Below are 57,671 nucleotides of genomic sequence, written 5' to 3' on the forward strand. Positions count from 1 at the left end.
ATCATCGGGCAGCGCAAAAAGAAAGTCTACCAGTTGGGCGACGAAGTGCAGATCAAGGTTAAGAAAGTAGACCTGGAAAAAAGACAGATCGACTTTACCCTATTGAGTTAATCAGCAAAAAAACATAAAATCGAAAATGCCGGCCCTATGGACCGGCATTTTTCATTCACTTTGAAATTTTTCAATCGGGTTCCGAAAAAAAACTGACGGGCAGTTCAAAAACGGGCCCCATCCCTAGGGTTGGGTTTATTAGTAGCTTGTGTGATCATTTAACGTTAAATACGCACACAAAATCAGCACCATTTACTCCCTACCGGGGAAAATACCTACAAATTACCTGTTTTCAGGTACAAATGGGAAACCGCTAATTCTTACAAACAGCATTTAACCACACCAATAGCCATAATCATGACCTAATAACTCATCAGCATGCTCAGGTACATTCGCATGAGCTACCGACTTTACTTTTGGGGTTAGATTTGTTCTGAGTTTTCCGTTTTAGGACAGTTCATTGGGGTAAGATTTACGACCTCGTTTGCGGCATTGCTGGTCCATTGTTGGGGAATATGCAAAATTTATAAAAAACTTATGGCACAACTCTTTAGAGTATAGAATATTCTTTATATCTTTGCGGACTTAAAATAATTTTTTAAACAAAATCTTAAAAAGAAAAACAGGTAAATGCCTACTATTCAACAATTAGTTAGAAAAGGTAGAGTAGCTCTGGTTGACAAGAGTAAATCACCAGCGTTGGATTCATGTCCACAGCGAAGAGGTGTGTGTACGCGTGTATACACTACTACCCCTAAGAAACCAAACTCAGCAATGCGTAAAGTGGCTCGTGTTCGTTTAACGAACGGTAAAGAGGTGAATGCTTACATCCCAGGAGAAGGTCACAACTTACAAGAACACTCTATCGTGTTAATCCGTGGCGGTCGTGTTAAAGACTTACCAGGAGTTCGTTACCACATCATCCGTGGTGCATTAGATACTTCCGGTGTAGCAGGTCGTAACCAACGTCGTTCTAAATACGGAACAAAACGTCCTAAACCAGGACAAGCAGCGGCTCCAACAAAAGGTAAGAAATAATTAAACGGAGGAAAATAAAATGAGAAAAGCAAAACCAAAAAAGAGAATCATTTTACCTGATCCAAAGTTTAATGATGTTCAGGTAACTCGTTTCGTAAACAACATGATGTTCGACGGTAAGAAATCTATCGCGTACTCCATTTTTTACGATGCAGTTGAATTAGTAGAGCAAAAGACACAAGAGAACGGTCTTGAGACTTGGAAAAAAGCACTTAACAATGTAATGCCAGCGGTAGAGGTTAAATCTCGTCGTGTAGGTGGTGCAAACTTCCAGGTTCCTATGGAAGTTCGTCCTGAGCGTAAAATCGCTTTAGGTATGAAATGGTTAATTTCTTACGCTCGCAAACGTGGTGAAAAAACCATGTTCGAGAAATTAGCGGGAGAGATCATTTCAGCTTCTAAAGGTGAAGGTGCTGCTGTTAAGAAGAAAGAAGATACGCACAAGATGGCGGAAGCTAACAAAGCGTTCTCACACTTCAGATTCTAATTTTGAACAAAAGGAATCAAATATGATTACACCGACTTTAGATAATAGATTTTTCCATTATCAAAGTCGGTGTATTTATTTCAACTGAAATACAACCTGCCAATAGGCAAACTGCAATAAAAAACATGGCAAAAGATTTAAAATTAGTAAGAAATATTGGTATCGCTGCACACATCGATGCTGGTAAAACAACGACTACAGAGCGTATTCTTTTCTACTCGGGTGTAAACCACAAGTTAGGTGAAACGCACGAAGGTTCAGCGACTACAGACTGGATGGCACAAGAGCAAGAGCGTGGTATCACGATTACCTCTGCTGCTGTAACTGTATTCTGGAACTACCGTAACAAGAAATACCAAGTAAACGTAATTGATACTCCAGGTCACGTGGACTTTACTGTAGAGGTAAACCGTTCCCTACGTGTATTGGATGGTCTAGTATTCTTATTCTCGGCGGTTGATGGTGTTGAGCCTCAGTCCGAGACTAACTGGCGTTTAGCTGATGGATACAAAGTTCCTCGTATCGGTTTCGTGAATAAAATGGACCGTTCTGGTGCTGACTTCTTGAAAGTTGTTAAGCAAGTAAAAGATATGTTAGGTTCTGAGGCCGTAGCGCTTCAATTGCCTATCGGTGCTGAAGATGATTTCAAAGGTGTAGTTGACTTGATCAACAACCGTGGTATCGTTTGGAACGACGCAGATAAAGGAATGACCTTTACTGAAGTGCCTATCCCTGAGGATATGCTTGACGAAGTTGCTGAATACCGTGAGAAATTATTGGAAGCAGTAGCTGGTTATGATGAGTCTTTGATGGAGAAATTCTTCGAAGATCCAGATTCATTGACTGAGCGCGAAATCCTTGACGCATTGCGTAAAGCAGTATTGGACAACGCTATCGTTCCTATGGTTTGTGGTTCATCTTTCAAAAACAAAGGTGTTCAGACAATGCTTGACTTCGTAATGGAGTTATTGCCTTCTCCATTGGATCAAGAAGCGGTAAAAGGTACTGACCCACGTAACGGTGAAGAGATCTCTCGTAAACCATCTGAAGCAGAGCCTTTCGCAGCTTTAGGTTTCAAAATCGCTACTGACCCATTCGTAGGTCGTTTGTGTTTCACTCGTGTATACTCAGGTGTACTAGAAGCTGGTTCTTACATCTTGAACACACGTTCAGGAAACAAAGAGCGTATCTCTCGTATCTTCCAGATGCACGCAAACAAACAAAACCCAATCGAGCGTATCGGAGCAGGTGACATCGGTGCTGTCGTTGGTTTCAAGGACATCAAAACTGGTGATACCCTTTGTGATGAGAAAAACCCTATCGTTCTTGAGTCTATGGTATTCCCTGAGCCGGTTATCGGTTTGGCGATCGAGCCTAAAACTCAGGCTGACGTTGATAAATTAGGTATCGGTCTTGGTAAATTAGCTGAGGAAGATCCTACATTCGTAGTGAAAACTGATCCTGATACAGGTCAAACTGTAATCTCTGGTATGGGTGAGCTTCACTTGGATATCTTGATCGACCGTTTGAGACGTGAGTTCAAAGTTGAAGTGAACCAAGGTGCTCCTCAAGTAGCTTACAAAGAGTCCATCAACGGTACGACTGAGCACCGTGAAGTGTACAAGAAACAATCAGGTGGTCGTGGTAAATTCGCGGATATCAAAGTTGTTGTTTCTCCAGCAGATGAGGATTGGGATGTAGTTAAAAACCCACTTCAATTCGTAAATGAAATCGTTGGTGGATCTATTCCTAAGGAATACATTCCTTCGGTTCAAAAAGGATTTGAAGTTTCCATGAACAATGGTGTACTTGCCGGTTACCAATTGTCAGGTATGAAAGTTCGTTTGATTGATGGTTCATTCCACGCAGTCGATTCAGACTCTCTATCTTTCGAATTAGCTGCTAAGATGGCTTACCGTGCTGCTCTTCCTAAATGTTCTCCAGTATTGATGGAGCCAATCATGAAGGTTGAAGTATTGACACCAGAAGAAAACATGGGTGATGTAATGGGTGACTTGAACCGTCGTCGTGGCCAAATGCAAGGTTTGGATTCCCGTAACGGTGCGCAAGTAATCAAAGCATTGGTACCTCTTTCCGAGATGTTCGGCTATGTTACGCAATTGCGTACGATCACTTCAGGACGTGCAACTTCTACAATGGAGTTCGACCACTACGCTGAAGCACCTCGTAACGTTCAAGAAGACGTAATCGCGAAATCTAAAGGAAAAGTTAAAGGTATCGAAGAATAATCCTTTCTATCCAGAAATAAAACTTAACCGATCCCTGGTTGCAAATAGCTCTAACCAGGGGTCATTTTAAAATCAAAATAAGAAGATGAGCCAAAGAATCAGAATCAAATTGAAATCTTACGATTACAATTTAGTTGACAAATCAGCTGAGAAAATCGTAAAAACGGTAAAACCTACAGGTGCAGTTGTTAGTGGTCCTATCCCATTGCCTACTGAGAAAAAAATCTATACGGTTCTACGTTCACCACACGTTAACAAAAAAGCACGTGAGCAGTTCCAATTATGTTCTTACAAGAGATTGTTAGACATCTACTCGTCAAACTCTAAAACAGTAGACGCGTTGATGAAATTAGAACTTCCTTCAGGTGTTGAAGTTGAAATCAAAGTGTGATAGATTTCAAGAAGAAACAGAAAGGCCCATTGAAAAATGGGCCTTTTCTGTTTCTAGATGTGAGATGTGAGATGTGAGATTTGAGATAGTAAGGGTGCTATTGGGATTAATAATCTTTAGACAACATAATCCTGCTTTCTATCTCATTTCTCAATACTACCCTCAATTTTTAGACAAACATTATCCCGTTTTCTATCTCATATCTCAAATCTCAAATCTACCTCTCATATCTCAATACTCACATCTCCTATCTCACTTCTAAGTTTCATATCTATCTCTCTCTATTCCACTACCACTGGAAGCCTATTCCGAAATTTAAGGTTCGATTAGAGTTGGCTTTGCTGCTTTTTGAGGCATTCAAATCATTCAAACCTAACCCATATCCTGCCTGTATCAAAAAGCCGTTAGATAGCTTGTAACCTACGCCAAAATTAAGGCCAGCATCCAAACGGTTCATGTTCTTATCGCTGCCACTGAAGCTGATATCTCGTGTTTCCTTACCATCGGGTCTGGAATCTTTCACTTTACCACTGATGGTGTACCCCAAGTAGGGCCCAGCAGAGAGAAATGTTTTTCCGCTACCGGTCGGAATATAGTAGATTGCATTGATCGGAGCCTCTACGGACATGGTATTCAAGGTCGATTTGTAATCACCCGCTGGGGAGGCATCCCCTGGTTTGACGGTCGTTTCGACTGTACTCCCCTTCCCTTGCAGGGATATACCTGGTTGAATGGAGAATTGATTGGAGAATGGAAAGTCCACAAATCCGGTCACGAAATAGGAAGGATTGAATTTCTGGTGATCCAGATTGCTCACCTTCGCTAGGTTGATTCCGGTTTTGGTACCATAGGTGGTTTGCGCTTGGGTAGCACCGATAGAAAGTGCAGCAAGTGTCAGTGAAAATAAAAGTGTTCTCATACGGATTAGTTTTAATTAATATGTACCCAAAAGTATGGCGCCATATCATAAGTAAATCCTAAAGAACTATTAATTAACAAATTTTCACCATTCGAAATTTCCAACAAGTCTATAGCATTTGAACAGCGGTGTTTAAAAGGACCTTTCGCGAATTCCTTATATTGATTATTTATGCACAAAAAAGGCAACCTATGCAGGTTGCCCATCTATTATCAATCAAAATGAAATATTCTTTCTAGAATTGGTATCCTATCCCAAGACTGAACACTCTACTAGATCGTTTATCACCATCAGTAAGGATCTTCGTTAAGCCTAAACCGTAGCCTGCGTTGATCAGGAATCCGTTATTTAATTTGTACCCAGCCAAGAAGTTCATCCCGGCATCCACCACATGAATATCTTTATCCTTACCTATTTCAAGATCCAATTCATCTTTATCTCCATCCCCTATAATTTCAAGCGTTACGTCGCCATCAGTTTTCAACTTTGCATCAATATTGAATCCGATGTATGGACCAGCACCTACATAAACCTTACCAGGTCCTGCTGGAATCCAATACACTGCATTTACCGGAATTTCAATGGAAAGGATGTTCAAACGTGCGGATCCATCCACTTTCGCATTTGCAATCGTTTCGTCAATGCTGTATTTTTCGCCCTTTCCCTGCAAGGAGATTCCCGGTTGGATGGAGAATTGTGAAGCGACAGGAATATCTGCAAATCCTGTTAAATAGAAGGACAGGTTGTTCTTCTGATAATCCTCCATTGAATTATCCACATTGGATAACTTGGCCAAGTTCATGCCTGCCTTAATTCCGTAACTGGTCTGTGCATGTGCTGCAAAGCTTAAAAATAAAGCCGAGCTGAATAAGAGTATTGATTTTTTCATAAAATATATAAGAAATTACCTTGGCCATTATTGGACAAGGCTGTTTATTGCGAATAAAAGTAAGGGTTAAAGGAATAGAGAAATAGTTTGTTCCCGATAATGGAGATCGCTTTGGCCGAAAACAGATACTGAAAGATTCATGTTGAAGGATGGCTTAAAAACCATTTGGTTTTCGCCATTTATGTAGCTGGTAAAAAAAGAAAAGGTGACCCGCAATGGATCACCTTTATCTTATGTTCACTAAGGCTCGAGGCCTTTTCTAAATTGCTTAGAATTGGAAACCTAGACCAAAAGATAGGGTACGAGTGGATGACTTGTCACCGTTATCGTTAGGGTTCAAGTTAGTCAAACCTAATCCGTAACCAGCGTTCAATAATAAACCGTTGTTGAACTTGTAACCAGCCATAAAGTTAGCACCAGCATCAATTAGGTTCATGTTTTTGTTATCACCAGAGAATTTCAAATCATTTTCGAATTCACCCGTATTGTTACCCAATGTTCCTTTACCTTTAGTTTTACCGGAAACATTGAATCCTACGTATGGACCAGCACCCAAGAATACATTACCTGAACCAGCAGGAATATAGTAAACCGCATTTACTGGAATTTCAATGGACATTACGTTTGTTGTTACACTACCGTCCAAACCATCACCATCGTAGTTGAATTTATTTCCTTTACCTTGAAGGGAAACTCCAGGTTGGATGGAAAATTGTGGTGCTACCGGTAAGTCAGCGAAACCTGTTACGTAGAAAGATACGTTGTTAGTTTGGTAATCTTTTTCTGCGTCAGTAACATTGGAAAATTTACCCAAGTTTACACCAGCTTTTAAACCGTAGCTAGTTTGTGCTTGTGCACCTGCTGCTAATAAAAATGCAGCGCCGAAAGAAAGTAATAATTTTTTCATAGTCTTTTAATTTTCGTTTTTTAAATACATCCAGAATTATCCCGGATACACCATTGCTTGCAAAGTTTAGACCAAATTAATGACAAGCGGTAATTAAGGATTTAAAGCGTTAATTATCAGTCTGATAATTTTTAAATTTTATTTCATACCGATGCTTTGAGCGTTTGCAAAAAGCGGTAATTATTCACTATCAACCTGTTAAGGAGGTGTGAAAATAAAAGCGCAACAAAAAGCGAAAAAGGTTTTTTTATTTTAAAATTTAATCCTATTTTTGCAGACCTGTAAGGGTAAAGGGTCGGATGGCCGAGTGGCTAGGCTGAGGTCTGCAAAACCTCCTACAGCGGTTCGAATCCGCTTCCGACCTCGTTTTAACATTAAAAAATATTTGATCACAATGGGAGTTACACGTTTAAAAAGAAAAGATAGAAGAAATAAAACTGTTTCACGCGTTGAAGTACAGTTCTTAAAACTTGGCCGCAACATCGAACAAGGTTCTAAAAGCAAAATGGCTAAGGATAGTCAAATCACTAAAAATGATGAGATCTTAAACAAATTAGCTACTGAAGCTAAATAAGTTTGTTTAAAACAAAATATATAAGCCTTTAGAATTTCTAAAGGCTTTTTATGTTTTCGACCATCTCCCCCACCAATTGCGCACTGCTACTGATCTCATCTTCATCCATTCCTGTTACAGAAGAATTTTTGAATTCCATTTTAGAGGGCTCAACAATTTTTGCCGATGAATGAATGCTATGGGCTCCAGTGAAACTTAAAATCTCTTTGATGTTTCCGCTGTTCACACCAGCCCCCGGCATGATTTCGATGCGACCCTTTGCCTGCCCAACCAATTCCCTCAACAACTTTTTTCCCTGCAATGCAGTATCCTGTTGACCTGACGTCAATATCCTATCGCAACCAATGGCAATGATATCCTCCAATGCTTGCTTTGGATCGCGACAGCGATCAAATGCACGATGGAACACGACGGTCATGGGTTTTGCCAAATCGACCAAAATCTTGGTTCTTTCCTTATCTACGTCACCTTCTTTCGTTAAAATACCAATAACGACCCCATCACAACCAGCTTCCTTACAATACCGGACATCGGCCATCATTTCGGCAAATTCATCCTTGTTATACAGGAAATCTCCAGATCGCGGGCGGATCAGCACGTGGACTCCAATATCCAAAGCCTCCCTGGTCAATTTAATCTGGCCATAGGAAGGTGTGGTACCGCCATTTTCCAAATTCTGACAGAGCTCTACCCTGCTGGCCCCGCCACGCTGGGCCTGTTTTGCAGAATATATCGAATTACAACAAATCTCCAATAGATACCCATTTGCTATTTTCTTGTCCCTAACCATACTTCAAATATATCCTTTTTCCTTACGATACTCATTTTAAAGTGGTAAATTCATTATTCCAAATACGATTTTCACGAAAACATTCTGAAAATCTATTTGTTATAACATTTGCGAGCATCCAAATTTTATCGTTATGCCACTTATTTCAAAACAAAAAGAAGTGCAGATACATCTGTCTACGATGTATGATACGCTGCAAACTAGTGTCGAGAAAATGAAGGGAGAACTCAAAACGCATCGATCGATGTATGAGGACGCGTGTCACATGCACATTAAGTCCGGATTCAAGTTAGAGAACTTGTGGCTCCGGGCTGACCAGAACTATCAGGACAAATTCCGGGAATTTGAAACGCACTGTTTCCTCCTGGAAATCTTAACAGACTATCGCGATGAGGAAGGTAATTTCATCCACCTGGAGGAATTCTTCTTAACCCTTCGATCCCTGTTACAGAAATTTGTCGAACAGGAAGCCTATGAGATCTGTGCCATCATCAAGAAATGGCACGACCGCATCCAACAGGATCATGGTAGGTCCTAACCCTAAACACCACACATACTAACTATAACATCTTGGAGGAACGGATACAAAGGCCTCCTGAACGAATTTGCCTCCTGAGCGCAAACTTGTATCCAGACAGCTTTTTCGAGATCGCTAGTGCTCCGTTTTGGCCAAAGCATCCTCGAATAGCGGCATCAATATGGGCCAATTTTTGTTTTCTTCCGACAACAGATCGCGGGAGGAGATACCGTAGTGGTTCTTCAGATCGGGATCTGCATCGTGATCCAACAGTAACTTGATAATCCTAGAATCCACATGATCCATCATTCCGCGCCACAAGGCACTATTGCCATGCGCATCCAGGAGATCTACTTTCACACCCGACAACAATAAAAGATTGATGATATCCAGCCGTTGGGAAGATACGGCATAATGTAGGGCAGAATTCCCTTTGGTATCCTGGTGGTTGACTTTTGCGCCGCTCTGAATGGCCCAATAGGCAATTTCCACCGCTGGGTACTGGCACGCATACATCAATATCGACCGCCCATGCTTATCCAAACAATTGACGCCACTTCTGGCAATGATTTCCTTGACCGAGTCGTATTTCCCGAGCTTCAGCGATTGTACAATCAGCTCCGTATTTATCAGTTTTTCTCGCAAGTCAAACTCCTTTCTGTTTGTTCCCTGTTATCGATATTTGAACCAATAACAGTTAATTAATTCGCTATTTGAGTTAATTAATATTATAAGTTATGGATTTTTTAATAAAAACCAAAATATCCGAGAAAATATCAGAATATATATAAAGAAAATTCAGTAAAACAGCATTCTGGATAAGGGAAAAAAAAGCGGGACCTCTCCCGCTTTTCACCTAAAACTTGTATAAAAAAATAAAACTAATTCAGATTATTGATGTCGAGGCAACCACACCGACATATCTCCAAACTCCCGATTTCCCCAGGCAAAATAAGGGATCAATCGAATAGGAATTTTCTCCTCCTTTTCTGCCGAAACTTTTCGGTAAAGCGAATTCCACGTCAAATCGTTTTCTTTAATAGCCTCCCCTTGCAGGAACACCAGATTTTGACCAAGAACAGCTTCCTTTACAGTTTTGAATTCCGTATTGGAAGACATTCGAAGATCGAATAGATTGATGTTATCGGGTAGATCAGCTTGTTCCAAACAATAAACAACTGGTCCCCGCATGACTGCCACTTGATTTCTCGATTCCTCTACCAAAGGGTTAGATTCCATAAAATTGACGTCCATAGGCAAGCGAAGCGTAATCTTGTCACCCCGACTTAAACCCGTACTAAGCACCGCATATCCCTTATCTCTTTGGAAGGATACAGGTTGCCCATTCCTAAAAATTTCTGCGGAATTTGCCCAACCCGGGATACGGATCTTAAGGGCATAATCATCCGGCATAGCCTCAATATTTAATTGTACTTCGCCTTCCCAAGGATAATTTGTTTCCTGCCGAATGGCAATACGGTCTTTACCTTGCCTGGTATCCAGGGCATTCCCCCCAAAGAGGTTTACAAACACCGTATGATCACCTATCGCGTAAGCATAATTATTTACCTCTGCAATGGTGCGCACGACATTGGGTGGACAGCAATTCGAAAGCGAAATATAGGGTACCCTTTTCTTTGACCAGCGTTGCTGGAAGGGTAAATTTGATGCAAAACTCAATGGGTTTGTATATAAGAACTTATCCCCATCCAGACTAATGCCCGAAAGCACCGCATTATAAAGCGCCAATTCCAGTACATCCAAGTACTTCGCGTCACCCGTCAATGTGGCCATGCGCCAATTCCAGAGCATATTCCCAATATTTGCACAAGTTTCATTATGCGCTGTCAGATTTGGTAATTGGTAATCCCTTCCAAATGCTTGATGGATCTTTTGTACTTCCGTTGGATCGTAGGACGTTCCATCGGGAGAGGTACCATCATATAGTGACCCCAGTCCTCCTGTGATGTACATTTTATGCTTTTGAACATCGTCCCAGATGGTATATAAACGGTTGCTTAATGTAGTATCCTGTAATTCTGCACATAAATCCGCAACACCAGCGTACAGGTAGCTCGCCCGTACGGCATGACCCATGGCCTTATTCTGCTGACGGAAAGGAACGCGATCTTGATTATCATCTGTGCCATCGGAAATCTCTCCTTTGATATCGACCAGATGCTTTGCCAATTCCAGGTATTTTGGATCCTTGACCGTTCTATAGAGCTCAATAGTCCCCATGTAGTGAGAAGGGCAGATTGCATTCCGAGCGAGTGTAGGATTGGACTTCTTATAAAAACCATATAAATAATCTGCAGCCTTAATCGCAATATTCAATAGATTTCGTTCTCCCGTTACCCGGTAATGAATACATCCTGCGGTCATTAAGTGCCCAATATTGTATGCTTCGAAACTGAGCCTATCTTGAAATTCGATATCGGTTCCAGAATTCCGTTGGTCTATGGTTGCTTTGGTGTAAATATAACCATCCGCACGTTGAGCCTTCGCAATAACGGGGATGACCTCATTCAACATCTGTAACAACTTCGCGTCCTTGGTCTGTGCATAGAGTGCAACGACCGCTTCCAGCGTCTTGTAGAAATCACCATCATGAAAAGAAGGCCCCTTATGCTCGCCTTTTTCCAAACCCGCCGCAATCTCAAAATTGCGGTAAGCATGGCTGATTTCTGCATCGGTATATACCTCCCAAAGATGAGGTACCATTTGGTTATAGCAACTGGCCGTTCGATCTGCCCAGAATCCTTTTGTCCATTTCACGTCGCCCATATTGATGGCATTTTGCACGGCAAACGGACTCCTCCCTGTGTTTGTAATGGCCTTCTCTTGCGCATTGCCCGATAGTATGCTTAGGGTGGGCAGGAAGAGCGCCAAGGCTATCTTTTTGATCTTTATCATCGCTGTTCAGATTTATTACCTTAAAAATTGATCAATTTGCTGCCCCTTTCCCATTGGGATGATGGAGAAGGAATACTCATAATCCGCTGCCGGGATCTGGTATTTTTCAATAGGCTGTGATACATCGGTCCAAGAATCGTTTCCACCAACGCCCATCTGCTTAAAATCAATATTAACCGTAATGGATTTCTCCTTCGGTAATCTATACCAATGCTTAGTTTTGGCCATAGCTTCCTGTGAAAAAGGCCAGGCACTCATGTAAAGAGGTTGATCACCAACAATCAGGATCCCTTGATCTTTTTTATGGAGCTGAAACCACCGCACGTCCATCCTATTTCCATTTTCTTGTGGTACAAGATAGGGTTCCATAAAATTCTCCAAGTCCATGTGATATTCACCTAAATCAAAACCATAGGCTCTATCGGGGTAATTCTCCAATGGCCCAAGTCCGTAATATGCAATTTGTTCGTAATCAGGATGGATCCCCATCTGCATACCTACTTTGGGTATATTCGCCAAACGTGGATTTGCCAACAAACTATAGGCAACATGGATAATGCCTTTGGGCATGATGGTATACCTTACTTGAACCTGTGCAGAATCACCCGGAAGGCGGTATTTGGAAAGAACATGCATTCCCGAATCGCTTTGTTGAACCTGCATATCCGTCAATTCTACTTTTCCATACCAATAAGCTAGCTTCACATGCGGCTTCCATCCCCGGCGGTCATTCTCCGTCGCAGGGCGGATGAAATTGGGTAGAAGCGGTTTATTTACGATTTCCTGTCCCTTGAAAACCAATGATGCAAGCGCGCCATTTCTTCGGTCGAAAAACACTTCAAATTCATTCCCTGTAATATGATACCGGTCAGCTTCCTCGATATGTTGTAATTTTTCTTTGGCCTTGGCCATGCTTCGGCGTATACTGCCTTGTTCCACCCAACGGATCTGAGAGGAGGACACCACAAATCCTTTTGGCGCCCATTCGGTTTCCGCCGCCAAACGGAAATCAACACCGATTTGATATTCTTTTCCCGACTTTGGCTTTACTTGCACAAAGGGCTGAAGGTCCAGCTCCATGGAATCTCCTGGACTCAAGGATACCCGAGGAAGTTTCGCCTCCTTCAACTTACGTCCATTTTCCCGTATGCTTAAAAACGCATCGTATTGATTGAGATTTATCTCAACAGCTCTATTCTTGATCTTCACATGCAGTTTTCGATTCGAATCCTGAACAACTTCTGCAGGTTGGTAGATCCGCTTATTTTCATACATGGCTGCCTTGGGACGGTTCCATGGATCCACGATTCCATTCAGGCTAAAAGCCCCATTGTGGATCTTTTCACCGAAATCGCCACCATAGGCTAGCACCTGACCATATGTTGAATCCTGCCGAACCAGTGCCTGATCTTTATAGTCCCAAATAAATCCACCGATCAACCGGGGATTGGAACGGAAGATATCCCAGAATTCCTTCATGTTCCCCGTAGAGTTTCCCATGGAGTGTGAATACTCAACGAACAGAATCGGCCGCTTGTCACCATTATCCTGGTCGAGCAGCAATTTGGGAGTAAATAACCCTGGGTAAAATCGCGAAACCATATCCACATAGTATTGGTCCTTTATATTTTGCAGGCGATAGGCGTGTGCGTTGGATTTCGGATATCTTGGATCAGAAGGATCGATATAGCCGGGTAATTGGTGGCTTCCCATTCCAGGCTCATAATGAACAGGGCGGGTAATGTCAAAGTCATGAATCCAAGCTGCCATCGCTGCAGTTGTTGGCCCCCTGCCCGATTCATTTCCCAACGACCACATGATAATAGATGGATGATTTTTATCGCGTTCAATCATCCTTGTAACTCGTTCCATATGGGCTGCCAGCCAACTCGGATCATTCATCAGCTTTCCTCCCAGGCCATGGGTCTCCAGGTTCGCTTCATCCATCACCATTATCCCATAGCGGTCACATAGTTCATACAAATATGGATCATTCGGATAATGCGAAGTACGGATCGCATTGAAGTTGAACTGTTTGATTTGTTTGATATCCGCTTCAATATCTGCTCTTGTTAAAGCCTTTCCCCGCTCAGGATGATGATCATGTCGGTTTACGCCGTATAGATAGGTATTTTTTCCATTGATCAGCAATGCTCCCGTTTCCTTAGAAAATTCTACCGATCGAAAGCCGACATGGCAGGTTTTCGCCTCCAGCAGTTTCCCTGTATTATCATACAATGCAATCACCAATCTATACAAATTGGGAACTTCTGCCGACCACTTTTTCGGATTGGCAACCTTTGCTTCCAGCAGTCCGAATTTCACATTATCCAACCTCGGATAAATTTCATCAAATATCTCACCGGCATCCCGTTCCATTTCTTTTTCCAGGACAGGATTATTATCACTGTCGTACAGCTGAGCCTTCACCTTAAACCCAACGATGCTATCGCCTGAGAGATTATGAATTTTTGGTCGGAGTGAAAAAATTGCATCCTCATATTTTTCATCCAGTTTAACCTGCCAGTGGAAATCAGAAATCTTCACCTTTGGCTCTGCCATCAGAAATACTTCGCGATGGATACCACTCATACGCCAATGATCTTGATCCTCCAGATAAGAGGCATCGCTCCACCGGATAACCTGAATGGAAATCCTGTTCTTCCCATCTTTCAGGTATGGTGAAGCATTAAATTCAGATGGCAAATGGCTATCCTCGGCATATCCTACGTAATGTTCATTGATCCAGAGATGGTAGGCAGAAGATACACCCCCCAGGTGAAGAACCACATTCATGTCTTTCCATGCACTAGGTAGTTCAAATGTCTTCTGATAAGATCCCACGGCATTGTAATCCATTGGAATTCTTGGCGGATCGATTGGTTGAAATGGATACACTGCCGATCGATAGATTGGAATGTCATATCCCTTCATTTCCCAATTGGACGGAACTGGTATTTTATCCCAGCCGGAAACCTCGGATTGATGAAAATCCTGCGGTGCATTACTTGGCTTAAACACAAACTTAAAGGACCAATCTCCATTCAAGGACAAGAGACGTTTATTTGATAGTCTATCGTTTCGTAATGCTTCATCAATACTTTCATAGGAGTATGCAGTAGCTCGCGCCGGCTCCCTATTGACTGAAGTAATCATGGGGTTTTCCCAGGCAGTTGCAATCCTCCCGTCTGGAACTGGCGGAATAACCGCTGGCTTTCCGTCCACAGTCTGCGCATATAAGGTAGTTGAGATGAAACTAATGAGTAGTCCCAAAAGAAAAAAACGCTTTCTCACAATTTTAGATTTATTCCCAATCTCAAACTTACCCGAAAAGCCAATTCCTTTATTGTAGCATATTCACAAGCTATAGTACCATATTACCCGCATACAAGTGAAGATATCACAAGAGCCCACTGCCACAATAATACAAGCAGACAGGTATTCAATTCCTGATTAAACCCTATTAATTAATTATTTTAATAAAAACAACCGATAAACTACACATTTACATTGTTAATTCCCGTAATTTTATCTTAAGTTTAAGATATAGAATTATTAAACCATTATTTTAAACGAAAGCTAATCTTATGAAAAGTTTTGGAACATTGTTGATTTTTTATGGCGTATTTGCCATAATTCTCAATTTCTTCGATCGGGTACCACGCATTATGGCTTGGATCTATCAATGGGGCGAAGGTACCGCATGGGCCATTAAAATCGGTTTTGTGGTGTTGGGTATTATCCTTTGGATCGTAGGAAATAGAATGGGGAGAGCACAGGCAGGAAAATTTCAAGAAGGAAAACCTGAATAGGGACTTCTTCATCTCTTTCCCCATTGTAACCAGCGAATCTTAAGTTGATGGTGGTTAGGCAATGGGGATTTTTTTTGCTGGTAATTATAACGAATCAGCACATACTTTTCCTACTATTTTTTACCTTTAGTCCTTAACCAACTATAATTACTATGGAGTTACCATGGGCAGAACCCTATAAAGTAAAAATGGTAGAGGAGATCTACCAATCCACGCGTGAACAGCGGGAGAAATGGATCGAGGAAGAAGGCAACAATTTATTCAATTTAGCGAGTGACCGGGTTTTCATTGACCTATTGACGGACAGCGGTACTGGTGCGATGTCGGACCGGCAATGGGCGGAAATCATGATGGGCGACGAGAGCTACGCAGGATCGCAATCCTATCTGAAATTGCGGGAAGTTGTTCGGAATACCCTCGGATTTCCCTACTTCCTACCTACCCACCAAGGGCGGGCTGCAGAAAATGTACTCTTCAGTATTCTCGTGAAAGAAAACAATGTCGTGCCGGGTAATTCCCATTTCGATACGACAAAAGGACATATCGAATTCCGAAAAGCACACGCCATTGACTGCACCATCGATGAAGCGTTTGACATCAACAATTTACACCCCTTTAAGGGAAATATCGATCTTGCCAAGCTGGAGGAGGTCTACAAGGCCCACCCGAAAGAGAACATCCCTTTCTGCATGATCACGGTTACCTGTAATTCATCTGGCGGCCAGCCCGTTTCCATGGAGAATATAAAAGCGGTAAAAGCGCTTTCCGATCGGTACGGCATTCCGGTTTTCTTTGATGCGGCGCGCTTTGCTGAAAATGCCTATTTCATTAAGGAACGGGAAGCTGCCTATGCTGACAAGACGATCAAGGAAATCGTGAAGGAAATGTTCGCCTATGGTGATGGGTTCACCATGTCCGCCAAGAAAGATGGTTTGGTAAACATTGGTGGTCTATTGGGGATGCGCAATGAACAGTTGTACCGTGCCTGTGGGAATATGGGCATTATTTACGAAGGATTCATTACCTATGGTGGGCTCGCAGGGCGGGACCTTGCTGCTTTGGCACAGGGGCTTTTGGAGTCCACGGAACTTCCTTACCTGAAAGCCAGGATCGATCAGGTGGAATACCTGGGCAATAAACTCATTGAATATGGCATTCCCATCCAGAAACCGATCGGTGGACATGCTGTTTTTGTGGATGCCCTAAATTTCTTGACGGAGGTTCCGCGTGAGGAATATCCTGCGCAAACACTGGCCATTGAACTCTATAAGGAATCCGGTGTCCGCGGAGTAGAAATTGGCACCCTGCTGGCCGATCGGGATCCCGAAACCAGACAGGACCGCTTCCCCAAATTGGAGCTTCTTCGGTTGGCCATTCCGAGGAGAACGTATTCCTACAAACATTTGGATTATGTAGCCGCCGCATTGAAAAACATTTTCGACCGAAGAAAGGATATCAAGTCTGGATTGGAAATCGTTTGGGAATCCGAAATTCTCAGACACTTCACGATCCTATTAAAGAAAAAATAACAGCAATACAAAAGTTAAAAGGATCAGGTGTCATACAACCTGATCCTTTTTAATTTCTTGTACAAAAGCAGTTACAGATTCTTCTAGCTTAAATTCTCCAACCCAAAGGCTGCCAAACTATCCACGATAGGCAAGGCATTCATTCCCTTTTCCGTTAAACTGTATTCCACACGTGGTGGAATTTCCGGGTAGGCCTTCTTCGCTACAAACCCCGCCTCTACTAGGTGATTCAATTCCTGGATCAGCATCTTCTCACTAATTCCGGGAATGCTACGTTTCAAATCTCCATAGCGAATAATCCGCTTATTGATCTGGAATAGGATCAATAAAGTCCATTTACCGCCCAATATCGCCAAAGATTTACGAACTGGACAGTGTTCATCGGATTGACGAATCTGTATATTATTTTTTTCCATTTGATAATCAATATTTCTAACCTAGAGGTAAGTACCACACTAAATAGTAGGTACTTGTACAAAGGTAAGAATTGCTTTAAATTTGTACAAACAAAATAAAAAAAGCTATGATGAAAGCAAAAGAAGTCGTGTTAGCCTATGCAGAAGCATTAGGAAAAGGTGATGTTGCAACAGCCTTCTCCCATTTTAGCCCCAACGTTGTCTGGTATCAACCCGGCAACAACAGATTCTCTGGTGCAAAACAAGGCAGTGATGCGATCGGAAAAATGATTGGTGGTATGATGGACATTTCCCAAGGTACATTTGCCCTATCGCCAACGGGAGACTTGATGGTCAATGGTGATCTGGTCGCTATGCCCCTTCGCTTTACAGGAAAAATAGCCGATCGGAATTTGGATATGCAGGGAATCGATCTGTTCAAGGTTGAGGAAGGAAAAATTACAGCCGTTTGGCTTTTCTCCGAAAACCAAACCGAAGAAGATAATTTCTGGGGATCATAAAAAAAACAGGGTATCTGGTTTGTCGCCAGATACCCTGTTTTTTCTTAGATCGGATTGCTTCAATCTTTACCCTTTATAAATTCTGGATCACTCAAGGTGTTTAAAAATGCCAGAATATCATCTTTCTCCTGTTCAGTCATGGGAATGCTGTTTCCATTCGCCTGAAGTATCGGATCGAGGTTATCGGCAGGAAGGACACCATTATCAAAATAATCCAGGACATCCCGCAGGGTCTTAAATTGTCCGAAAGAACCGTATGGTGCAGTATAGGCTACATTACGTAGAGATGGCACCCGAAACCGCATCCAATCTTCATCCAAACCCGTCACGCGTGCCCTACCGACCTCTTCCGCATTCGGGTTCCTAGGGAAACCCACATTTCGAAAGGTTTGATCCGTAAAGAGGGATGTACTGTGGCAACTTGCGCACTTTAATTTAAAAAGTGCATACCCTCTGGATTCCATGTCCGTAAAAGTTACACCCCCATTTGCCATTACCTGATCATACCGGCTATTCGCGGAAATCAAACTATACTCATATTGAGCCAGACTTCTATAGATCCGATCCGCAGTTATAGCCGGACTGCCAAATGCCTTGCTGAATAAGGTCGGATACGCCGGATCATCCTGCAATTTACCGATGATTTCCAATATGGATGAATTCAGCTCTTCATGCGTGACAATGGGCACTATCGCTTGTTTTTCCAGCGAGAGCATATGCCCATCCCAGTTATAGAACCGCATGAAGGCCATATTCTGAATGGAAGGCACATTGCGCAATCCCTTGCGACCGAGGATCCCTACGGCCTGTGCATTATCATCCGCAAAGGCTTTTTCCTGTTGATGGCAGCTTGCGCAGGAAATGGTGTTGTTGCCACTGAATTTCTTCTCATGGAATAGCCGTTCGCCGAGCTGCACACCAAATTTCGTCGGTCTGTTCTCGTCGAAAGCCGGATTCAACGGTGGAAAATCGGAAGGGATATGCAATGCCAATTCCGGATTATCTACAGGTTCAGGCCCCAAAGGTTCATCCCGTGTGCAAGCAAACAGTAAGAACAGCAGCAAGGATAGGACAGTTATTTTTTGCATACCAGCATAATTAGGACCTGCACATCCGCAGGTCCCAAAGTCTAATTTAGTTATTGACTTGACCTACGGAAAAGATGCCGGCAACATCGCTTTTGCCATCACCACCCAAATTGTCCACAAACTTCACCATCTCTTTAGCGGTGTGGATGTTCGGTGTGGCATTATCCGTATCTGTCGTTCCGGTAGAAAGCGTAATGGTATTCGTTTTTCCACTCAAGAGTCCGTTGAAATCGGCATTGATCATGATTTTCGACGCTTTAGCACCAACAATGGCATGTGTCGGCAAATCCAGGGTGATCTCTCTGTAGGCATCAACTCCTTGAACGAAAGGCTCTTTACTACCCTGCACCGTACTTCCGGTGTGGATGGAAAGCGGTTTGTTATCCGTGCCATAGAATCCTTCAATTTTAGTGAAACGGTAACCGGATCCCCATTCCCACATCATCTTGGTATCATTGGCGCCAGCTTGGGCATAAAAATTCGGAAAACGTGTCTGATCCAGCGTGTTCAATTCGTTCTTAACGCCAAGTCCGAATTTGATCTTTGCGTATTCGCCTGCAGGTAAATTGCTCAGGATAACATCCAAGGTCTGTGGTTTTGCATGGTCAATTACCGCTGCACCCTTATCCAGGTCATTGATGTTGTAAGGAATTTCTCCCCCATCAGCCTTCACCAAACGGATATTACTGATTACATATTTAAGCTCAGCAAAATGATGCACCTGTCCAGCAGCGGAGGTGTTTTTGGTCGCTGTTATGGAGTTAGCATCACCCAATACAATGGTCTTCCCCTTAAAGGTATTGTTGAAATGTAAAGTTAAATTATTGGCCACAGTTTGGCTTTCGTTCTTTGAGCAGGAAGTAACCGTAAAAACAGCTAATGCCAAGGTGATATATGATGTTAAAGATTTCATGTGTTGTTTATTTTATATATTGTTTTATGCTATGTTTTAAATTCATTTTTCTGGTTTAGGTTGACCGGCTTATCGGCGGCGGAATCCTGACCTCTGGAACAGGTCCTGTGTAAACTGGGACACCATAGGGAATATGGATTTGATTCATCTGTGTTCCGAAAACCTCAGATTTAAGACCGAAAAGCTCTGTATGCATCAGATCAATCTTCTTGTAATTGCTAAGACTATTCGAGGTAGCATCACCTTGGTTCCGAAGCTTTTTCTTCAGGAAACACAGCGCATGGCAGTTCATTTCGGGCCTGTTCTTATTGATGCAGAACTGTTCTTCCAGAGTTTGCTGATTTAATTTAAAATGCACTATAACAATCGCCTGTTGAAAACCCATCAACAGCGACAACAGCATCAAGAAAATACAGCAGACCTTTCTCATGGCTTTAAAAAATCACTTTTAGGGACGTAAATACATTTCTTCCCATCCTCGGGATATTTCCCCAGTCGGCATAGGTACTGTAATACGCATCAAATAGGTTTTCAGCACCGACTTGGACGATCGCCCTATATTTCCCGAATTGGAGCTTATAATCCGCGGATAGATTCCATACCGAATAGGCTGGCGTACGGTCCTCGCCATATTCAGGGCTGAAATTTTCCTGCACGAGATCACCTAGTACGGACGCTTGCACGGAAAGATCTCCAACCATATAGTGCAGGGAACTCTGGTAGCTCAGTGGTCGGATAAACGGTAGATTCCCCCCGTTATCATCGGTGGCCCGTGCATAGGTCAAGCCACCTTTCCAGTGGAGGTGCGTGAATATATCGTAATTGGCCTGAACGGAAAGGTTAGCGATCTTGGCGTGGTTCAGCGAGGCATAGCCTTTCACCCCTACCGATTGGTAATTCATTGGACTTCCTAAACTCAGGATGCGACCGATTATATAATTCTTGATATAGAAATAATTGACCTTTGCCGATATCCCAAACTGTTCGATTTTATATCCTGCACTGGCGTTGGCTTCATAGGAAATTTCGTTCTTGAGGTCAGGATTTCCGATATAGTCATACCGGTCGAAACTGTTATAGATATAGTACCCGTAGCCTTCGGATACCGATGGAGCGCGCTGACCATAGCCTGTCCCTACCGACAGATCGAAAGAACCGATCTGTAAGGCATAACTGGCATGCAAGCCAGGCAGCATTCTATTTTTTTCCTGTGCAGCACCGGGGTGAAAGATCCAGTTGAATTCCGGATACTTTGCATGGTTATAATTCCAACCCAGTGAACCTCCAAAATTAAAGGTCGCCTGCTCGGAAAGTTCCAAGGAATTATTCATGGATAAGCCCACAAATCGCGTCGTCACCCAGGGCCAACTGTAGGCAAACATGGTCTTCTTGCTTCGATCCTGCGGATACATGGTCATCTCGGCAATCGACAGGTTGTTATACGCATTCAGTTGCACCTCACCGCTGTAATTCTCGTGTTGGAGATTCACCTTGGATACCAGACCATAAGTCGTACTCCACCCTGGCATATCCATATGGACAAGGTTCTCCGGTCGGGTCGTATCATCCATATAATGCTCGATGGCATTGTAATAGGCCTTGGTGTCCCACACTTTTACGAGACCTTCCTCGAACAGCTTTTTATAGGCCACCGAAGTAATCAGCGCACGGGAAAGCCACAGGTCCATGGGTAGAGCCGGATAGCCCACATCGTTGGCCTGATCAAAGATGGCATCCACGCGCAGGGAAGAAAGTTCGCCGGTCTTGAAGGCCAGCCCCAGTGAGCTGTTGAATTTACCGTATTGGGAATGTCGGACTTCATTGCCATTTCCATCGCGATAATTTTCGGCTTTGCGATACGAAACGCTAGCATCGGCCACGAACGCATCACTTGCGTACGATACATTCCCGAGATTGAAAAATTGCTTGTTATTGAATTCATATCCCGTCTGATAGGCACCTGCCCACATGGCCTGAGGGGTAAATGCGGTGTTCTTTCGCTGCAGGTCGATACTACCCGCAATCGTTGCCCCGTGCAAACTGCCCGACTGCCCGGATTGGATGTCGACAGTAGCGAGGTTATTGCTTTCGACATAAGAGGTGATCGGGTCCATTTTATCCGTACAAGCACCGAAAATATGCATACCGTCAATGGTGAGCGTTGCACGTTCCGAACTCAGGTTATTGAGCATGGGTTCCCACGCATAAGCACCCCGTTTAATAAAACTGATCTGCTGCGACGACGCCAGAAATTCATCCACTGTAACGGCCATCTTCAGGTCTGTTTGGATTTTCCTTTTCACCTTGCCAACTACCTTAATTTCCTCGATCTGTTCCAAGGTATCACGTTTTACGGGCTCCTGTGCAAATGCACAGTAACCAACGGAAAGCCCGAGACATAATAAACTTAACTTTCTCATTTTAGAACAGAATATCGATGAACAGCTCACTTTTGGCACCCGCCACACCAGGTGTAAAATCCGTTGGCACCTTGGTGCCCTTCATAATCTTACCGTCCTTGTTCAGCAGAATAAAATTCAAGGTCCAGTTTCCGGTCATCGTATAGTTTACTACCCCATGGTAGAGCCCGTCATCACCCTGCACCAGATCCTTGTTATTTGGAGACGAGTGATTGCCCATGGAGGGTTCAGGCATCCTCGGGTCCAACTGTAAGGTATATCCTTTTACCATGGTGTAGTGGTAGTAGGCAGGATCCAGATTTGTTTCCAACCTTTCGGCAGTGCTTGGATCATGCCGGTATATTCCTGCTGTGATCTCGTTTTCCGCCACATTTGGCTTTCGTGGTGCAATCAGGGCAATCACGTAATCCTTTCCATCCCGACCTTGAAAAGCCGTCATGTTCAGATTCTTGTTCGGTTGCTCCATCACCTGAATCGGTTCCGTCAGATGCAATTCCTTCCCATCTACTTGGATCTGCACATTCAATTCCCAGGCATTTTCCGGGCTACTTACCTCCGTGAATACTGCATAACCCTTCAGATAATGCACTTGTTGATTTGCTGTCAGCACAAACTGATGGGGACAGGAACTGTATTTTGCGCCCTGCTTCAGCACAGGGAAAAAGGTTGCCTTTTTTATTTTAGCAGCCCCAGCGTTGGCAGTAGTGCCTATGTGGATGCGCACTTCATTGTATCCCGAATAAAAAGTTCCATTTAACGCTTCTACCCGGATTGTATACCCGTCCAAGGACTTGGATAATACTTCTTTAAATTCCGTTTGATCAGAAATGACCTTTCCGATCTCGGCTTCATAATCTGTTTTTTCCTTGGTGCAGGATACCAGCAAGATGGCACATGCCCATAGGATGCCTATTGTACTCTTCATTACCTCTAATGAAAAATGAATAAATAATTAATTTGAAATGGACTCAGGAAAATAGCCTTGCTACAGCGGAATACAATTTGACTAGCCAAAATACCGCATAATGCTATGGCCTACTGTCAAAGAATGCAGGAATACTACTTGAGTCTTAAATAGGAAAGGGATTATGCTATCGGCGGACGAAAGACCGCAGCGTCGTAGGTGAATGTATAGGCATTCACATAGGTTGGGAAAGGGTTATGAATACTGTCCGAAATGGGAGCCTGCAGCTTGAGTAGCACATGTTCCGTATGCATGTAATAGGCACTGTAGGCATACACTAAAAAATTCTTCTGGGACTCCTCTTTTTCCTGTTCCCTGATTTTCTTCATCAGCACACATTGCCCATTACAGTGCAACTCCGGTCTAGCCGTGTTGATACATTGCGCAATATAATCGGGTAAATGGATTTGATAATCAAAGGTCATGATACTGCGATAGAAAGACTGTAGGGTCAATGCAAGAAGGAGGATATATGTACAGAATCGTCTCAAAGTCTTCGTATATTCTTTCGCAGCTAATATTTGCCAAATGTAGTGAAATAATATTTCTTTTCGGCAAAATGGCCCCTCTTTTTCCTGCTACATGAGCCACCCTGATGAACAGGTCAGGAATGTAAAGAGATGGATGCCTCAAAGGCCAAAACTCTGTCTATTCCCGATCCTCCATGGTGCTTCTGCTGATCCAATGGATTCGCTATTAATAGTGGTTTGGGAGATGTAAATCAGGGGGTATCTCCTATTTATTCGAAATTTCAGTAGGCTGTAAACGATTTGTATATGCTATTCAGGAATCTGTATACAGACAGTTTAGCATCTATGACCATATAATTGGGAAATAATCCTGAATTTTAAGGTGGTTATCCATTTTCACTGTTGGAAATTAACAACAATAATTCTATGCGCATGAAATCCATTCAATTTTTATTATTTTTCGTTATACTATTCATGTTTACGGCATGTAACTCCTCAAAAAAATCATTTTCCTGGGATAAGGAAGTCGCAGAGCTGACAGGCAAGGATTTGGAAGAATGGCTACGCAAAGCTCCTTTCAGCAATGAAATTACCAAAACAGATAAGGATGAATTTGTCGTTACCAATGCCAAGCAGGTCTTCCCATTTATCGCCGGCTACTATTCCCCCATTCAGGAAATTAATCAAATGAAGGATGTAGAAGACACGGTAATTTATGATCATGCTGAAATTATTTACAAAGATCCAACTTGGGGCGACCTCTTCCTGACAGCAACATTACTCCACAACGACGAAGAGGTCTATTTAAGCGAAAGTTACTCGGAGAGTGGAGACGCTTTATTTGGTGGAACGGATGCTTTATTTGATAGCTATAGCGCTTATTTGCATGAAACTGCCGTAAAGGCCAAGCATCCGACCTATAAGACGGGCGTCTATTGGGCGGACGCAGCTGATAAAAGTTTTTTGCTAGGCTTCTATCAAAAAGGGCAATTGCTCTTCGAAGTGGCCGTTCCGATAAAGGGTTCCGATACCCTGGCAACCTTTAACAAACTGCTGGAAGTAAAAAAATCATTGGGACTTCAGATTCCAGAATGGGACAAGGCAAGCTTCGCAGACCTGCAGGTTGTCGAAACACCTAGCACATTTTGGAAAGATCCCTACTATGGCTTATACCTTGGTGAGCATCTTATAGATGAAGTCTACCTTAAAGTAAAGGATACTCCCCTGACCTTGCAAAAAACTCCAGTAAAAGGGGATTATTATTTCACCTATAATTCTGGCAAGGGAAAGGTCGAATTATATACACAGCTGAAACCTACCGATCAACAAGAACCGGAATTCAATAAGGACCATGATAAGCTGCCGATGTACCAAAATTTAGCGCATAAGATTTATTTTGATGAAAAAAAGAATGGCGCTCAGGTAGAAGGCATTGCCAAGGTCTACTTTAAGAACAATAAATTTCTGGAGATCAGCTACCAATATCCGGAAGGCGACGAGGAAGCAAAAAAGGTGATCCATGGGGTGTTGAAGTATGTGAAATTGCTAAAGTTCTAGCGTAGGTTCATAGTATCCTTTCATTGGAGAATGGCAAAATTCGTTCAATTTTTGAAAGGTAAAACTATCACCTTGGGATTAAGATGCGTATCTTTAATAGAACAAAAAGTGTTTATCGAAATCAAGGATGAGCACATTTTGGGTTCAGAGAAAATAATCAATCATACCATCGAAAAAAGTTCCAAATGGAAACTAAAACCGTCTTAAGACCTACAGTAATCGCTGACTTGGATCATTTTTATACTTTTCAATTGGATCAGGAAGCGGCACACCTTGCTGCTTTTATGCCGAAGGATTACAGGGATAAAATAGCATTCATCAGTAAATACACCAAGTTATTGGCCAAACCGACGGTCCATATGTGCACCATCTTGGTCGAAAATCAAATTGTCGGGAGTATATCTAAGTTTGAACTGAATGGTAATGCTGAGATCACGTATTGGATCGATCGACATTTTTGGGGAAGGGGAATTGGGGGAACAGCCCTTCAAACCTTTCTGCAACTTGAACCCATGCGCCCAATTATTGGTCGAGTCGCATTTGATAACGTCAGATCGCAAAAGGTGCTTGAACATGGTGGCTTTCAGAAAATAGGAACGGATAAGGGTTTTGCCAGTGCACGGCAAAAAGAAATCGAAGAGTATATATACCAGCTGGGGTAACATCTATTGCGAAGAACTGTATAAATTTTATGGTAATTCAATGCTACTTCCCATTCAGACATTCATTATCAATTCTATTTGTTTCAGTCTTTCCCTTTGTACTTCGTCCAAATTATTGGGATACATTCGGTTTATGAGCGTAATAGCAAAGTCTGTTGCCCATAAGCCATGAGCTTTAACGTGAGGAATCGACGCAATCTGCCCGATTATTTTATAGATTTTTTTTTCTATTATTTCTTTTTCTTCACGAGCATCCATATTGTATAAATGCCGAAACGATATATTACGTGCTTTATGATAATTGACTTTGCCATCTATCCATTCTTGGATTGCTTCAAACGCTAAGGTAATTTCTGTATTCGGTTTGGTATCTGTAATATCTAAAATATGTTGTCCGTACAACAACCCAAAACGCGCGATTTGAATTTTGTCTTTGGTTTCAAAAATGGATATATACTTTTTGCGCAATGCCGGAATATCCTGAATTTCACCTGTAGGTCTTTGATATGCGTAAATGTTCATAGCTTTTTCCTCATTCCATTTGTTCAATTATTATCCCAACTTTCACGGCTTAAAACTAACTGCTGCTAACCAGGTTAAGGAGGTAATTGGTACAATTGCTTATTAATAGCTTTTCAGCTCCAGATCAAACCATGCTGCAAATCTACTACTTAACTAAAAAAGAAAGGGACAAATTACAGGTGAAGAACCCTAATAAATTGCTTTTAAGCATACTTGTGGCTTACCAATAAAAATACTAAATTATCAATTGTGCACTTCTCTTTGTTTCTTACTATTGTTTCTTTTGACAGCTCTAAGAAGCATTGAGCAAATAGACATAACCAAAATCCCAATAGCCAAAAAGTTTATTCCGTATTTTTCATCTATGCCTGCAAAGAGAGCTAAAACAGAAATAAAAAATCCCATTCCTATCAATACATATAATAAATATGTTAAAAATTTATTTTTCATAACACCTTAAAAATAACAAAAAAAAGAAAGGAGAATAATATTCTTTACAATAGAAATCTTTAACCACGTTTTAGACACGCATATTGTACTGTATACACCCAAACTAAGATGACTTATGAGTTTCGAATAGATTTTGATAGTAAACAATGCTATTTACTAAAAAGAGTCAGAAAATTAGGTTTATGAATATTCTAACACTCTTAGCTACTTTCCATTGTGACAAATATTTTGCTAAAGTCTTTCTTTGCCAAATCGCTTTTGTGAATCACAAAAAACAAGTCTCCAGCATCTCCCCACAGAAAATCACCTCGAGATTTTACCAACAACAAAATCACCCAATCTTGCGGATAGCCTTTCCACGTCAATGATGCTTGCAATTCGGGCGACTCGTGTTGCGTAAATGCATAACAATTCATAGCGTGGTCGAATTCTTTCAGATTCAAAATCGGCGTTTCAAACTTGTCATACAATTCAACGAGAAATTCCTCCTGATTTTTTAAGGACTTTGCTTTGCCATCAAATAGGAATTGATTTTGCTGATGCGCATAAAATGAAGGTGCTGAATTAAATACAAAAGCTTCTGCTTTGTAAGGAGTGTACTGACCGTTCATGAGTTCAAAAAAATCTTCCGAATCAAAATTAAATCGTGCTCCGGATTCGAGCGTCTTGTTGTCTTCTACATAAATCACTTGCGCCAGATTTTTATTATCGTATCCGAAATACTGAAAACTCTTAAAAAAGAAAAATAAGGTCCCTGTGGGCGGAAGATAGTCTTGTAAATTGCCAATTTGCTCGCAATTTATCTGTGCAATAAACTCGTAATGATAGGTATATTGCCTGTATTCATCATAAAAAGTTGGAAAAGGAATTGCTTGGGGTAGATCAGGATAACCACCAAAACGATGATTTCCTATCGTATCATAATTCTCTTCTGATGTTTGGTTGAAACCTACCGATTTCTTTATCAACGAAAGTAAAGCCTCACGTTCTTGAGTCAAATCATTTTCGTCTATTATTATATTTATGGGTGCAATTAGTGCTTCATTTTCTTCCGCCAGGAAGGCATGCTCATTCCATGCCACCATTCCCTTATCATCTGCTCCGCGATAAGTATAGTCGAGTAATCGTAATTTATCTTCGATATCGAGCTCTAAACCGTTGAATGAATTATATTCTTCAGGTAAATATTCCAAAGGATTCCCATTAGCCAAAATTGAGGTCAGCGAAGGTTGTTTTATCAGCGATAGCGGAAGTGTTTTTAATTGATTATTGATAACCTCCAAAGTATTCAAAAGTGGCAGATTAATCTGTTCGGAAATACTTTCAATAGCATTGTCCCGTAGCAAGAGATCTTTCAAATTGGGTAAATACCAGACCGATTTGGGCAATTCCTTTAGGCTACAAAAATTCACGGACAATCTTTCTAACTTTAGTAAGCTACCTATTTCTTCAGGCAAATATTGCACTGCAGCTCCATTGATCTGAATAGTTATTAGTTCACGCAATTCCCCCAATCGTTCGTCGAAACCTGAAAATGGTAACTTTTCCTTGTTTATGAAATTTCCAATACTGTTAATAGTCAAATATGCCAGATTTTTGAATGTATAGACTTCATCTGGTAAGGTTTTGAATGTTGGATTTTTAATTTCTAAATTTCGCACAATCAATGGATCTGCCGTATTGGCTTCTTCCAAACTTTTGAAGCGATATATGTTCCAATCCAAATCTTTGGCATCAAACTGAATAGCAACCTGTAAATCAAAAACGGGCAAGTCGCTATAAGGCGGAGTCAGCTTTCCATCGACCGTCACCCAACCGTCTTTGTATATAATTTTTCCGAAAAAATCTAGCGAATATTCAAAACCTTCTTTCCGAAAGTATGTGTGGTCCATCACATTTTTATCTTCCTCAAATAGAACTTCTCCTGTTGGAATTCCATTTTCAAAAATCCTTAATGCTTCAAACGAAATTTTTAGTTTGTTATCGGGATTATACGTATCGAAAAGTTTATCGTTTTGTTCGATTTCAGCAGTTTCTATGTCGACCGTAATCTGAGTTAATAAGGTTCCAGTAAGTTCAGCAATCGTCCACATCGTTTGTTCCAAAACTATAGGATACTCTTTGCCATCTATTTTGAAATACGGTTTTGGGGTCAAATCCTTATTCATCTCGTTGAGTTTTTAGTTAGAAAAACCTTCATTCTGATTAAAAATAAACATTAATCGTCAGCTTTTCCTTAATTCTGTCTATCTCATGTCCATATTTCAGTATATATGGTTTGAAGATATCTAGTATAAAACTGGAGCCAAAACTCTATCACCTGTACAAAAATTGCGGCACTCTTCGATATATTTCTCCCCGCATTTTGCCAATACACTGTTAACAGAAGTTATTTAATCTTTTCAATTATCGTATTCGGCAGAGGAGTGGAAGTCAATTCAGAATTTTCTATATACGTTTTATGAGGATCAAGCCCAAAGACTTTGAACAACTCGTATTTAACTTTTCTATTATTAGGATTTCTTAAATCATATTTTGCTTTATAGTGATTTACTTCCGAAAATTTTAGGATCCCATTATTTTTAAGACAATTATCAATTTCAAAATTAGCGTAACTTGGGTCATATCCAATTGAATAATATCCATACGGATTACTTGAAAAAGACTCTCCTTCAATGTGCAAATATTTCGAAAAGGCTTTCATAGGTAATTCCAGGTGAATAAGGCCCCACTGCAAAAACACATCATCACTTCCAAAATCTATTTTTTTTCCATAGGATATAGGAAAGTCAAATTCATCATCTTTCAAATTTCTATGTCCAATAATTTCATATTCTCCATAGAAAATTCGATTATCCATAATGTAATCTGAAGGTAGTTTAGGTTGTTTATCTAAAAATTCAATTTCAATATTACTATCTAATGATCTGTAAGCAAATATTTGAACAAGTAATGGTGGGCCCATTAAATAAAACAAACCATTTTTGCTGTCAATTAATTTCTGCTTTCTAATCTTATTGATATCTAAAAGAATACGCCCAAAACCATATTCATTTCTGCTTATTTTAAATCGGAAATAATCCCCTGTTTTATATTTAATGTTTTTACGTTTTTCTATTGAAAAGATATTTATCTCTTTTAAATGATTGGCGTTAGAATTTTCAATAAATTCCAGAAGCAGATCTTCACAGGATTTACTAGTTTGTTGTTCTTGGTCCCAACGACTTGAGTAGAAGGTTCGTTGACTATCAATATTTCCACACGTTAAATAACCCGCAGAAACTTCAACATAATTACCTATTGGCTTTCTTTTATCTAATGTTGAATTTGTCAGTTTCTGTTCTTTCCCTTTAGATGTTTTTGGAAGTAGAATTTTTCTATCGTTAGTTTGTTCATCAAACTGTAATTCTTTATAATATTTATCCGTAGAAAGGATTTGTCTTTTAATTACATTTCCCTCAAAATATAAAATTGTTGATTGAAATTTATCTTCCAAAATAGCTTTATCCCAACTTGGTTGAATGGGTTCAATTCCAAAATATTTTCTTTGTTGATTGGTTAACGTAAAGTTGTTCATATGATTTCTGCTAACGTTATTTCGTTTTTGATAAGAGTCGTTTTACCATTGCACTAAACGTTCGAGACTTGCCAACGGCGGGAATTTTTGGACCACAAGTTCAAAAGAATTACTGGTATTGAACAGTCTGCATATCCTTAATCGAAGAACTTCAGCTTCGGTTCTTTGGCAACCCCTGTTGTGTGAGGATTTGCTACCATTTCCATATTTGAGGTTCATTTTTCCAAATTAGTAGCCTGAAATCTTCATAGTGATTTCCATTTCCTATGGTATGCTTGTCTCTGTGTCCTTTTCCTAATCTTAATTTATGCAAAATGCCACCTGAAGTACCTATCCATAAACTTTGTTCGTCATCAGAAATCGTCATTCCACTTATTGTTGAACCTAAAAAATGTCGCCAAATTTTCTTTCCGTTTTTATCGATAGCTCTAATGTTGCCATAAGCATCTCCAAGTATGTAATAATCACTTGTAGCCAAGCCAACATAAACTCTCATTTCTTCATCAATAATTTTATAATCGTCACTTTCTGAATATTCTTCGATTCTAACGCCAATAAATCGGTCAGAATCAATACCAATAGTTAACCCGTTGTAGAAATGGCAGGAATTGGTTATTAGCTGACTATCGTCTTTTGAAAATAAAGAAAAATGTGGGTAGGATGATTGCGGTCCAATACTACCTAATGTATTCCCATTTGCGTCTAAAATTCTATGATCGTAGCATTGGTCACCAACAACAATGTATGTATTGTCATTAGACAACGTTGCATTTTCCATATCTATATTTGAAGACCATTCCTCTTCGTTTCCTTCATTTAACGGGTGAATGAGTTTTTCTTCGTTTTCAGATACCAAGTAAATTCCTTCAGATGTTACTATCAAGAGTTTGTTTCCGTCATTGAATGGAATAAGTTCCGTAATTCCAATTTTAGCAGTTACATTAAGTATAAATTCACGTATCAGTTCTCCTTCCCAACCTTTAAAAGTCGATATTTTGCTTTCAGTGGCTATGGCGAAAATGTTATCCTGCTTAGATTTCCCAATTGCTTTAATATTGATATCGAGTTCTAATATCTGGTCATTATTTAAGATGTAGGCTTGCCTTTTTTGATATGCAGTACCTTGTAGAAAGACTATTTTTTGGTCATTGATAAAGTGTAGTTGCTCAATACTTTGAGCCTGTTTTTCTAAAAAGGAAATTAAGGGCGCGTGTGATGGCGGAAAATCATTTCTAAAACGCTCAACACGGTTTTCTAGATTGGCAAGTTTTAATTGGCGAATTACTTCTTCAGCTAAATGGTCTCTTTTATCTTCGGGTTCTTTCCCTTTCCAATTTTCCCAACCATTTTTCTCTCCAAATTCAACCATTTCATTGATTTCCTTAGCATATTGCTCCCCTTTTGCATTCCATTCTTCTCGAACATCAGGTTTGTTTTTTTTGAAAAAATCTATCATAGGTCCTGTATTTAAAAAGTGCACATTACGAAAAAACATTGGCGATAATGGCAAAAAACTAAACTTTCAATTTCGCACAAACAATAGCACCAACCTTTTACTACCATCTAAATTTATGAAAAAAGAAAATACAAAAGGCTATTGCGAATAAAAGGAGAAACTTTCAATTCCTTCTTAACCCGCCATATCGCCAATACGATTTCATGGACAGTGTTTTTAAAAAGAATAAATGTCTTCCTTACCATTTTCATCAAAAACTACTTCATCGCTATTTTTAGGTCCATTCGTTTTTCTATCAACAATGGAAGGATTACTCGGATATTTTGCCCCATTAAAGGTTAATTCTCTCCATTTTCCATCTGACTTTATCAGAATATCTTTCCAACCGTTACTCAATTTATCTGATGCATAGATGGGCGGTCGAGTAATCGTAAAAGTATTTATTAACTTATGATCTTCACTGAGCAACAAAAATGTACTACCTCCAGATCCGCAGTAATATGGGGATCGTAAGTAGACAAAAATTTCTTTTTTGCCATCATTATTTAAATCGACCTGCTTGTAACTGATTTTTTTATGCTTTTCGGTGATTGATTTTTTGTCATTAGCATTTAAAAAACATTATTTAGAAATCCTTTAAGTTTGATAGCTGTTTCATCTTCTTGCTTCACGTTACTAGCTATAGTTTTTTCGGTGGCATTTATGGATTTTTGTTCTTGATCCGAATTGGTTTTATTTTTTGGTTCACATGATATGAATGACAGAAAAACAACTACTGAGAATATTTTTATTATTTTAATATTATATTATTTTAATATTAAATGATTTAATATTCCAACAATTGTGCCGCTCATTTTAACATTGCATAAAAACAAAAAAGGCCGACGAAGTCGAGAAATGAGAAGACCAAGAAAAAGTTCTCCAGAAAACTTCTACAAAAACATTCGGTGCAAGACCTGATGTATTTTCACTTCAGATCAAAAAATCATAATTGTTATTAAAGTGCTATGTGCAGCATTATCCATTGCCGAACGCTGCCGTATGCATAATTTCAACGAATCTCAATTTACAAATGGAACAATGAGTTTCGTGAGCTAGGTGAAATATATTTTAGAGAAGAGCATGAAGCGGCTGTGGAGAAAACCGTCAATCGTCCCAATAATGAATGCTATCACGAATCCCTGAACAACCTTTTGGCAGTACAAGTTTATTATTGGGATGGTGAAAAATCTTAAACAAAGAAAATTCAGTAATTAAACGCTAAACGACAGAAAAACACAGTAAATTAACCAAAATTAAATAGATTTATAATAACAAAACACGCTCTAAGCAAGTGGCCATTTTAGTGAAAAAAATAGGCACTGAAGAGATTGTGAATAAAAATTTACATTTTTGTAAAAAATTCAATTAGCGTAGGATTTTTTCAAACCAACTATATAATTTAACTATGACGGTTCCATTTTTTTCAATCATAATTCCCTTATATAATTCTGAAGATTATATTATTAAAACCCTAGAGAGTATCAGCAAACAAAACTTTAATGACTTTGAAGTCATCATTATCAATGATGGCTCAACAGACAATGGAGCCACCATTTGCGAAAACTATTGCTTAAATGACCAACGCTTCAACTTATTTAACCAAAGTAACCAAGGAGTCAGCAGTGCGCGAAATCAGGGGATCAAGGAAGCTAATGGTAAATACCTCCTTTTTATTGATGCAGATGATTTTATTGATGCCCACTACTTAGAAACTCTGCAAAAGGAACAATTGAAGTATCCTGAAAGCTTTATTGTTCTTGATTTCTATAAGGTTGATCTGGAAGGTGAAAAAAATGAAATTTATAACATCAAAGATCAAGCAATATCCTGTTATGATTTTACCCATCAATTCCATATCACCAAATACGGCTATGTAGCCTCTAAAATATACGATAGGTCCATTGTCATTGAAAACAATGTTCAATTCCCTGAAAACATAAAATTAGCTGAGGATTGCATCTTTTTTATCAATTATTTGAGATTTATTGAGAAGATCTTTCTTTCCTCATACAAAGGATATTATTATCAAGTAATCCCCAATTCTGCGGTCAGTAGAAAGATATCCATGCAGGATATTTTTACCTTATATGACCAAATTAAATTATCCTTAACCCAATTGCTTGAAAAATCCAATTCGAAAGATTTGGTCGGTGGACAATTAACTTTCTGGACCAAGGCTTTATTCGATAATATCTACAACCTCAACCTTACAAAGGTAAAAAGAATTGAATCCCTTCAATTCATGCACAAAGCATATCACCATGAAGTTATGACATTATTTTCCAAAAGTAGGGTTCGCGGCAAATTGTTGAAACTAAGCTTCCAAATGCAATCTTTCCAGCTATTTGACAAGTTATTTCTAAGATTCGAAAGATAAATTATTATTTTTTTATCACAACATGATTTATAGTAGGTAAAATTTTCCCTTTATTTAATCTCAAAAAATTTATTGTCGATTGGATAAATTCTATAATTAATCAAAATTATCCTGATATAGAGCGCATTTTAGGTTAACGATTTTTCATCAAATAAATCGCAGTAAAAGATAGGATAAGACATTTAAGATTATGTTGGAGACATTTCGTTTTAAATGTTCTTTCTTGACCAAAAAAAAGGTCATGGACCCCGCAACAAAACTAAGTGTTCAAAACGCAATCGATGATTCCATTATGTTTTTAGACACTGATGAGATTTTTTATGCCAAATTTCTTGGTAGGTATCAATGATTATTGCTTTCAAACGGAAAGAAATCGATTAAGTGGCGGTGTCTCTTCACGCTTTCAGTTCCCATTCCCTTTTTGCCTCCCTTCCCAAAACGTTTACCTATCACAGCCCTGAGCCTCCTGCGGATCGAACCACGGTTCGAATCTGCCACACCCGGACACAAAAAAAGCCCGACGAAAGTCGAGCACATCGAATCGGCGATGGAGTGGCAGGATTGGCTCAGCCCCGCTATCCCCCAACACAGCCCTGAGCCTCCTGCGGATCGAACTTCGGTTCGAATCTGCCACACCCGGACACAAAAAAAGCCCGACGAAAGTCGAGCTTTTTTGTGTCGGGGTGGCAGGATTCGAACCTACGACCTCCACATCCCAAATGTGGCGCGATACCGGGCTACGCTACACCCCGAAAAGGTATCACCTTTGTTTTGTGTGGCACAAATATACAATCTTATGCAACATATATCAAAATATTTCCAACAACAATAAATTAATATCCTGATTATTATCACGATAATTTACCTGATTAGCCCCCATTAACCTCCTTTTCCTCGGTTTTTTCGCTCCTTTCTGAATAATTTGCCCGATATTTGAAGTGAGCAAACAAGAATATTTCAGCGTATTAAATGCCAGAATCTCATGAAAATTAAATCCATCAGCACCTATTTGCCCTTTGCCCTACTTTTTGCTTCCTGTGTTTCCAACAACAAGGAACAGCCGGTCAGCGATAGTACTTTTGTAGACTCCACCAATACGGAATATACCCTATCGAAATCCGATCGTTTGGAAGATTACCTATTGGCATTGGACTCCAACGATATCCAGAGTGTCAGCAAGGTGACCGCCAAATTCAATGAGCTTTTCCCGGAAAAGGATACCGTGCAAGGCGATAAAGCTGTTGGACTGATCATCGATTTCATGAACAAGCTTACCATCTTCGGGAATCGCACAACATTCGATGAAAACCAAAATTACAGCGCGTTGGTGGATGTAGAGTTCAATGAAGGCAATGCTGACATCCCTGAAGAGCTGAAAGCCGATTACGAAAAGATCAACAAGAATGGTTTTCGCGTGCGCGAAGTGGAAGGTATGCCCGACCTGGAGATCAACCCGTTCTATATCCAGAATAATTTCTATCCCTACATCTCCAAGAATTTCGAGATCTACCTGCAGCAGATGGCCCAGGAGAACAAGGAAGGTTTTGCCATGGATGCTGCGATCATCATCCCCTACCAATATCTCGTTCAGCGTGTAATCTGGTGGGAAGATTTTGCGAAGAATGCGAAAGATCCTTGGCTAAAGGCCAAGGCCGACGAGCAATACGAATGGTACCTGACGAACCTGACCATCGGTATGGACAATACACCGGTGATCGAAGGGCAACAGGTTTCGCCTTACTTTAAGGATGCCTATGCCTATCTCACCGAACTGGCCCCCAACTCTGCTGCCTACAAAAAACTGGAACGCTATATCAACTTCTTGAACGACAATAAAATCGAGGATGCCAAGGCACTTCTCCCGACATTGATTGGTAGCCACATGAATTAATGGAAATGGAAGAGCAAAGAAGCGATATCAGCAATCTCGACGACATCAAGCTGTTGGTGGATAGCTTTTACGGCAAAGTGCGTCAGGACGCCTTAATCGGCCCCATCTTCGATCGGGAGATCGGGAACAACTGGCCGACGCATCTGGAGAAGATGTACCGGTTCTGGCAGACCATCCTGTTCGATGCCCATACCTATAACGGCCGACCTTTTCCTCCACATGCAAAACTCCCCATTGATAAAGAACATTTTGAACGCTGGCTAACCCTATTCGAATCCAATCTGGATGCCCAGTTTGCAGGTCCGGTAACTGAAGAGGCCCGCTTTCGGGCACACAAGATGGCCGAGCTGTTCCAGATCAAATTGCAGCATATCCGACAAGATCCTTTCCGGCCATTACTCTAGAATCCGAAATATTTCGGGGAATTTTACGGGAGAACCCTTAATTTTGGGGATGGCACGTGCATTACCCAAACCACCAAAAACTGTCGACCTCCACGCCGAGGCTTTCCTTGCCGATCTGGAAGATTATGAACTTGACGAACTCCTGGCCGAGTCCATCGATTATCTGAGGGATCAGCTGGATGCCGCCATCTATTGGGATTATCCCGAAATCAAATTTATCCATGGAAAAGGTAAGGGCATCCTGCGCAAGGCAGTTTACGAAGAGCTACAGGTCTATAAGGACTCCCGAGCGATCAGTCACTTCCACCCCTCCTACGCCAATGAAGATATCGTGGTGGTGGTTATCGGACTATAATACCTTGACACGGTAAACACCAAAGGGAAAGATTAATTTGTTGGCGCCGTAATTCCAATGCGGTAGCAGATGCATCTGCGCACAGGAGAAGTACAGGTATCCATCTGATCCCACGCCCATCGAGTCAGGCCACAATATCCGGGAGTCCTGCGCCAGAATCTCTATTTTTCCATCCGGTTTCAGGCGGCGAACGGTATAATCTAATGAGGTGGTAAGGTAGATGTTGTTTTCCTTATCCGCTGCCAAGCCATGGGTAATCCCTACTTCCCCCATATCTTCCACATGTTTCGCCAATTCGGCATCGGTCAGCTTTGGATCGGCAAGGTATTCGGTCGCGATACGATAGAGTTTTTTCGCATTGATGGGCTTAAAGTAGAACCATTTGTTATCTTTCGTCAGGGCAATACCGTTCACATTCGAAGAGAAGGGTTTATCATGATGGTCAACCATATCTTCCCCATCAAACTGCAGGACGATCGTCGAATCCGCGAGCGTAAATTCGGAATTCGCCAACGCTTTCCTACTTCTGCCGGACTTCAGATCCATAACGATAATGGCTGCCTGCCCAGGGTCGGAGAAATAAGCCAATCCCTTTTCCGTATCGATACGGACATCATTGAGTCCTGATTTTGTTTTATCCAGGTCATCAAAGGTATATACTCTTTTGACTTGGTTGGTTCCCAGATCAATCTGTACCATTTTAAATTGACCAGCTTTCGGTCCCTTATCCGAACTGCCGAAAATGGATCCAGAGGAAGCCGGTTTGGAGTCCAATACCCATAATTGATCATTTGTATCCACATAGATATCCTGCACGTTCACAAAATGTTCCTCTGCTTTGCCTTCAACTGCATTCCAAGCGGCATCGGGAAAAGGCTTCCGCTCGCCCGCAACGATTTCCGTCAATCCATAAACATAGGGTTGCCGTTTCGGAAAGGATACAAAAACTCGGTTATCGGATGAGACAGATACGCCAATTGGCTGGGATTCGCCGAACGTAGCGACAACTTCCAAGCGCGGGTCAATGGTTTGGGACATAACAGGTAATATTAGGGAAAAACAGCAGATTAAACTTAATAGGGACTTCTTCATGATACGGTATCTTTTTGGTAAGGTACTGTTTTTAAAACAAAAGAGCGCAAGTTCTGTTTGCGCTCTTTCGTTTTTATCCATATCACTGGGCTTATTTGCCCGGCGTGAGGGTAATCTTTCTGAATTCGATCGGACCATGGTCACCCTGGATGTACAACGGTCCAGGCTCTCCTTCCTTACTGTCCAATGCCCCGCCGGTGATACCTGGGATTTCCTGGTTATTGATCACCGTTTTCCCATTGATGGCTACGGTTACCAAACGGCCCACCAAGGTAATGTCCATGGTATTCCATTCGTTCGGTCCCTTGGTGACCATTTCATTCGGTGCCAGGAAGCCGTAGACAGCTCCCAGATACAAAGTTCCCGGATGCCTATCCTTCGGTGAATCCTCGATCTGTACCTCGTAACGGCCACGCAGATAGATTCCGGAATTGGATCCTTCCGGGTATCTATATTCCAGACTCACCTTGAAATCCTCAAAGGTCTGTTCAGTAATAAGGTTTGCTCCTGCAGCTTCATTGGTCAGGATACCATCCTTCACCACCCATTTGTTATTCTCATTGGAAGGCTTCCAGTTGGTCAGGTCCTTTCCATTGAACAATTCCACCGGTTGCCCCCAGGAAACTGCTGCCGTACGGTTCAGATAAGGTGCTTTTACACCGGTGAAGGTATATTTTTCTCCTGTATTGCTGGTAATCGTTCCTTTTAGATTTCCGGCTGCCAATTCCCCTTCAATCACAAAGTCGCCTTCGCCACCTTCCCACTGTGGTGGGATTGCAAAGGAGAATTTACCATCAACCAATTTGATATGCGAGATCGGACGGCTACTGCCACTATCACCAACCCATGCACCAACCAAGGTCGTAAAACCCGATAGTTTGATCTCGATCCACGAAGGAACTTGTTTTCCACCCTTATCCACTGTGAGGTCCCAACGTCCCAATAGGTCCTTCGACTCTTCGGGAATGGTCTGTGAAGCCGGGTTATGTTCTACTTCTTCTTTCTGCGCAGTGGAATCCTGTCCCGCATTGTTCTTATCCGAAGCACCTTGTTGGCAGGACGTCAAGCCGAAGCCCAACAGACCTGTAAAGGCCAATCCATAAGCAAATTGTTTGATCATGTGTTTGTGTATTTGTTGATTTTTTTGTCCATTTGGTTACCGATCCGGTTTAGGCATGCACGCCGAAGCGGATACTAAAATTAGCAAAAATTATCAATAACAGCAGTTTATTTGTGCTTTCGTATTAAGCTGTTACAAAAGGCAAACGAAAAAGGCGAAATCATCATTGATGATTTCGCCTTCCTATGTGCTGTTGAGCGACTACACTTTTGGTAACTTAAAACGCACCGTTAAAAGCAGCCACTTTACTTGTGAAATTCTCGAATTCTGCGGTCTGCTGATTGATGAAGCTATTATCTTCCAATCGACCGACTACTTCGTTCATCTCCTCCACCGATTCATAGACCATCAATCGGAAAGGGTTGTGGTAGTCCTTGCTTCTGGAGTTGTGGATTTCTTCGCAGATCCATTTCTTGGTCGCTAGCGCTTCATCCAACAGTTCGTTCCAGAATGGTGCATCCCAACTTGTAGCATCGCGTTCAGTAACTTCAGCTAATGAAGCCAGCGCGTGGTGCAGTTTATCGGTAATGTATTCATTGCTCATCTGATGATAACGCGCATGCATCGCTGCCCAAGAATTAACCTCCTCCTTCTTCAGGTCATCCAGCAATTGTTCCAATTTCGGCACCGGCACAAGCTGCCCACCGATATTTTCGAATTGCACCCGCTTGGTTCCGGATGCGATGAAATCGTTAATCTTTTCCTGAACGACAGCTGGCGCCACATGCTCCAATACTTGGCACACCGCATTGTAGCGGATCAGTTTCTTGAAAAGTTTGTATGATTCCCGTGGTTTCAGTAACAGGACCTGACGTTTGGAGAACTCGGCATTATCGACAAAGATCTCCTCGGTCGCTTTACCCTCAGCTTCAAGCCATCCACGTGGATCGGCAATGCCTAGGGTCTTGCCCACTGCTCGCTCGATCTCTGAAAGCCCCGTAAACAGTTCATTCACCGTATCGGGAGCTAGGATATCGTATTCGAAATATTGATTCTTGAAGGAACGTTTATCGCGTGAAATGAACTTATTGGTATTGCGCATCAACGCATACATATTGTACATGAACCAATACCCCGGAACCACGACCAAACGGTCATGTGTTACATCATTGCTGATCAACGAAAAAGGGAACTTGATATCCAGCTCATGCAGGAAGTCTCCTTTGACGATCAGGGTATAGGACGCAAAACGCGAATTGTGCTTTAAGCTCACGCACAACCCTGGCCAGAAGCCACGGCCGGCAATGATCTCACCATCGGCACCCCGCGAATTGTGGTTGGAACCCACAGTGGCACCGGCAGCCATATTACTCTGTCCCTTCACCAATGCTGCGCACAGGAAAGAGTTGTTATGGTGTTGCTCATGGGCTGGAAAGATCAGGGAATTCAATACCTCACAACAGGAGATCGTGGAATTATCCCCCAAGAATGAATTGATCAATCGTGCGCCATATTTCAGTTGGGAGTACGACGAAAGGATAAAGCGAACCGCTTTCACCCCGTAGAATACCCGGCAACCATAGCCGATGATACCGTTCACCAATTCGCAACCTTCCCCGATCTGGGTATAGGCTTCCGAGGTGGAATTCACCGTCAGGTTCTTAAGCTTACTGATCCCCTTGATATACGCATCCGAGCCAATCTTCACATTCTTGAACGTATGGGAATTCTTAATGACCGTACGATCGCCGATCTCGCTGTAATAGCCTCGGATATCGTTGAATCCGGCGTGGGTAATATCCCAGAAGCGCTGCTGCAGGACCTTATCCTGGCGGTTGCGCGTCCAAAGGTACACGTCTGCCGCCTGCATCCCATCAAAGGGTAACACCGAGCGGCCACCGTTCTCATTGCAGAGCTCCAGGTAGATCCGACTGCTGTCCTGATCGCCCGCTTTGAGGATACCATTCCCAAATTTCGCATTGGAACTGGTTTCCATCTCATTGACGTTCAACAGAATTACTTCATTCCCCACGATGAAATGGGCAATGTAGCGCACCTGGTGCAGCGCAACACAATCGCCAAGGTCGCAACTGATGATCTGGGAATTGTAGATCCCCACGGGCAGGCGGATGTCCCGGTATTCCAGGTACACCTCCTCCATATCACCGATGCGCACCAAGCCAAAGAACTTCGAACGCTTGATCTGCTTCGGAAAGAACTTATCCGTCACCAGTACATCGTTCCAATCCGTAGACTCATTGTGGTTCATCTCCAGGATCTGGATTTCTTCCGCAGTGAGGTTACGGTAAGTCTTCTGGTTCTTGTTCTGCTCGAAACGCAGGTAGTATTCGTCCTTCCCTTCCGGAAGGTATTCGGCGGGTATGAAATCATACCCGATCCAATTTAAAGGTTGCTTGATAATATATCCCATAACCGATTATTCCACAGTTACCGACTTGGCTAAATTCCGAGGTTTATCCACATCCAAACCACGGTAAACACCGATATAATACGATAATAACTGCAATGGAACAACGGTCAATAAAGGTGCGATCACCTCATCAGCTTCAGGTACCACCATCACATCATTTGAAATGGTCGGTGTCACCTCATCGCCTTCGGTCATCACCGAGATCACCATACCCTTACGGGCCTTGATCTCTTGGATATTACTTACGATCTTTTCGTGGTAGGTGTCCTTACTTGCAATGAACACTACCGGCAATTCTTCATCGACCAATGCAATCGGTCCATGCTTCATCTCCGCCGCAGGGTATCCTTCAGCGTGGATGTAGGAGATTTCCTTCAGCTTCAATGCACCTTCCAGGGCAGTAGGGAAATTATACCCACGGCCTAGGTAAAGCACATCGCGTGCGTCTTTATATTTATAGGCGATAGCCTTGATATTATCCACTTCATTGTCCAATACCCACTGTACCTTTTCTGGCACATCGTGCAATTCTTGGCACAATTCATCAAAACGCTCATCCGAGATGGTACCTTTTGCTTTCGCCAATTTCAGGGCAAACAACATCAATACGGCCAATTGCGCGGTATACGCTTTTGTACTGGCAACACCGATTTCCGGACCAGCGTGCGTATAACAACCGGCATGTGAAATCCGTGCGATGGAAGAACCAACCACGTTCACGACTCCGAAGATTGTTGCACCTTGCTCTTTCGCGCGTTCCAAAGCAACCAGCGTATCCGCTGTTTCTCCACTTTGGGAAATGGCAATGATGACATCATCGGAAGAAATCACCGGATTACGGTACCTGAATTCCGAAGCATACTCCACTTCGACATTTACACGACATAGCTCCTCAATGACATATTCTGCCACAAGACCCGCATGCCAGCTTGTTCCACAGGCTACGATGATGATACGGCGTGCCTGCTGCAACTTATCTTGGATGGCGTCTACCCCACTAAGGATAATCTTGTGCTCATTCAGAACCAAACGACCACGCAAAGAATCTGCAATGGTTGTCGGTTGTTCAAAGATTTCTTTCAACATGAAATGGTCATATCCACCTTTTTCGATTGCCGCCAATTCCAGATCTAATTTCTGAACGAATGGTGTGATCACTTCGTTACCGAGGTTTTTCAGGATCAGCTCATCAGGTTTTACGATGGCCAATTCATAATCGTTGATATACACTACTTCCTTGGTATAAGCAAGCATCGGTGATGCATCCGATCCTAGGAAATGTTCATTCTTCCCGATTCCGATCACCAAAGGGCTTCCCTTGCGGGCAGCGATGATCGTATCTGGTTGAGCTGCATCGATCAGGAGGATTACGTAGGCACCTGTCACGCGTTTCAACGCGATACGGATGGCTTCCTCCAAACTACATGCGTTCTTGGATTTAATATCTTCGATGAAATTCAAAAGTACCTCGGAGTCCGTATCCGAATGGAATTCGTACCCTGCCTTCTGAAGTTCGCTTTTTAGCTGTGCATAGTTTTCGATAATCCCGTTGTGGATCATCGCAAGGTTTCCGGATTTGGAAACATGGGGATGGGCGTTGCGATCGGATGGTTCACCGTGGGTCGCCCAGCGGGTATGTCCAATCCCCGTTGTGCCAGCCGTCGATTGGTTCCCAACAAATTCTTCCAAGGCAGCGACTTTTCCTGCCTTCTTGTACACCTTCACGGAGTCTCCTTGCTGAAGTGCTACACCAGCACTGTCATAACCTCTGTATTCTAATTTTTTCAAGCCATCAATTACGATTGGATAAGCTTGACGCGTTCCGGTATAACCGACAATTCCACACATATGTTCTCGTTTAATCTAAGTTTTAAAATATTAAATATATTAATAATAATAGTAAATGCAATCGGTTGCGCGCTCTAAAAGACAAAAACCGGACCAAGTCCGGTTTTTCTATGTTATATAATTGTTATTCTAATTCAAATTTGTAGCCAACTCCCTTGACCGTTGTCACATAGGTATCGCCGATTTTTTCCCTGAGCTTTCGGATATGCACGTCGATCGTCCGATTGGTCACGACCACCGAGTCTTCCCAGATGGCCTTCAGGATTTGTTCACGAGTAAAAACCTTGTTCGGCTTGGAGGCCAACAGGTAGAGCAATTCAAATTCTTTCTTGGCCAGCACGAACTTCTCTTCTCCGCGGTAAACCAGGAAGGAATCCCTGTCAATGACCAGATCGGCAATCTCCAATTTATCGGAGGTCTGGTCGTCGATAACTTCCGTTGTATTGCGTCTCAGGATTGCGTTGATACGGCTCATCAGTGCGCGAGGTTTGATCGGTTTGGCGATGTAATCATCTGCACCGACATTAAAACCGGCAATCTCCGAATATTCTTCACTGCGTGCAGTTAGGAATACCATAAATACCTGCTTGAATTCCGGCATGGAACGCATCAACCGACACGCCTCGATACCATCCATCTCCGGCATCATCACATCCAAGATGATCAAGTCCGGGAAAACCTCTTTTGCAACCTTAATAGCTTCCTTACCATTGGAAGCTGTATATACTTGGTAACCTTCTTTGGTTAAATTGTACGAAATGAGTTCGACGATATCTGCTTCGTCATCAACCACAAGAATCTTTTGATTGGCCATATACAGTGTATTTTTTTCGCTAAGGTATATACTTTATTATAAAATAAAGTTAAAGCAACATTAAGTTATTGTTAACACTTAAAAGTAATTTAACAGAGCCTTCTTAATTTTTTAAGGTTTTCGTTAAAAAATCTTCCAATTGCTTTCCCCTGAGGTTTTTAGCCAAGATTACCCCGTTCTCATCCAGCAGATAGGAAGCCGGTATTCCCTTTATGGAATAATCGATGATTAACGGCGAACTCCAAGCCTGCAGATCCGAGATATTCGTCCAGGTCAATTTGTCGTCCTGAATGGCCCGCATCCACGAACCCGGGTTATTATCCAAAGAAACACCCAACACGGTAAAGTTCTTGTCCTTATTGGCATTATAGAGCCTAACGATGTTCGGATTCTCCTCCCGGCATGGCATACACCAGGATGCCCAAAAATCGACCAGAACAACCTTGCCCTTAAAATCGGACAGCTTTACAGTTTTATTGTCCGGCGTATAGGCCGTAATTTCCGGAGCTTTCTGCCCTACGGCCAGCTTCCGCAACTTGTCCACTTCGGTCTTAAATTCGGTCACAAAGCGGTTGTTCGGAAACTCATCCTTGATCTTGTCCGCATAGGCGATCAATTCAGGCTCGGCCATTTCCGGATCCAAGGTGCTCATGATATAGAACCCCGACAGGTCCGCATTGGCATTCGAAAAATCCACCGCTTCTTTTACGTAGTGCTTAAAGAACGGAGCAAATTCCATCAGCATCTGTGACCGCAGGTTCTGGATTCCATTGGCATCCATATCGGTCGTCGCTTTTGTAAACTGCTGTTGCAGGCTGTCGCGCACGAAATCGATCCGCGCCTTTTTGGGTGCGAAGGATTGCAGCTTCGTCGAAAGCTCCGAATTCTTCACTTCATAGGTTTCAGGTTGCTGCAGGTCCACATTGAACTCAACTTCCTTACCCGGCTCCAAGATGACAGGATACCTGTTCTTGCCCACGGCAATGGTCAACAGCCGTTCCTGCGTGGCAGGACGCTCAAACTTGAACCTATTCCCATCCGCGATAAAAGTAGAGTCCAACTTGGTCTCCCCTTCATAGAAACTCACCACCTTCACATTGCCCGGATTATGGATTACCCCTCCAACCTGAATACTGTCAGCATTGGAACATGAGCTAAACCCAAGACCTATCAAACTACATATACCAAATGGAATGGCAAACTTTTTCATGCGTACTCCTTATTAAAACTTATTTTACGTATTCCCTCGATTTTGCAATGGCGCGCTCCAGACCAGATGCATCTTTACCCCCTGCGGTTGCAAAGAATGGCTGTCCGCCGCCACCACCCTGGATTTCTTTCGCCAATTCCCGGATGATATTCCCCGCATGGAAACCGCGCTCCTTCGCCAGCTCATCTGAAATCATCACCGTCAAGTTCGGTTTTCCATCGATATCTGCACCTAAAACAAGGAACAGGTTATTGATGGCACCTTTCAGTGTGTAGGCCAAAGTCTTCACCGCATCCGCACTCGGCAGGTCAACGACCGTAGCGATATAATTGATGTCGCCAATCTTTTCCAGCTTGCGCTCCAGGTCATCCTTAAGACCCTGCGATTTCTCCTTGATGTAATTGTCGATTTCCTTCCGAAGTGCACTGTTATCATCGATAACTTTCGATAGCGCGGACACGAAATCTTTCGGATTGTTCAAGATACCTTTCAAGTTGTCCAACAATTCGAAGTGCTCCCGGATCACCTGCTCAGAGCGGGTTCCCGTAATGGCCTCAATCCGACGGACACCGGCAGCAACGGCCGACTCCGACATGATCTTGAAGAAGCCGATCTGGCCAGTCGCACGAACGTGCGTACCGCCACATAGCTCCTTGGAATATCGATCATCAAATGTGATCACGCGAACATGATCACCATATTTTTCACCGAAAAGTGCTGTTACACCCGATTCGATCGCTTGTTGGTAAGGCACATTCCGTTCTTCCTTCAATGGAATGTCCTCGCGGATCTTCGCATTGACGATATCCTCGATCTGTTTCAGTTCCTCATAGCTTACTTTGGAGAAATGGGAGAAGTCAAAACGCAGGACATCTGCAGATACCAAGGAACCTTTTTGGTTCACATGGTCGCCAAGCACCTGTTTCAGTGCGGCATGCAACAAATGGGTTGCCGAGTGATTCGCTTCCGTATCCTTACGCTTCTCCACATTCACGACCGCTTCAAAATCGCCAGTCAATATGGACGGCAATTGATTCACGAAATGCACGAATAAGCCATTTTCCTTTTTCGTATCGACAATGCTGATCTTTTCGTTACTGTCCAGGTTGTGCAGATAGCCGGTATCACCGACCTGACCACCACCTTCAGCATAGAACGGTGTTTCAGAAAGAACCAATTGGTACTGATCCTTACCCTTTGCCGAAACTTTTCTATATTTTATGATTTCCGTATGTGCCTTTAGGCTATCGTAGCCCACAAACGTACTTTCTGAATCTTCATTCACCAACACCCAATCGCCGGTATCAATAGCTGTTGCGGCTCTGGAACGTTCCTTCTGTGCCAACAGTGCTTGCTGGAACCCATTCATGTCCACTGACAATCCTTGCTCGCGGGCAAGCAGTTCCGTTAGGTCAATTGGGAAACCATACGTATCGAAAAGCTCAAAGGCGAAATCCCCTTCAATGACCTGGTGATCAACAGCGTAAGATTCAAAACGCTGAATACCCTGTGTTAGGGTACGCAGGAATGAAACTTCTTCCTCCAGGATTACTTTTTCCACGAAATCCTGTTGTTGGTACAATTCATCGAACACACCCTTGAACTGCTCGGCCAACACCGGCACCAATTCATGAATGAATGGCGACTTGAAGTTCAAGAAGGTGTACGCGTAACGAACGGCGCGACGAAGGATCCGACGGATCACATAACCGGCCTTGTTGTTGGATGGCAATTGGCCATCTGCAATGGCAAAACTTACCGCACGGATATGGTCGGATAGCACACGCATGGCGATATCCGTCTTTTCATCCGCACCATATTGGATGCCTGATTTCTGTGCGATAAATTGGATGAGTGGCTGGAATACATCCGTATCGTAGTTGGATGATTTGCCCTGGATCGCGCGCACCAAGCGCTCGAAGCCCATCCCGGTATCGATATGTTTTGCTGGAAGGGAAACCAAGCTGCCGTCCTTCAATCTGTTGAACTGCATAAAGACCAGGTTCCAGATTTCAATGACCTGCGGGTCATCCATATTGACCAAGTCCTGCCCGCGCACTTCCTGGCGCTCCGCATCGGAACGCATGTCGTAATGGATTTCCGAACATGGACCACATGGACCGATCTCGCCCATCTCCCAGAAATTATCTTTTTTATTCCCCAGTAGAATACGGTCCTCCGGAACAAGCGCTTTCCAAAGATCGAAAGCTTCCAGATCCTGTTGCAACCCTTCGGTGGCATCGCCCTCGAAGATGGTGACATACAAACGGTCCTTATCCAGCTTCAAGACCTCGGTCAAGAGCTCCCAAGCCCAGTTGATGGCATCTTTCTTGAAATAATCCCCAAAGGACCAGTTCCCCAACATTTCGAACAAAGTGTGGTGATAGGTATCTATCCCTACTTCCTCCAAATCGTTATGTTTACCGGAAACACGCAGACAGCGTTGGGTATCGGCAACACGCGGATATTTCACGGCGGCCTCCCCAAGGAATAATTCCTTGAATTGGTTCATGCCTGCATTGGTGAACATCAATGTCGGATCGTTCTTTACCACAACCGGAGCCGAGGGAACAATCTGATGTCCCTTGCTCTTGAAAAAATCTAAAAAGGCTTGACGTATATCTCTACTAGTCATTTATTTCTCTGCTAATTTAACCGCAAACTTACTTAAATTTGACGACTAAAACTTGGTTAAAATCCAATTTTTGTCATTATGATGCATATTTTTCGTAAATTTATCTTCTTATAAAAACACACGCAAATTAATACATGAAGATGACCATCATTGTCCCCACCGACTTTTCCGCAAATGCACGCTATGCGGCAGCCTATGCCTGCCAACTGGCCCAGTCACAAGGACAGCAAATCCATCTGCTGCACTGCTACACGAGCAGCTCCATTGGAGCCTCCGAGGCAGATAACGACAAGAACCCTACCCTATTGGCGGACGAAAAGATCCAGGAACTGCAGACGCAGCTGATCCAGCAGTACCCCGACCTCCATATCACTATCGAATGCTCAAGAAGCTTGATCATTGATAAGCTCACCGAGCTTTCCCGTTCGGGCGATTACCAGCTGATTGTGATGGGTGCTTCCGGAGATAGCCAATCCAAGCCGCTCTACTGGGGGAGCACGACCGTGGCCGTATCGGCCAAGTCCGAGATCCCGGTCATAGTCATTCCAAATCAGGAGACACCGTTCAGCAACGCCAAAGCTGCGCTATTGACAAACTTCAAGCCCGAGGAACTCGATACGCTGAAGGAATTTCAGCAGTTGGTCGGCACACCGGCACAGCTCAACTTGATCCACGTGTACAAGGAGAATCAGAACGGCCACAATGTTATGGAAACCCTGGATACTTGGGCATACAACATCCGCGAAATGGGTACCATCCTGGATATCCAACCGATCGTTGAACCAATCCAAAAGGAAGATGAGGCTTTGGATACCGTTCCGGAAGTGGTCAGCAAGATCATTACCGACGCCAATCCGGATATTATCCTGATCACGCCGAGCAGAAAGTCATTCTTCGAACGCTTATTCGTTGGTTCGGTTTCCAAAGCCATCGCCTTGGAACTTACCAGACCCGCATTCTTTGATAAAATTTAAATAATAACCATAAATCATGAGTAAACTACTTATCCCTATAGATTTTTCTGAATTTTCGGAAAATGCCGTACGCTATGCGGCACAGGTGGCAGCCGATGCCGGACAGGAAATTGATTTAGTCCATGTCTTTTCCAGCCATTCGAACAGCTACCTGAATGCACAGGGCGATATGCCTCTTACGGACCCGAATGTTCCCGAAGCCGAAGAAAACATGAAAAAAGCAGTGGAATCATTCCAAAAGGAATTTCCATCGGCAACCTTCAATCCGATTTTCCGCAATGGAAACCTATATGACGAAATCAAGGAGGTGACAAACGCGACACCGTACGATGCTGTTGTAATGGGTACGAAAGGCGCTTCAGGACTGGAAGCGGTATTTATCGGATCCAATACTTACGATACCATCCTGAACACCACAACACCGGTACTTGCCGTCCCTGTAGACTGCACTTCCTATAAACACGATACGGTAGGTTTACTCTGCAACTTCAAAGAGGCGGAATTGACGGCCTTACAGCAGGCATTGCCTTTGTTCAAAACAAATTACCGTTTGGTACTGATTCACGTGAATACGAACGACAGACCGATCAAAGATATCGATGCGCAATTCAAGGAATGGATCAACAGAATAGAATCCGAAATCGGCATTTCCGATATTTCCTATATCATCAAACCACAGACATTATTCATGCGCCAGAAGGAATCCGTGGCACAGGCCATCACTTCTGTCCTATTGGACGAACAGGTGGAAATATTGATTTTAACGAAAAGTAAGAAAAGTGTTTTCCGTCAGCTCACAGAATCCAATGTGATCAAAAAAATGGCTTTTGACATCAAAATCCCAACATTTTTTGCCCGTGTCCTGAAATAGTATAGTCAAAACACTACAATTTTAGCTACAAAATACCCTATTGCCAAAACAGCTTCTGTTTTGGCAATATTTTTGCCTTACAGGGGCAAATTGATATTATATTATGAAAGCAACTTACTTTAAGAAAGCTAGTGCACTAGCTGTTGCAGTATTACTCTCTTCTGCTACTTTTGCACAAACCAACACAGCAACTGTTGAAGGAACATCTATCTTAGGCCCAACAACAGATTACAGAACGTGGTCTATCGGTGTTAACGCAGGTGTCCTGAATCAATCGAACATCTTCGGTTTCAATAGAGCAGGTTTTGATAAATTGAACCACAACGTAGGTTACAGTGCTTATGTGAAGAAGCAAATCTCTCCATCATTCGGCTTGAAAGCGCAATATATGGGCGGTAAAGTTGGTGGTGTGAACGAAGATGCATCGGGAACAGAAATTTCTGAATTCGAAACAAAAATGCCTTGGTCCGCAGCATTATCCGGTGAGTTCACCTTTGCTAACACGAACTGGAGATTCTTCAACAGCATCATTAAGCCTTACTTCGCTTTCGGTATCGGTGCATTGAACTTCGAAACTTCCACTTTCGTAGGCGAAACCAAAACTACTGCAGAATCACAAACGAAATTGTACGTTCCTGTAGATGCAGGTTTCAAATTCGCTGTGGCTAGAGGCATCAACATCGATCTAGGTTACCAATTGAACTGGGCTAACCAAAACTTCGATGGCGTAACTGGCGACCAATACAAAAATGACTTATTCTCGTATGCACACGCAGGTCTTGAGATCGCTTTGGGTGATGGCAACAAACCTTACCTAGGTAACTCCAACCCAGTTGCGACCATGTCCGCAAAATACGATGAGTTGAAAGCTGAGCGTGATGCTTTGATCGCTTCCAATGAGCAATTGAAATCTGAGATCTCTACGATCAACGAGAACCTTGCGGATGATGATGGCGACGGTGTTGCTAACAAATTCGACAAGTGTCCTGACACACCTGCTGGAACAAAAGTTGACGGTTCAGGATGTCCACTTCCAGAATTGAAGAACGAAACGAAGGTAATCGAGAAAATCGTTGTTACCGAAGAAGATAAGAAAGTAGTTGATGAGGCGATCAAAAACCTAGAGTTCGACTTGAGCAAAGCGACTATCCGTCCTTCCTCATACGAATCCTTGAATAAAGTTGCTGCTTTATTGATCGAGAAAAACTTCAGCCTGAAATTAGCTGGTCACACCGATAACACAGGATCATTGCAATTGAACCTACGTTTATCGAAAGAACGTGCGGAATCCGTAAAAGCATACTTGGTATCCAAAGGTGCTAACGCTTCCCGAATCGAAGCTACAGGTTACGGTCCGAACCAACCTATCGCAACCAACAGCACTGCTGAAGGTCGCCAACAAAACAGACGTGTAGAGTTCACGCTTTACTAGGCTGCAACGTATAGCTTTTTTTACAACCACGCTATATACAGAAAGGCTGCTCGAAATTCGAGCAGCCTTTTTTTTGTTTTTTGAAGGGGAATAGAGCTGGGGAAAATTCATCCTTTTGAGCACAAGAGATCCACTGCACAAGCCTTCCGCACAACTCTTGCGCCAGCGTTGTGCTTGAAAAAAGGGGGAGATTATGAATTCGCCCGCTGGCGCAACGTCTTCTGGTGTGGGCTGCGCGGTGGCGGACTTGTGCCAAAAAACATGCCGTAGGCATAAAAAATATAACGCTGAGCCATACGCACAACTCTTGCGCCAGCGTTGTGCGGTTGAAATAAGGGAGAGGTTTTGGGAGGGAATGGGCGCGCTCTGCGCGCCCATTCCCTCCCAAAACCTCTCCTAAACGCGTGAATTCGCCCGCTGGCTCAAGTCTTTTGTAGTGGGCAGTGCGGTGGCGGACTTGTGCCAAAAACATGCCGTAGGCACAAAAGATATAGCGCATAGCCATCCAGCATAGTTTGCGCTTTAACCAGCAATACCAAAACACAATAATTGGCACTCGGGATTGCGCCATGCAACCCCAGAGGGGTGTAACTATTTTAGCAACACGCACACATATTTGTCAAGCCCCAAGCGGGGTTGCATGGCGTCACAAATTGCGATAGCTTTGGCGCATCGACTAAAAGGGTGAAGGTTTTGAGGCACAAGAGATCCACTGCACAGGCCTACCGCACAACTCTTGCGCCAGCGTGGTGGTTTGCGCGGTGGACTTGTGCCAAAAACATGCCGAAGGCACATAAAATATCCACTACCCTTCCCCGAAACCAGCAATAGTCAAAAACCCAAAAACCACCACACCAAACCTCCACAATAAACGTTTATTGATCATTTTATTCATACATACATAAAAACATATAAACTACTGAAATACAACAATATAAGGCATAAACACAATAAAAATCGCTTTAATTTTGCCCCGACCTTGTTCGACATGAGTCCGTGGTGAGAGCGTACTGAGAGCGAGGTGAGAGCGTGTCTATAGCACGCTCTCACCTCGCATGAACTCCGCACGCACCTCGCTAGCACCTCGGACAAGGTCTACATCGCTTCCAGGCGGGATTCAATCCAATATCCCCATTAGGAAAAAGTCAAACAATCAGATGAATACATGAAAAGTGAAAAACGCGACTACGTGTTCACGGTATGAAATATACAAGAAAAAACATGGATGATTATGGATTTAGCAAACTGAAAGAAAAGCAACCGCTTGAGAAGCAGTTGCTTTAAATATAACAAAATGTTTGGTGTTCGGAATTTAATTTGGCTCAGAACCTTTAAAATAAATGTTTAATATTAGGGATTTCAGCAACTACGAAAAACAGAAGGGGAAGCTTTTTCAGCCTCCCCTTCTGTTTTATGCTTTGCTATATCAATTACTCCACACCGGTTCCGGAGCTTTCCCGTTCTTTCCGCAATTTGGAGTGCTTATGACCATACAAGAAATATACCGCGACACCAATCGCCATCCAGATGCCCAAACGCTCCCAGCTCACCAACGGAAGGGAAGCCATCATCGCAATACACACCAAGATACCCAAGATCGGCACCAAAGGAACCAAAGGGGTCTTAAATGGACGATCCAGGTTCGGGTTGGTCTTACGAAGGACAAGTACACCGATACACACAAGGGTAAAGGCAAATAGCGTCCCGATGCTCACCATGTGTCCCAAATCGGAAACCGGTACAAAACCCGCGAAGATACTTACGAAAACCATAAAGATCAGGTTTGTCTTCCATGGTGTCTGGCGTTTAGATAGGTCCGAGAAAATCTTCGGTAACAGCCCATCCTTACTCATGGTGTAGAAAACACGGCTCTGTCCCAAAAGCATCACCAGGATAACCGATGTATAACCCGCAATAATGGTCACGATCATCGCCGTATTCAGGAAGTGGTAGCCCGTTCTTTCGAATGCCGTAGCAACCGGTTTGGCATCACCACTGAAAGCGGTATATGGTGCCAAGCCCGTCATCACGTACGAGAACAGCACATATAATAAGGTACAGATCACCAAGGATCCAATGATTCCGATCGGCATGCCTTTCTTTGGGTTCTTAGCTTCCTGAGCCGCCGTACTTACGGCATCAAATCCGATAAAGGCAAAGAATACCACCGCAGAGGCGCGCAAGATGCCCGAAATACCGTAATGACCGAAATAACCGCCGTTAAAGAATTCCATAAATCCGATATCACCGCGTTTCAGCATCTCCTCGCCTTCGTTCACCGGAATGAACGGATCGTGGTTCGCCGGATTGATGAACGACCAGCCCAAAACGATGAAAAGCAACACAACGCTGACTTTCAGGATCACCAGGATATTATTGACGAAGGAGGACTCCTGCGTTCCGCGCATCAAGAGCAGCGATAATAGACAGACAATGATAATGGCCGGCAGGTTGATCATCCCACCTTCCCATGGACCCGCCAGGAGCTCCGGAGGGAGACTGATCCCGACAATCTGCATCAATTCATTGAAATATTGGGACCAGCTGACGGCGACGGTCGCGGCGGCAAGTGCATATTCCAGCACCAGATCCCACCCGATAATCCACGCCATGAATTCCCCCATAGTCGCATATGAATACGTGTAGGCCGATCCTGCAACGGGAATCATGGAAGCGAACTCTGCATAACAGAGACCCGCAAAGGCACAGCCCACGGCAGCAACAATAAAGGACAGCATCACCGCAGGTCCGGCATGGTCAGCCGCAGCAATTCCCGTAAGGGAGAACAGACCAGCACCAATGATCGCACCAACACCGAGCGCAATCAGCCCTGAGCTGGAAAGCGTCCGTTTTAAGGTACCCTCACCACTCTGCTCGGCCTCCGCAATTAATTTAGAAATTGATTTTTTATACCACATAAATTAGATAAATTGAAAGGTTCAAACCTACAAAAAAATTAAAAAAAACAACAAATACTTAACAAATCAGCAGTAAAAAGTCCTTAAAATTTCAAATCAAATGATTTTTAAAGAAAATACTTAGCAATCATTCTTTATCTATCTTTTTCCGCCAAATATTATTTTACATTTCTCTGACGCACAAAATCTCCTATTCCACAAGCCCTATTTTACCAAACAGACCTTCGGAAAACGGATAGGCACCCACACCCGGAAATGATTAAAAAAACGGCTTTATCAAAGTACAATTGGCTAATTCTGAATTCTTGGAGCACGTTATCGGGATGTTTTCCAAGTCTTTCCGTCAACAAAGAAAGTAACATTTCACAAAAATCAAATAATTTAAAACATAAAACGTTGAATTGTAGGATTTATCAAAACTATTCGCTACCTTTGCACCGCCTTAGGCAATTGTGCCTATTGTATATTTTATTTCATGAACCCATTTTTAGAACTGGGAATCCGTCATGAGATTGTTAATGCCATCACTGAGTTAGGTTTCGAAAAACCTTCTCCCATCCAGGAAAAAGCCATTCCTGTATTACTGACTGGTAACGACGATTTTGTCGGATTGGCCCAAACAGGTACAGGGAAGACAGCGGCATTTGGTCTTCCACTTTTAGAACAACTAGACTTTTCATCAAAACAACCTCAGGCATTGGTACTATGTCCTACGCGTGAGCTATGTTTGCAAATCGCAAGAGACCTAGAAAAATTTGCCAAGTACATCGATAACGTGCATGTAGTAGCCGTTTACGGCGGTGCCAACATCGGTGATCAATTACGTCAGATCCGTCGTGGCGTGCAAATCGTTGTAGCTACCCCAGGTAGAATGTTAGACATCATTGGCCGTAACGCCATTGATTTCTCCAACGTGCGCTACGTAGTATTGGACGAAGCTGATGAAATGTTGAACATGGGTTTCCAAGAGGATATCAATAACATCCTTTCCGAAACTCCTGACGACAAAAAGACATGGTTATTTTCAGCAACCATGCCGAAAGAAGTGCGCCGTATCGCACAGAACTACATGACCAACCCGCAAGAGTTGACTGTAGGTACTAAAAATACAGGTAACGCGAATATTGAGCACCAATATTTCATGATCAAGGCGAAAGATAAATACGCTGCCTTCAAACGCATCGTTGACTTTTACCCTGAGATCTTTGGTATCGTATTCTGCCGTACGAAGATTGAAACACAAGAGATCGCTGAAGCGTTGATCAAGGATGGTTATAATGCAGATGCACTGCACGGTGACCTTTCCCAACAACAACGCGACAAAGTCATGAAACGCTATCGCGAACGCAGTTTACAATTGTTGATCGCAACAGACGTAGCTGCCCGTGGTATTGACGTGAATGACGTAACACACGTGATCAACTACTCCCTACCGGATGAGACGGAAAACTATACCCACCGTTCTGGCCGTACTGCACGTGCCGGTAAGACAGGTATCTCCATCTCCCTGATTAATGTGAAGGAAATGAGTAAAATCCGCCACATCGAAAAAATCATCGGTAAGGAATTTATCCGCATGCAAGTTCCTCAAGGAGCTGAAGTGTGTGAGAAACAATTGTTTGCTATGGTAAACAAGGTTCAGAATGTAGAAGTACATGAAGACCAAATCAATAACTTCATGCCACAGATCTTGGAAAGCCTTCAGGACTTGAGCAAAGAGGAAGTGATCAAGAAATTCGCTTCTTTGGAGTTCAACAGATTCCTGAACTATTACCAAGATGCACCGGACTTGAACATGGAAGCGCGCGAATCCCGTGGCGACCGTGACAGAGATGGTGGACGTCGTTCCGGCTCGAAAGGATACACCCGTTTGTTCATCAACTTGGGTTCCGTAGACGAGTTCAGCCGTGGCGATATGTTAGGCTTTATCTGTAACAACGGTAAGATCTCCGGAAAATCCGTTGGTAAAATCGATATGAAGGGTGTATTTACCTTCTTCGAAGTATTGGATGAAGAAGTGGAAAACGTATTCCAAGGCTTTAAGGGCGCTGAATTCAACGGAAGAGGTGTACGCATCGAGGTTTCCGGTGAAGGTGGTCGTTCTGACCGCGGTGGCAAACGTCGCTCCGGTGGCAGTGGTGACCGTAGAGACCGTAGTGGTTACTCCTCACGTGGCGGATCAGGTTCCGGCCGTAGAGATAGAGACCGCGGAGGTTCTGGTTTCCGTGACTTCTCTGGAAAACGCAGAGAATCCAAAAGCAGATACTAAAATCAACATACAGAAAAAGCTCCCAATCGGGAGCTTTTCCTTTTTTATGGCCTTCCCTGTTAGGGAATACGCAACGATGCAGCCGTATCCTTGACCTTCAGATTTCCGTTGGAAAAATTGCTGATCAATCGGTAGGTATTCGGAATGATAGTTTTGAACCTCCCCAAGGTCGCATCCGAAATGGTACTGCGATCGAACGGAACAACCTTCACATATTCCTGCAACACATTGGCCGAGCGGCCATATTTATAATCGTAGGTAAACCGCAGCTCCTCCCCTTCCAACCGGACATCCGCATTGTCCGTATTGGGCACCGAAATGTAAAACTCCGATTGCGCCATATCGCCTTCCCTGCTGAACAGCTCCTGCTTCGCCATCGCTTCGTGCAGCTCTCGGGCAACAAAAACGGATGGGTCGATGATATGGACTTCCGTATGGATCAAATCGGCGTAGGGCAACCCTCCATCCTTTCCACGATAATTCCGCAGTTCTTCCAGCACCTGATTGATTTCCTTCACCAGGTACGGATAATGGGTACAACCTAAAATCAGGGCTTTCAGCGGCTTTGCCTCCGGAGCCTTGCGCATCTGCTCGAGCAGGCTCACCAAATGATACCGGATATAGTTTTCGGAGGAATTGATCTGCAGCAGGCTGCAATCCTCTGCATCCTTGCTATCGCAGAGCATTTGGTTTTTATCGAAATTGAAATTATAGATATCCAACAGCGTCCTGTCAATGGCATATTCGCTGTGATCCAGTGCCGGCCCGCGGTAATTGGACCTTGGCGCCTGCGCATCCAGCTTGATGAAATCAGGCTCCTCATCCACGGCTTCAGCGATACCGTGCCCGCCCTGGTTGAAAATCTGAATATCATCACGCATTCCCAATTGCTGGATCTGTTCCCGCAATGTTCGCTCATAGCCTCCTGATGCAATCGTTCCGACCGTCGCAAAGACGCCAATGGACCCGGTCTCTTCCTTACCG

51 protein-coding genes and 2 tRNA genes (2 of these 53 running past the window's edge) are annotated in these 57,671 nt (G+C 42.8%); 22 read left to right on the forward strand and 31 right to left on the reverse strand.

Annotated features, from left to right (window positions below):
* From rnr to rpsJ, 5 genes are all read left to right on the forward strand, one after another.
* Nucleotides 1-111, forward strand: the final stretch of a protein-coding gene (gene rnr / locus G6N79_RS15865) for a ribonuclease R (RefSeq protein WP_103907778.1). 2,019 nt of this gene lie to the left of the window's left edge; 111 of the gene's 2,130 nt are visible here — the last part of the coding sequence; its start codon lies beyond the left edge, outside the window; the stop codon is at nt 109-111.
* Nucleotides 112-681: 570 nt separating this feature from the next.
* A complete protein-coding gene (rpsL, locus tag G6N79_RS15870) occupies nt 682-1,089 on the forward strand; it encodes a 30S ribosomal protein S12 (protein WP_103907777.1) in 408 nt (135 codons plus the stop codon).
* Nucleotides 1,090-1,108: 19 nt separating this feature from the next.
* Nucleotides 1,109-1,576 carry a 30S ribosomal protein S7 gene (gene rpsG, locus G6N79_RS15875; RefSeq protein ID WP_094258280.1) on the forward strand — a complete coding sequence of 156 codons (468 nt, stop codon included), beginning with the start codon at nt 1,109-1,111 and terminating at the stop codon, nt 1,574-1,576.
* 125 nt (nt 1,577-1,701) lie between these two features.
* Nucleotides 1,702-3,825: an elongation factor G gene (gene fusA / locus G6N79_RS15880; protein WP_103907776.1), complete on the forward strand. Its 2,124-nt coding sequence runs from the start codon at nt 1,702-1,704 to the stop codon at nt 3,823-3,825.
* 85 nt (nt 3,826-3,910) lie between these two features.
* Nucleotides 3,911-4,216: a 30S ribosomal protein S10 gene (gene rpsJ, locus G6N79_RS15885; RefSeq protein ID WP_013667229.1), complete on the forward strand. Its 306-nt coding sequence runs from the start codon at nt 3,911-3,913 to the stop codon at nt 4,214-4,216.
* 289 nt (nt 4,217-4,505) lie between these two features.
* Here the strand turns inward: rpsJ and G6N79_RS15890 are convergent, their stop codons facing one another.
* From G6N79_RS15890 to G6N79_RS15900, 3 genes are all read right to left on the reverse strand, one after another.
* Nucleotides 4,506-5,135: a porin family protein gene (locus G6N79_RS15890; protein WP_103907775.1), complete on the reverse strand. Its 630-nt coding sequence runs from the start codon at nt 5,133-5,135 to the stop codon at nt 4,506-4,508.
* 235 nt (nt 5,136-5,370) lie between these two features.
* Nucleotides 5,371-6,024 carry a porin family protein gene (locus G6N79_RS15895; RefSeq protein WP_103907774.1) on the reverse strand — a complete coding sequence of 218 codons (654 nt, stop codon included), beginning with the start codon at nt 6,022-6,024 and terminating at the stop codon, nt 5,371-5,373.
* Between the two features lie 268 nt (nt 6,025-6,292).
* Nucleotides 6,293-6,931 carry a porin family protein gene (locus G6N79_RS15900; RefSeq protein ID WP_103907773.1) on the reverse strand — a complete coding sequence of 213 codons (639 nt, stop codon included), beginning with the start codon at nt 6,929-6,931 and terminating at the stop codon, nt 6,293-6,295.
* A 293-nt stretch (nt 6,932-7,224) separates the two neighbouring features.
* On the opposite strand from G6N79_RS15900, the gene G6N79_RS15905 reads away from it, so the two are divergent.
* Nucleotides 7,225-7,295: transfer RNA gene (locus tag G6N79_RS15905), tRNA-Cys, on the forward strand.
* A 30-nt stretch (nt 7,296-7,325) separates the two neighbouring features.
* Nucleotides 7,326-7,505 (forward strand): spore protein, encoded by a 180-nt coding sequence (locus G6N79_RS15910; protein WP_103907772.1) that lies wholly within the window; start codon nt 7,326-7,328, stop codon nt 7,503-7,505.
* A 37-nt stretch (nt 7,506-7,542) separates the two neighbouring features.
* Here G6N79_RS15910 and G6N79_RS15915 read toward each other — a convergent pair whose 3' ends face one another.
* On the reverse strand, nt 7,543-8,295 hold the full coding sequence (locus tag G6N79_RS15915) for a copper homeostasis protein CutC (protein WP_103907771.1): 753 nt from the start codon (nt 8,293-8,295) through the stop codon (nt 7,543-7,545).
* A 133-nt stretch (nt 8,296-8,428) separates the two neighbouring features.
* Here G6N79_RS15915 and G6N79_RS15920 point away from each other — a divergent pair, with 133 nt between their 5' ends.
* Complete coding sequence (locus tag G6N79_RS15920; RefSeq protein ID WP_146060677.1) at nt 8,429-8,833, forward strand: hypothetical protein; 405 nt, start codon at nt 8,429-8,431, stop codon at nt 8,831-8,833.
* 114 nt (nt 8,834-8,947) lie between these two features.
* On the opposite strand, the gene G6N79_RS15925 is transcribed toward G6N79_RS15920, so the two are convergent.
* The 3 genes from G6N79_RS15925 to G6N79_RS15935 all read right to left on the reverse strand — a co-directional run bounded on the left by G6N79_RS15925 (nt 8,948) and on the right by G6N79_RS15935 (nt 15,022).
* Entirely contained in the window at nt 8,948-9,457 is a 510-nt protein-coding gene (locus tag G6N79_RS15925) for an ankyrin repeat domain-containing protein (RefSeq protein ID WP_103907769.1), read from the reverse strand.
* Between the two features lie 246 nt (nt 9,458-9,703).
* Nucleotides 9,704-11,728 carry an aceric acid hydrolase gene (locus G6N79_RS15930; RefSeq protein WP_103907768.1) on the reverse strand — a complete coding sequence of 675 codons (2,025 nt, stop codon included), beginning with the start codon at nt 11,726-11,728 and terminating at the stop codon, nt 9,704-9,706.
* A 15-nt stretch (nt 11,729-11,743) separates the two neighbouring features.
* Complete coding sequence (locus G6N79_RS15935; RefSeq protein WP_234993278.1) at nt 11,744-15,022, reverse strand: glycoside hydrolase family 2 TIM barrel-domain containing protein; 3,279 nt, start codon at nt 15,020-15,022, stop codon at nt 11,744-11,746.
* 293 nt (nt 15,023-15,315) lie between these two features.
* Here G6N79_RS15935 and G6N79_RS15940 point away from each other — a divergent pair, with 293 nt between their 5' ends.
* Complete coding sequence (locus G6N79_RS15940; protein ID WP_103907766.1) at nt 15,316-15,540, forward strand: hypothetical protein; 225 nt, start codon at nt 15,316-15,318, stop codon at nt 15,538-15,540.
* A gap of 152 nt (nt 15,541-15,692) precedes the next feature.
* Nucleotides 15,693-17,069 carry a tryptophanase TnaA gene (locus G6N79_RS15945; protein WP_103907765.1) on the forward strand — a complete coding sequence of 459 codons (1,377 nt, stop codon included), beginning with the start codon at nt 15,693-15,695 and terminating at the stop codon, nt 17,067-17,069.
* A gap of 83 nt (nt 17,070-17,152) precedes the next feature.
* Here G6N79_RS15945 and G6N79_RS15950 read toward each other — a convergent pair whose 3' ends face one another.
* The gene (locus G6N79_RS15950; RefSeq protein ID WP_200818847.1) at nt 17,153-17,485 is read right to left on the reverse strand and encodes a winged helix-turn-helix transcriptional regulator; all 333 of its coding nucleotides are present in this window, start codon (nt 17,483-17,485) and stop codon (nt 17,153-17,155) included.
* A gap of 107 nt (nt 17,486-17,592) precedes the next feature.
* Between G6N79_RS15950 and G6N79_RS15955 the strand changes: the two genes are divergently transcribed.
* Entirely contained in the window at nt 17,593-17,985 is a 393-nt protein-coding gene (locus G6N79_RS15955) for a nuclear transport factor 2 family protein (RefSeq protein ID WP_103907764.1), read from the forward strand.
* A 59-nt stretch (nt 17,986-18,044) separates the two neighbouring features.
* Here G6N79_RS15955 and G6N79_RS15960 read toward each other — a convergent pair whose 3' ends face one another.
* The 6 genes from G6N79_RS15960 to G6N79_RS15985 form a co-directional block, all read right to left on the reverse strand.
* Nucleotides 18,045-19,073: a cytochrome-c peroxidase gene (locus G6N79_RS15960; RefSeq protein ID WP_103907763.1), complete on the reverse strand. Its 1,029-nt coding sequence runs from the start codon at nt 19,071-19,073 to the stop codon at nt 18,045-18,047.
* A 46-nt stretch (nt 19,074-19,119) separates the two neighbouring features.
* The gene (locus G6N79_RS15965) at nt 19,120-19,986 is read right to left on the reverse strand and encodes an MbnP family protein (RefSeq protein WP_103907762.1); all 867 of its coding nucleotides are present in this window, start codon (nt 19,984-19,986) and stop codon (nt 19,120-19,122) included.
* A 55-nt stretch (nt 19,987-20,041) separates the two neighbouring features.
* A complete protein-coding gene (locus G6N79_RS15970) occupies nt 20,042-20,416 on the reverse strand; it encodes a hypothetical protein (protein WP_146060676.1) in 375 nt (124 codons plus the stop codon).
* A 4-nt stretch (nt 20,417-20,420) separates the two neighbouring features.
* A complete protein-coding gene (locus G6N79_RS15975) occupies nt 20,421-22,406 on the reverse strand; it encodes a TonB-dependent receptor plug domain-containing protein (RefSeq protein ID WP_103907760.1) in 1,986 nt (661 codons plus the stop codon).
* 1 nt (nt 22,407) lies between these two features.
* Nucleotides 22,408-23,331: a hypothetical protein gene (locus G6N79_RS15980; RefSeq protein WP_103907759.1), complete on the reverse strand. Its 924-nt coding sequence runs from the start codon at nt 23,329-23,331 to the stop codon at nt 22,408-22,410.
* A gap of 161 nt (nt 23,332-23,492) precedes the next feature.
* On the reverse strand, nt 23,493-23,861 hold the full coding sequence (locus G6N79_RS15985) for a hypothetical protein (protein WP_146060675.1): 369 nt from the start codon (nt 23,859-23,861) through the stop codon (nt 23,493-23,495).
* Between the two features lie 91 nt (nt 23,862-23,952).
* Between G6N79_RS15985 and G6N79_RS15990 the strand changes: the two genes are divergently transcribed.
* From G6N79_RS15990 to G6N79_RS16000, 3 genes are all read left to right on the forward strand, one after another.
* Nucleotides 23,953-24,090: a hypothetical protein gene (locus G6N79_RS15990; protein WP_164527219.1), complete on the forward strand. Its 138-nt coding sequence runs from the start codon at nt 23,953-23,955 to the stop codon at nt 24,088-24,090.
* 182 nt (nt 24,091-24,272) lie between these two features.
* A complete protein-coding gene (locus G6N79_RS15995; RefSeq protein ID WP_146060674.1) occupies nt 24,273-25,397 on the forward strand; it encodes a hypothetical protein in 1,125 nt (374 codons plus the stop codon).
* 185 nt (nt 25,398-25,582) lie between these two features.
* Nucleotides 25,583-26,059 carry a GNAT family N-acetyltransferase gene (locus G6N79_RS16000; protein ID WP_103907756.1) on the forward strand — a complete coding sequence of 159 codons (477 nt, stop codon included), beginning with the start codon at nt 25,583-25,585 and terminating at the stop codon, nt 26,057-26,059.
* Nucleotides 26,060-26,113: 54 nt separating this feature from the next.
* On the opposite strand, the gene G6N79_RS16005 is transcribed toward G6N79_RS16000, so the two are convergent.
* From G6N79_RS16005 to G6N79_RS16030, 6 genes are all read right to left on the reverse strand, one after another.
* A complete protein-coding gene (locus tag G6N79_RS16005; RefSeq protein WP_103907788.1) occupies nt 26,114-26,581 on the reverse strand; it encodes a putative immunity protein in 468 nt (155 codons plus the stop codon).
* A gap of 243 nt (nt 26,582-26,824) precedes the next feature.
* Nucleotides 26,825-27,031, reverse strand: coding sequence for a hypothetical protein (locus G6N79_RS16010; protein WP_103907755.1), 207 nt, complete (start codon nt 27,029-27,031; stop codon nt 26,825-26,827).
* Nucleotides 27,032-27,231: 200 nt separating this feature from the next.
* A complete protein-coding gene (locus G6N79_RS16015) occupies nt 27,232-29,199 on the reverse strand; it encodes a DUF1963 domain-containing protein (protein WP_103907754.1) in 1,968 nt (655 codons plus the stop codon).
* Between the two features lie 221 nt (nt 29,200-29,420).
* Nucleotides 29,421-30,608 carry an immunity 26/phosphotriesterase HocA family protein gene (locus G6N79_RS16020; RefSeq protein WP_103907753.1) on the reverse strand — a complete coding sequence of 396 codons (1,188 nt, stop codon included), beginning with the start codon at nt 30,606-30,608 and terminating at the stop codon, nt 29,421-29,423.
* Nucleotides 30,609-30,801: 193 nt separating this feature from the next.
* Complete coding sequence (locus G6N79_RS16025) at nt 30,802-32,064, reverse strand: hypothetical protein (protein WP_103907752.1); 1,263 nt, start codon at nt 32,062-32,064, stop codon at nt 30,802-30,804.
* Between the two features lie 216 nt (nt 32,065-32,280).
* Nucleotides 32,281-32,460, reverse strand: coding sequence for a hypothetical protein (locus tag G6N79_RS16030; protein WP_146060673.1), 180 nt, complete (start codon nt 32,458-32,460; stop codon nt 32,281-32,283).
* Between the two features lie 1,051 nt (nt 32,461-33,511).
* Between G6N79_RS16030 and G6N79_RS16035 the strand changes: the two genes are divergently transcribed.
* On the forward strand, nt 33,512-34,483 hold the full coding sequence (locus G6N79_RS16035; protein ID WP_103907750.1) for a glycosyltransferase family 2 protein: 972 nt from the start codon (nt 33,512-33,514) through the stop codon (nt 34,481-34,483).
* Between the two features lie 678 nt (nt 34,484-35,161).
* On the opposite strand, the gene G6N79_RS16040 is transcribed toward G6N79_RS16035, so the two are convergent.
* Nucleotides 35,162-35,235 (reverse strand) — tRNA-Pro (locus G6N79_RS16040).
* 230 nt (nt 35,236-35,465) lie between these two features.
* On the opposite strand from G6N79_RS16040, the gene G6N79_RS16045 reads away from it, so the two are divergent.
* The 3 genes from G6N79_RS16045 to G6N79_RS16055 are packed head-to-tail and all read left to right on the forward strand — an operon-like array spanning nt 35,466 to nt 37,133.
* A complete protein-coding gene (locus tag G6N79_RS16045; RefSeq protein ID WP_103907749.1) occupies nt 35,466-36,374 on the forward strand; it encodes a hypothetical protein in 909 nt (302 codons plus the stop codon).
* 5 nt (nt 36,375-36,379) lie between these two features.
* Nucleotides 36,380-36,778 (forward strand): group III truncated hemoglobin, encoded by a 399-nt coding sequence (locus G6N79_RS16050; protein ID WP_103907787.1) that lies wholly within the window; start codon nt 36,380-36,382, stop codon nt 36,776-36,778.
* 49 nt (nt 36,779-36,827) lie between these two features.
* Nucleotides 36,828-37,133 (forward strand): Smr/MutS family protein, encoded by a 306-nt coding sequence (locus G6N79_RS16055; RefSeq protein WP_103907748.1) that lies wholly within the window; start codon nt 36,828-36,830, stop codon nt 37,131-37,133.
* Here G6N79_RS16055 and G6N79_RS16060 read toward each other — a convergent pair.
* The 7 genes from G6N79_RS16060 to alaS all read right to left on the reverse strand — a co-directional run bounded on the left by G6N79_RS16060 (nt 37,128) and on the right by alaS (nt 48,223).
* On the reverse strand, nt 37,128-38,171 hold the full coding sequence (locus G6N79_RS16060; RefSeq protein WP_200818846.1) for an L-dopachrome tautomerase-related protein: 1,044 nt from the start codon (nt 38,169-38,171) through the stop codon (nt 37,128-37,130). The two genes, G6N79_RS16055 and G6N79_RS16060, sit on opposite strands and share 6 nt — an antisense overlap.
* Before the next feature lie 145 nt (nt 38,172-38,316).
* Nucleotides 38,317-39,345, reverse strand: a complete 1,029-nt coding sequence (locus G6N79_RS16065) for a 3-keto-disaccharide hydrolase (protein ID WP_103907747.1) — start codon at nt 39,343-39,345, stop codon at nt 38,317-38,319.
* A gap of 217 nt (nt 39,346-39,562) precedes the next feature.
* Complete coding sequence (locus G6N79_RS16070) at nt 39,563-41,716, reverse strand: DUF4954 family protein (protein WP_103907746.1); 2,154 nt, start codon at nt 41,714-41,716, stop codon at nt 39,563-39,565.
* A 6-nt stretch (nt 41,717-41,722) separates the two neighbouring features.
* Complete coding sequence (gene glmS / locus G6N79_RS16075) at nt 41,723-43,564, reverse strand: glutamine--fructose-6-phosphate transaminase (isomerizing) (protein WP_103907745.1); 1,842 nt, start codon at nt 43,562-43,564, stop codon at nt 41,723-41,725.
* 124 nt (nt 43,565-43,688) lie between these two features.
* On the reverse strand, nt 43,689-44,378 hold the full coding sequence (locus G6N79_RS16080) for a response regulator transcription factor (RefSeq protein ID WP_103907744.1): 690 nt from the start codon (nt 44,376-44,378) through the stop codon (nt 43,689-43,691).
* A gap of 103 nt (nt 44,379-44,481) precedes the next feature.
* Nucleotides 44,482-45,588: a TlpA family protein disulfide reductase gene (locus tag G6N79_RS16085; protein ID WP_103907743.1), complete on the reverse strand. Its 1,107-nt coding sequence runs from the start codon at nt 45,586-45,588 to the stop codon at nt 44,482-44,484.
* 19 nt (nt 45,589-45,607) lie between these two features.
* Entirely contained in the window at nt 45,608-48,223 is a 2,616-nt protein-coding gene (alaS, locus tag G6N79_RS16090) for an alanine--tRNA ligase (RefSeq protein WP_103907742.1), read from the reverse strand.
* Nucleotides 48,224-48,363: 140 nt separating this feature from the next.
* Here alaS and G6N79_RS16095 point away from each other — a divergent pair, with 140 nt between their 5' ends.
* From G6N79_RS16095 to G6N79_RS16105, 3 genes are all read left to right on the forward strand, one after another.
* Nucleotides 48,364-49,197 carry a universal stress protein gene (locus tag G6N79_RS16095; protein WP_160003813.1) on the forward strand — a complete coding sequence of 278 codons (834 nt, stop codon included), beginning with the start codon at nt 48,364-48,366 and terminating at the stop codon, nt 49,195-49,197.
* Nucleotides 49,198-49,213: 16 nt separating this feature from the next.
* Entirely contained in the window at nt 49,214-50,068 is an 855-nt protein-coding gene (locus tag G6N79_RS16100; protein WP_103907740.1) for a universal stress protein, read from the forward strand.
* A 103-nt stretch (nt 50,069-50,171) separates the two neighbouring features.
* Nucleotides 50,172-51,500 carry an OmpA family protein gene (locus G6N79_RS16105; RefSeq protein WP_103907739.1) on the forward strand — a complete coding sequence of 443 codons (1,329 nt, stop codon included), beginning with the start codon at nt 50,172-50,174 and terminating at the stop codon, nt 51,498-51,500.
* Between the two features lie 31 nt (nt 51,501-51,531).
* Here G6N79_RS16105 and G6N79_RS16110 read toward each other — a convergent pair whose 3' ends face one another.
* Nucleotides 51,532-51,999, reverse strand: coding sequence for a hypothetical protein (locus G6N79_RS16110; RefSeq protein ID WP_146060672.1), 468 nt, complete (start codon nt 51,997-51,999; stop codon nt 51,532-51,534).
* 931 nt (nt 52,000-52,930) lie between these two features.
* On the reverse strand, nt 52,931-54,418 hold the full coding sequence (locus G6N79_RS16115; protein WP_103907737.1) for an amino acid permease: 1,488 nt from the start codon (nt 54,416-54,418) through the stop codon (nt 52,931-52,933).
* Nucleotides 54,419-54,893: 475 nt separating this feature from the next.
* Here G6N79_RS16115 and G6N79_RS16120 point away from each other — a divergent pair, with 475 nt between their 5' ends.
* The gene (locus G6N79_RS16120; RefSeq protein WP_103907736.1) at nt 54,894-56,687 is read left to right on the forward strand and encodes a DEAD/DEAH box helicase; all 1,794 of its coding nucleotides are present in this window, start codon (nt 54,894-54,896) and stop codon (nt 56,685-56,687) included.
* Nucleotides 56,688-56,746: 59 nt separating this feature from the next.
* Here G6N79_RS16120 and G6N79_RS16125 read toward each other — a convergent pair whose 3' ends face one another.
* Nucleotides 56,747-57,671: the 3' portion of a glutamate racemase gene (locus G6N79_RS16125; RefSeq protein ID WP_103907735.1), read on the reverse strand. 605 nt of this gene lie beyond the right edge of the window; 925 of the gene's 1,530 nt are visible here — the last part of the coding sequence; its start codon lies off the right edge, out of view; its stop codon occupies nt 56,747-56,749.

This window comes from Sphingobacterium lactis (genome assembly GCF_011046555.1).
Classification (GTDB): Bacteria; Bacteroidota; Bacteroidia; order Sphingobacteriales; family Sphingobacteriaceae; genus Sphingobacterium; species Sphingobacterium lactis.

Coding starts and splice junctions, on each gene's coding strand:
- G6N79_RS16035 (WP_103907750.1), top strand. CDS start 33,512: ATGACGGTTCCATTTTTTTCAATCATAATTCCCTTATATAATTCTGAA.
- fusA (WP_103907776.1), top strand. CDS start 1,702: ATGGCAAAAGATTTAAAATTAGTAAGAAATATTGGTATCGCTGCACAC.
- G6N79_RS15990 (WP_164527219.1), top strand. CDS start 23,953: ATGAGCCACCCTGATGAACAGGTCAGGAATGTAAAGAGATGGATGCCT.
- G6N79_RS15890 (WP_103907775.1), bottom strand. CDS start 5,135: ATGAGAACACTTTTATTTTCACTGACACTTGCTGCACTTTCTATCGGT.
- G6N79_RS16110 (WP_146060672.1), bottom strand. CDS start 51,999: ATGCGCTATATCTTTTGTGCCTACGGCATGTTTTTGGCACAAGTCCGC.
- alaS (WP_103907742.1), bottom strand. CDS start 48,223: ATGACTAGTAGAGATATACGTCAAGCCTTTTTAGATTTTTTCAAGAGC.
- G6N79_RS15995 (WP_146060674.1), top strand. CDS start 24,273: ATGAAATCCATTCAATTTTTATTATTTTTCGTTATACTATTCATGTTT.
- G6N79_RS16070 (WP_103907746.1), bottom strand. CDS start 41,716: ATGGGATATATTATCAAGCAACCTTTAAATTGGATCGGGTATGATTTC.
- G6N79_RS16005 (WP_103907788.1), bottom strand. CDS start 26,581: ATGAACATTTACGCATATCAAAGACCTACAGGTGAAATTCAGGATATT.
- G6N79_RS16010 (WP_103907755.1), bottom strand. CDS start 27,031: ATGAAAAATAAATTTTTAACATATTTATTATATGTATTGATAGGAATG.
- rpsG (WP_094258280.1), top strand. CDS start 1,109: ATGAGAAAAGCAAAACCAAAAAAGAGAATCATTTTACCTGATCCAAAG.
- G6N79_RS16060 (WP_200818846.1), bottom strand. CDS start 38,171: ATGTCCCAAACCATTGACCCGCGCTTGGAAGTTGTCGCTACGTTCGGC.
- G6N79_RS16115 (WP_103907737.1), bottom strand. CDS start 54,418: ATGTGGTATAAAAAATCAATTTCTAAATTAATTGCGGAGGCCGAGCAG.
- G6N79_RS15960 (WP_103907763.1), bottom strand. CDS start 19,073: ATGCAAAAAATAACTGTCCTATCCTTGCTGCTGTTCTTACTGTTTGCT.
- rpsJ (WP_013667229.1), top strand. CDS start 3,911: ATGAGCCAAAGAATCAGAATCAAATTGAAATCTTACGATTACAATTTA.
- G6N79_RS16000 (WP_103907756.1), top strand. CDS start 25,583: ATGGAAACTAAAACCGTCTTAAGACCTACAGTAATCGCTGACTTGGAT.
- G6N79_RS15920 (WP_146060677.1), top strand. CDS start 8,429: ATGCCACTTATTTCAAAACAAAAAGAAGTGCAGATACATCTGTCTACG.
- G6N79_RS16095 (WP_160003813.1), top strand. CDS start 48,364: ATGACCATCATTGTCCCCACCGACTTTTCCGCAAATGCACGCTATGCG.
- G6N79_RS16100 (WP_103907740.1), top strand. CDS start 49,214: ATGAGTAAACTACTTATCCCTATAGATTTTTCTGAATTTTCGGAAAAT.
- G6N79_RS15930 (WP_103907768.1), bottom strand. CDS start 11,728: ATGATAAAGATCAAAAAGATAGCCTTGGCGCTCTTCCTGCCCACCCTA.
- G6N79_RS15900 (WP_103907773.1), bottom strand. CDS start 6,931: ATGAAAAAATTATTACTTTCTTTCGGCGCTGCATTTTTATTAGCAGCA.
- G6N79_RS16025 (WP_103907752.1), bottom strand. CDS start 32,064: ATGATAGATTTTTTCAAAAAAAACAAACCTGATGTTCGAGAAGAATGG.
- G6N79_RS15945 (WP_103907765.1), top strand. CDS start 15,693: ATGGAGTTACCATGGGCAGAACCCTATAAAGTAAAAATGGTAGAGGAG.
- G6N79_RS16080 (WP_103907744.1), bottom strand. CDS start 44,378: ATGGCCAATCAAAAGATTCTTGTGGTTGATGACGAAGCAGATATCGTC.
- G6N79_RS16050 (WP_103907787.1), top strand. CDS start 36,380: ATGGAAGAGCAAAGAAGCGATATCAGCAATCTCGACGACATCAAGCTG.
- G6N79_RS16065 (WP_103907747.1), bottom strand. CDS start 39,345: ATGATCAAACAATTTGCTTATGGATTGGCCTTTACAGGTCTGTTGGGC.
- G6N79_RS15970 (WP_146060676.1), bottom strand. CDS start 20,416: ATGAGAAAGGTCTGCTGTATTTTCTTGATGCTGTTGTCGCTGTTGATG.
- G6N79_RS15965 (WP_103907762.1), bottom strand. CDS start 19,986: ATGAAATCTTTAACATCATATATCACCTTGGCATTAGCTGTTTTTACG.
- G6N79_RS16055 (WP_103907748.1), top strand. CDS start 36,828: ATGGCACGTGCATTACCCAAACCACCAAAAACTGTCGACCTCCACGCC.
- G6N79_RS15895 (WP_103907774.1), bottom strand. CDS start 6,024: ATGAAAAAATCAATACTCTTATTCAGCTCGGCTTTATTTTTAAGCTTT.
- G6N79_RS16085 (WP_103907743.1), bottom strand. CDS start 45,588: ATGAAAAAGTTTGCCATTCCATTTGGTATATGTAGTTTGATAGGTCTT.
- glmS (WP_103907745.1), bottom strand. CDS start 43,564: ATGTGTGGAATTGTCGGTTATACCGGAACGCGTCAAGCTTATCCAATC.
- G6N79_RS16120 (WP_103907736.1), top strand. CDS start 54,894: ATGAACCCATTTTTAGAACTGGGAATCCGTCATGAGATTGTTAATGCC.
- G6N79_RS15950 (WP_200818847.1), bottom strand. CDS start 17,485: ATGGAAAAAAATAATATACAGATTCGTCAATCCGATGAACACTGTCCA.
- rpsL (WP_103907777.1), top strand. CDS start 682: ATGCCTACTATTCAACAATTAGTTAGAAAAGGTAGAGTAGCTCTGGTT.
- G6N79_RS15955 (WP_103907764.1), top strand. CDS start 17,593: ATGATGAAAGCAAAAGAAGTCGTGTTAGCCTATGCAGAAGCATTAGGA.
- G6N79_RS15940 (WP_103907766.1), top strand. CDS start 15,316: ATGAAAAGTTTTGGAACATTGTTGATTTTTTATGGCGTATTTGCCATA.
- G6N79_RS15910 (WP_103907772.1), top strand. CDS start 7,326: ATGGGAGTTACACGTTTAAAAAGAAAAGATAGAAGAAATAAAACTGTT.
- G6N79_RS16105 (WP_103907739.1), top strand. CDS start 50,172: ATGAAAGCAACTTACTTTAAGAAAGCTAGTGCACTAGCTGTTGCAGTA.
- G6N79_RS16015 (WP_103907754.1), bottom strand. CDS start 29,199: ATGAATAAGGATTTGACCCCAAAACCGTATTTCAAAATAGATGGCAAA.
- G6N79_RS16045 (WP_103907749.1), top strand. CDS start 35,466: ATGAAAATTAAATCCATCAGCACCTATTTGCCCTTTGCCCTACTTTTT.
- G6N79_RS15975 (WP_103907760.1), bottom strand. CDS start 22,406: ATGAGAAAGTTAAGTTTATTATGTCTCGGGCTTTCCGTTGGTTACTGT.
- G6N79_RS15915 (WP_103907771.1), bottom strand. CDS start 8,295: ATGGTTAGGGACAAGAAAATAGCAAATGGGTATCTATTGGAGATTTGT.
- G6N79_RS16020 (WP_103907753.1), bottom strand. CDS start 30,608: ATGAACAACTTTACGTTAACCAATCAACAAAGAAAATATTTTGGAATT.
- G6N79_RS15980 (WP_103907759.1), bottom strand. CDS start 23,331: ATGAAGAGTACAATAGGCATCCTATGGGCATGTGCCATCTTGCTGGTA.